Here is a 45,630-nt window from a genome sequence, read left to right on the forward strand (position 1 = left end):
GGACGTCGCCGGTGGCGGCGTCCCGGGCGACCTCGACGCCCGCGGCGCCGAGCCGGAGGGCATCGGCCTCCGAGCAGCGCGCGGTGAAGGTGTTGTAGAAGCCGACCGTCCGCTTGGTGCCGAACAGGTCGATGGACTCCTGCGCCCCCTGGTAGGGGACGGCCTTGCGGCCCAGCGCCAGCCCGAGTTCGGCGCAGAGCAGCTGGTGGCTGAGGCAGACCGCGAGCAGCGGGGCCGTCCGGGCGCCGGAACGGGCGGCGGCCAGCGCGTCCGCGACGATCGGCCGCAGCACGGCCATCTTGGGGTCGTCGGCGAGCCCCGGGTCGCCCGGGCCGGGGCCGAGCACCAGCGGGCCGCGGTGCGCCGCGACCCGTGCGCGCAGGCCCGGCTGGTCGTAGCGCGCGACCGTCACCCGGTGGCCGAGCGAGCCGAGCAGGTGGGCGAGCATCGAGGTGAAGGTGTCCTCGCCGTCGACGACCAGGGTCGGCTCGGTCTCGGTGACCGGGTTCGGCGCCTGCATCCGCAGCCAGAACGGCGCCAGGCCGGCCCGGCGGGCGTCGAGGGCGGCCTGCACCCGGTGGTCGTCGGCGAGCCGCGGGCCGGTGGGGTGGGGCAGCCGGCCGGGCACCGGCCGGGCACCGATCGCGGTGAGCACTCCGGCGGCCTTGGCGTGGGTCTCGGCGACCTCGGACTCCGGGACGGAGTGCCGGACCAGGGTGGCGCCGACCCGGACGACCAGCCGGCCGGTGGCCGGGTCGATGTCGGCGGTGCGGATGCAGATCGGCGAGTCCAGCAGTTGCCCGCCGCTGGCGGAGCGGCCGATCAGGGCCAGCGCGCCGGAGTAGTAGCCGCGTCCGGTGGGCTCGTGGCGCCGGATGACCCGGGTGGCGTTCTCGACCGGGCTGCCGGTGACGGTGGCCGCGAACATCGTCTCGCGGAGCACCTCGCGGACGTCCAGCGAGGTGCGACCGCGCAGCTCGTACTCGGTGTGGGCGAGGTGCGCCATCTCCTTGAGCCGGGGCCCGAGCACCTGGCCGCCGAGGTCGCCGACCGTGCACATCATCTTGAGCTCCTCGTCCACGACCATGGTGAGCTCCTCCAGCTCCTTGGGGTCGTGCAGGAACCGGAGCAGCGAGTCGAGGTCGGAGCCGGCCGCCGGGTAGCGGTAGGTGCCGGAGATCGGGTTCATCACGACGGTGCCGCCGCTCTGCCGGACGTGCACCTCGGGGGAAGCGCCGACCAGCACCTTCTCACCGGTGTGCACCAGAAACGTCCAGTAGGCGCCGCGCTCCTGCTCCAGCAGCCGCCGGAACAGGGTCAGGGCGAGCTCCGGCCCGAAGTCCTCCAGGGTGGCGTGGAAGTCGCGCCGGATCACGAAGTTGGCGCCCTCGCCGTTGCCGATCTCGTCCTCGATCACCCGGCGGACGATCGCGGCGTACGCGTCGTCGTCCACGTCGAACGCACCGCCGGTGAGCGAGACGGGCGACTGCGGCAGTGCGGTGGTGAATTCGGCCAGGGGGAGCACGTGCTGCTCGGCCACCGCGAGGGCCTGCAACGGGGTCCCGTCGTCGTGCGCCTCGAACCCGCGCTCGCGGATCTGCCGGTACGGGACGAGTGTGAGCAGGTCGTGCACCGGCGCGCCGCCTGCCGGCACGCCGCTGCGCACGGGGAGGTCGGCGAGGCGCTCGTAGCTGTCGACGGTGCCGAGCAGGACCTCGACGGTGTCCGGGGCGAGGCGGGGGGTGCGGCGGTGCAGCAGGGCGAAGGCGGGGGCGCCGGGAGCGGTGAGACGGGCGAGCAGGTCGGCGGCGGTGGTCACGGGTGCGGCTTCCTTCCGGGGTGGATGGCGAGGGGCGGTGCTGGTCCCGCTCCCGGAGGGCCGTCTGCGCAGACGCCGACGGCCGCCCCGAGGGGCGGCCGTCGTGTGCGTCTAGGTACGCGCGATCGGTGGGCCACCCTCGGGGGAGGCCCACCACCAGGAGAGGTTGTGGGGCGCGTGCATGGGTCGAGACTAGCCGATCCGGCAGAACGCGTGAGCCGGGTCACGAGTGTTGTCCGAGATGTGTCTCACCACTCGGGCAATGGTCACGTATCGCTCGCGCCACCCCGTAGCCTTGCGGTGTGACCGCTACGACTGAGACATCGAGGGCTGCCCACTCCTGGCAGTCCCTGCCCGCGGCGCAGCAGCCTGAATGGCCGGACCAAGAGGCTCTGCGCAAGACCCTTGCCGAGCTCGCCTCGTATCCGCCGCTCGTCTTCGCCGGCGAGTGCGACCAGCTGCGCGCCCGGCTCGGAGCCGTGGCGCGCGGGGAGGCGTTCCTCCTCCAGGGTGGTGACTGTGCCGAGGCCTTCGACGGCGTCTCGGCGGAGCACATCCGCAACAAGCTGAAGACCCTGCTGCAGATGGCCGCCGTGCTGACGTACGCGGCCTCGGTGCCGGTGGTGAAGGTCGGCCGGATCGCGGGCCAGTACTCCAAGCCGCGTTCGAAGTCGACCGAGACCCGCGACGGCGTGACCCTGCCGGTCTACCGGGGCGACTCGGTGAACGGCTTCGAGTTCACCCCCGAGTCCCGGATCCCGGACCCGGAGCGCCTGAAGCGGATGTACAACGCGTCCGCCGCGACGCTCAACCTGGTGCGCGCGTTCACCACCGGTGGCTACGCCGACCTGCGCCAGGTGCACGCCTGGAACCAGGACTTCGTCCGCAACTCGCCGGCCGGCCAGCGCTACGAGCAGCTCGCCCGGGAGATCGACAACGCCCTGGCGTTCATGAACGCCTGCGGTGTCGCGCCGGAGGAGTTCAAGACCGTCGAGTTCTTCTCCTCGCACGAGGCGCTGATCCTCGACTACGAGACCGCGCTGACCCGCGTGGACTCGCGCACCGGCGAGCTGTACGACGTGTCCGGCCACATGGTGTGGATCGGTGAGCGCACCCGGCAGCTGGACCACGCGCACATCGAGTTCGCCTCGAAGATCCGCAACCCGATCGGCGTCAAGCTCGGCCCGACCACCTCGGTGGACGAGGCGCTCGCGCTGATCGAGAAGCTGGACCCGGAGCGCGAGCCCGGCCGCCTGACCTTCATCACCCGGATGGGCGCGGGCAAGATCCGCGATCACCTGCCCACCCTGGTGGAGAAGGTCACCGCCTCCGGCGCCAAGCCGGTGTGGATCTGCGACCCGATGCACGGCAACACCTTCGAGGCCTCCAGCGGGCACAAGACCCGCCGGTTCGACGACGTCCTGGACGAGGTCAAGGGCTTCTTCGAGGTGCACCGTGGGCTCGGCACCCACCCGGGCGGCATCCACGTGGAGCTGACCGGCGACGACGTCACCGAGTGCGTCGGCGGCGGCGACGAGGTCCTGGTGGACGACCTGCACCAGCGCTACGAGACGGCCTGCGACCCGCGGCTCAACCGCAGCCAGTCGCTGGACCTGGCGTTCCTGGTGGCGGAGATGTACCGGAGCCAGTGAACTCCCCGCCGCCCCGAGCGTCGGCACCGGGCCGCAGCGGCCCGGAGGCGAGCGGGCGGGCGACTGTGACGAAGGCCCCTCCGGTTTCGGGACTCCCGACACCGGAGGGGCTTTTTCACACCCGGATCGCCGGGTAAGGTGAGGCTTAGTGAACTAAGGCGAGCCTTAGTCAAGATCCGTTCCGCTTCACCCCGGGAGTGTCCGCGATGTACGTGTGCATGTGCCATGCGGTCACCGAGGACCAGGTGAAGCGGGCGATCGACGGGGGTGCCAACACCCCCCGCCAGATAGCCAAGGGCTGCAAGGCCGGCACCGACTGCGGGTCCTGCGTGCGCCGGATCCAGGCGCTGCTCGGTGAGCACGGCGCCCGGCCCTGCCCGACCGCCCGGCTGGCCGCGAAGCTCGGCCTCACCGACCCGCAGTCGCCGGAGGCGCCCGCCGCCCCCGCTCCGGCGGCGGCTCCCGCGACGGCTCCGGCCGCGCCCGCGATCGCCGTGCCGATCGCGCCGATCGCCCCGGTGCTGCCGCTGCGCGTGGCCTGAGGCCCGGGGCCCGGGTCCTCAGGACTCCGGCTGCTCGATGAGCTGGGCGAGGTAGAGCGGCTCGCCGAGCTTCTCCAGGAGCTCCAGCTGGGTGTCGAGGTAGTCGATGTGGTGCTCCTCGTCGGCCAGGATGTCCTCGAAGATGTTCGCCGAGGTGACGTCGTTCTTGGCCCTCATCACCACGATCCCGCGCTTGAGCCGGTCGATCGCCTCGATCTCGATCTGGCGGTCGGCCTCGAACATCTCCTTGACCGTCTGGCCGATCCGGACGTGGAACAGCCGCTGGTAGTTGGGCAGCCCCTCCAGGAACAGGATCCGGTCGGTGAGCGTCTCGGCGTGCTTCATCTCGTCGAAGGACTCGTGCCGGGTGTACTTGGCGAGCTTCGTCCAGCCGAAGTTCTCCTGCATCTTGGCGTGCAGGAAGTACTGGTTGATCGCGGTCAGCTCGGCGGTGAGCTGCTCGTTGAGGAACTCGATGACCTCGGGATCGCCCTGCATGGCGGTGCCTCCTGCGCTCGTCCTGGGGTGGGGCCTGCGCTGGGCATCCTGGCACCGTGGCGGGAAGAATTTCCAGTAAGTTCACACTCACTAGGACATGTGTCGGAATATCCGATTTGGGCGGAGCTGTCGGGTCGGGCGATCGACTCCTGGCCCGTACGGGCGGGGCGTGAACCGAGTGCGAAGGGGCGCGCATCGGCGGCCGCCCGCCGTCTGTCACCATGGATCCATGGGTCAGTCCACTCACGAACCGCTTCCGCCGTCTGACCCGAGGCTCCCGCCGGGCCAGCGCGCACAGCGCGGCTGGCCCGCTCTGCACTACGGGCCGGTGCCCCGCTTCAAGCCGCTGACCTGGGACCTCCAGGTGTTCGGCGCCACCGCCTCGGCGGAGAAGCACAGCTGGGACTTCGAGGCCTTCAACGCCCTGCCGCGCACCACCGTCGTCGCGGACCTGCACTGCGTCACCAAGTTCTCGGTGCTCGGCAACGCCTGGACGGGCGTGTCGGCCGCCGCCGTGCTCGACCTGGTGCCCCCGGCGCCCGGCGTCACCCACGTGATGGTCTGGGCCGAGTACGGCTACAGCGCCAATCTGCGGCTGGCCGACTTCGCCGACCCGCGCACCCTGATCGCCACCCACCGCGACGGCGAGGCGCTGACCGCCGAGCACGGCTTCCCGGTCCGGCTGGTGGTGCCCCAGCTGTACGCCTGGAAGGGCCCCAAGTGGGTCCGCGCGGTGGAGTACATGCGGGCCGACCGGCGCGGGTTCTGGGAGGAGCGCGGCTACCACAACCTCGCCGACCCCTGGCGGGAGCAGCGCTACTCCTACCAGGAGGAGCCGGGCGACGGCCCGCTGCGCTGACACCGGACGGGGCGAGCGGGCTGGAGAGGTGCCGGACGGACGGGAACCGGACGGGGGCGAGCCGGGCCGACCCTAGAAGAGCGAGAACCTGACCGTCACCGCGCTGCGCTGCGGCCGCCGCTCGCCCGCCGCCGGGGACTGGCCGTTCACCTTCACCGCGCCGAACACGTCCCAGCCGGTGGTCTGCATGGTGAAGCCCGCCGCCTGCAGCGCCTTCTGCGCCTCGTCCTTGGTCATCCCGGTGACGTTCGGGACCGGCACCATGCCCTTGCTGACCACCAGCGAGACCGCGGCGTTCTCCTGCAGCTGCTGCCCGGCCGCCGGGGAGCTGCTGATCACCGAGCCCTCGGGGACGGTGTCGTCGTAGGTCTCGGTCACCGTGCCCCTGGTCAGCTGGGCGCCGGCCAGCGCGGCCGCGGCGTCGGCGGCGCTCTTGCCGACCAGGTCCGGCACCGCGATCCGCTTGGGCCCCTTGGAGACGGTGACGGTGATGTCGTCGCTGCGGCGGGTCCGCGCGCCCACCCCGGGGTCGGTGGAGATCACCTGCCCGGAGGGCACGGACTCGCTGTACACCTCGACGAAGCGGCCGTGCAGGCCCTCCTTGTCCAGGATCCGCTGGGCCTCGGCGCGGTCCTTGCCGAGCACCCCGGGCACCGAGCCGTACAGCCCCTCGGAGAGCCCGTAGGTGACGCCGCCGACCGCCAGCACCAGCGCGGTCAGCGCGGCGGCCCAGATCAGCGCCTTGCGGGGGATCCGGCGCAGCGGGCCGGGCCGGCGCTCGCGCACCGGCGTCGGCTCGTCGTACGGGCGCGGCTCGGTGAGCAGCTGGTCCATCAGCTCCGGCGGGACGTCCAGCACGCTGGTGCGCTCCGGCTGCGGGGCGTCGGCCGGCCGCGGCAGCGGCTGGATCACCGAGGTGGGCTCGCTGGTCGGGTAGCGCGGGCTGGGCCGGGTGGAGGCCGGCGGCTCGGCGTCCAGCTCGGCCGGGGCGAGGGTGCGGCGGACCCGCTGGAGGGCGGCGAGCAGCTCGACCGCGTCGTACGGGCGGCCCTCGACGGCCCGGCAGCAGGCGTCGGCCACTATGGCGTCCAGCTCGGGGCCGACGGCGGGGGAGATCAGCGAGGGGGCGGGGACGTCCTCGTGCAGGTGCTTGTACATGACCTGGACGGGGTTGTCGCCGGTGTGCGGGCGGCGGCCGGTGAGCATCTCGTACAGCAGGATGCCGGCCGCGTAGACGTCGACCCGCTGGTCGGTGGGGGCGTCCGGGAGGATCTGCTCGGGGGCCAGGTAGGAGACGGTGCCCAGGACCGTGCCGCCGGTCGCGGTGCTGGTCGAGGTGGGCGCGCCGTCGGCGGCGCCGAGCACCCGGACCAGACCGAAGTCGGCGACCTTGACCAGGCCGCCCTCGGTGATCAGCACGTTCTCCGGCTTGACGTCGCGGTGCACCAGCCCGGCCCGGTGGGCGGCGCCGAGGGCGGCGAGCACCGGCTCCAGGATGTCCAGCGCGGCCCGGACGGACAGGGCGCCGCGGTCGCGCAGCAGGTCGCGCAGGGTGCGGCCGGGCACGTACTCCATGGCGAGGAAAACGTTTCCGCCGTCCGCGCCCTGGTCGAAGACGTTGACCACATTGGGGTGGGTGAGCTTGGCGACCGCCTTGGCCTCGCGGATGAAGCGGGTGGTGAAACCCTCGTCGCCGGCCAGCGCGGGGTGCATCACCTTGAGGGCGACCACCCGGTCCAGCCGGGTGTCGGTGCCCTTGTAGACGGTGGACATCCCGCCGGTGGCGATGCGCTGCTCGACCCGGTACCGGTTGTCGAGCAGCGCGCCGATCAGGGGGTCGTGCAGTGCCATGTCCACCCGGCGAGTCTAGTGCCGGGCCGGGCCGCCGGACCCGGAGGACACTGCCCCGGGGCCCGGCTGTGCCCGGCTTGTGACACGCGTCCGTGACCGTCGCCGCGACGCGCGCCGCGGAATTCAGAACGCCGGGCGCTCCCGGGTGTCCAGATCGGCCCGGCCGGCCATCGCGGAGGAGGCTTCGGCGTGGAAGCGGCGCGGGATGCGGCCGGCCCGGTGGGCGAGCCGGCCCGCCTCGGCGGCGTGCCGCATCGCCTCGGCCATCAGCACCGGATCCTGGGCCCGGGTCACCGCGGAGGCCAACATCACGGCGGAGCAGCCCAGTTCCATCGCCAGCGCGACATCGGAGGCGGTGCCGGCGCCGGCGTCCAGGATCACCGGGACGCCCGCGCTCTCCACGATCAGCTGGAAGTTGTGCGGGTTGCGGATGCCGAGGCCGGAGCCGATCGGCGAGCCCAGCGGCATGATCGCGGCGCAGCCGACGTCCTCCAACTTGCGGGCGAGCACCGGGTCGTCGTTGGTGTACGGCAGCACCGTGAAGCCGTCGTCGACCAAGGTCTCGGCGGCGTCCAGCAGTTCGATGGGGTCGGGCAGCAGGGTGCGTTCGTCGGCGATCACCTCCAGCTTCACCCAGTCGGTGCCCAGCGCCTCCCGGGCCAGCCGGGCGGTCAGCACGGCCTCGCCGGCGGTGAAGCAGCCGGCCGTGTTGGGCAGGACGCGGATGCCGTTGCGGGTCAGCACGTCCAGGACGGAGCCCTGGGTGGTGGCGTCGACCCGGCGCATCGCGACGGTGGTGAGCTCGGTGCCGGAGGCCAGCAGAGCGCGCTCCATGATCTCCAGGCTCGGCGCGCCGCCGGTGCCCATGATCAGCCGGGAGGAGAAGGTCGCGCCGGCGATGGTCAGCAGGTCGTCGGCCATCTCAGCCTCCCTGCACGGCGGTGAGGATCTCGACCCGGTCGCCGGTGCGCAGCGGCGTCGCGGACCACGAACTGCGGGGCACCACGGCCTCGTTGAGCGCGGCGGCGACACCGGTTCCGGCCCGGCTGACGGTGGCCACCAGGTCGGCGAGGGTCGTCCCGGCGGGCAGCTCGCGGGGCTCGCCGTTGACGGTCAGGGTGATCGGAGCGGTGGTTTCGGGCGGTGCGATCTCGGTCATGCCAGGGCCTTCGTGGTGGAGCGGTCGGAGGAGAACCGGGTGGGGGTGAACGGCTGTGCCAGAGCGGGGAGTTCGCCGGTGGCCAGGTACTCGGAGACCAGGTCGGCGGTCACCGGCGTGAGCAGGACGCCGTTGCGGTAGTGGCCGGTGGCGGCGACCAGCCCGGGCAGGGACGTCGGGCCCAGCAGCGGCGCGTTGTCGGGCGAGCCCGGGCGCAGTCCGGCCGAGGTCTCCAGCAACGGGAGTTCGGTGATGCCCGGTACCAACTCGTGGGCATCGCGCAGGAGTTCGTACACTCCGCCGGCGGTGACCGTGGTGTCGTACCCCTGCTCCTCGGTGGTCGCGCCGATCACCAGCTCGCCGTTCTCCCGGGGTACCAGGTAGACGTGCTGACCGCGCACCACGGCGCGGACGTTGCGGGAGAGGAACGGCCGGTAGGCGTCCGGGATCCGCAGGCGCAGCACCTGGCCCTTCACCGGGCGGATCGCGGGCAGTACGCCCTCGGGCAGCCCGGCCAGCCGGTGGCTGTGCGGGCCGGCCGCGAGCACGACCTGTCCGGCGGTCACCGTCCCGTCCGTGCTCAGCCGGGCACCGACCGCGCGGCCGCCCGCGACCAGCAGCTCCACCGCCTCGGCCGGGCGGACGGCGACACCCGCGCGCTCCGCGGCCGCCCGCAGCGCGGTCAGCAGCCGGCGGCCGTCCACCTGGTGGTCGTCGGCGACGTGCAGGCCGCCGCGCACCCCGGGAGCCAGCATCGGCTCCAGCCTGCGGGCCTCCCGACCGGTCAGCCAGGTCGAGTCCAGGCCGAGCCGCTGGTGGAAGGCGTGCAGTTCGCGCAGTTCCTCGCGGTCGTCGGAGTCCAGTGCGACGGCGACGGTGCCGCACCGCCGGTAGCCGGTGTCCCGGCCGCCGCCGGCCTCGCCGAGCTCGGTGGCGAAGGCCTCGTACCGCTGGTTCGAGGCCAGGCCGAGGCGCAGCAGCGGCTCCTCGCCGTACTGGAGCTCGGTGACCGGGGCGAGCATCCCGGCCGCGACCTTGGCCGCCCCGCCGCCGGGGGAGGGGTCGACCACGACGGTCCGCAGTCCGCGCTGCGCCGTCCGCCAGGCGACGGCGAGGCCGATGATGCCCCCGCCGATCACCAGGACATCGGTGTCGGCGTCCGATGGCACGCGTGTCACAGCTGCTCTTCTCCCTTCGCCGGTATGACCCGGATCAGGTTCGGACGGTCGCAGGCCGTGTCAGCCCGCCTCTCAGCCCGGTTCGCCGGGCTCCCGCGATGGTGCCCCCACCATAACGCCGGGCCGGGCGTAGCCGAAGGGCCGTACGAAGGGTGGACGGCCCCCGGGGGGTGCGGCGGTGCTGAGTACAGTGACGGGCGTGGCAGAGCTGAGCGGAACGGATCGGGTGGTCGTCGTCGGGGCCGGGCTGGCGGGGGCGCAGTGCGCCCTGAAGCTGCGGCAGGGCGGGTGGCGGGGGCGGATCACGCTGGTCGGCGAGGAGCCGCACGCGCCGTACGACCGGCCGCCGCTCTCCAAGGACGTGCTGCTCGGCAAGAGCGACAGCACCGCCCTGGACATCGACTACGCGCACCTGGGCATCGAGGTCCTCACAGGCCGCCGGGCCACCGGCCTCACCCCCGGCGTGCTGCACACCGACCAGGGCGACCTCCCGTACGGCTCGCTGGTGATCGCCACCGGCGCCGTCCCGCGCGCCCTGCCCGGCGCCGAGCGGGCGCACCTGCTGCACACCCTGGACGACGCGCTGGCGCTGCGCGCGCTGCTGCGCCCCGGGGTGCGGCTGGTGCTGGTGGGTGCGGGCTGGATCGGCGCCGAGGTGTCCACCGCGGCGCGCGAGGCGGGCTGCGAGGTGACGGTCGTCGAGGCGGGCCCGGCGCCGCTGCCCGGCGCGCTGCCGACCGCGGTCGGCTCGGCGATGGCCGCGTGGTACGCCGAGGCCGGCATCGACCTGCGCTGCGGGGTCGGGGTGGCCGCCGTCGAGCCGGGCGCGGTGCTGCTGGCGGACGGCTCGCACCTGCCCGCCGACGAGGTGGTGGTCGGCATCGGCGCCCGGCCCGCGACCGCCTGGCTGGCGGGCTCCGGCGTCGAGCTGGACGGGACCGGCGCCGTCGTGGTGGACGAGCGGCTGCGCACCGGCGTGCCCGGCGTGTTCGCGGCCGGCGACTGCGTCAGCTACCCCTCGGCCCGGGCCGGTGCCCGGCTGGCCGTCCAGCACTGGGACCACGCGCTGCAGTCCGGCGAGGCGGTGGCGGCCGCCGTCCTCGGCGCGGAGGCGCCGCCGTACGACCCGGTGCCGTACTTCTGGTCCGAGCAGTTCGGGCGGATGGTCCAGTACGCGGGCCGGCACGCCGAGGGCGACGAGCTGCTGTGGCGCGGTGGCCCGCGGGACGCGTCCTGGGCGGTGCTCTGGCTGCGCGACGGGGTGCCGAGCGCGCTGCTGACCGTGGACCGGCCGCGCGACCTCACCCAGGGGCGGAAGCTGATCGAGCGCGGCACGGCGCTGGATCCGGCCCGGGCGGCCGACCCGGCGGTGCCGCTGAAGGCGGCCGTGGCGTAGCGGCGGGCGGGGGCGTGTGCGCGGCGGGGCACCGAGGTGGCAGTCTGGTGCCGTGAGTGAGATCGATGCCAAGACCGAAGCCCTGGTTCCCGAGTGGCTGTACCTGCCCGACATCTCCGAGCGGTGGGGTGTGCTGGTCACCGAGGTCCGCAACATGGTCAAGAAGGGTGACCTGATCGCGGTCCGCCGCGGTCCCAACAAGTCGCTGCAGGTGCCCGCCGCCTTCATCGACGAGCACGGCCCGGTGAAGCATCTCGTCGGCCTGCTGACCGTGCTGCGCGACAGCGGGTTCAGCGATCCGGAGATCATCGAGTGGATGTTCACCGAGGACCCGTCGCTGCCCGGCACCCCCGTCCAGGCGCTGTGGGAGAACCGCGCGACCGAGGTCAAGCGCCGCGCCCAGGCCATGGCCCTCTGATGACGGACCTCCGGACGGGGCTCGCCGACGCCCGGCTCTACCTGTGCACGGACGCCCGCCGCGAGCAGGGCGACCTCGCCGAGTTCCTGGACGCGGCGCTGGCGGGCGGGGTGGACATCGTCCAGCTGCGCGACAAGGGCCTGGAGGCCAAGCAGGAGCTGGCGGCCCTGGAGGTCTTCGCCGACGCCTGCCGCCGCCACGGCAAGCTGCTGGCCGTCAACGACCGCGCCGACGTCGCCCACGCGGCCCGCCCGGACGTGCTGCACCTCGGCCAGGACGACCTGCCGGTGCCGGCCGCCCGGGCGATCCTGGGCGAGGACGTCCTGATCGGCCGGTCCTGCCACGCCGAGTCCGAGGTGGACGCGGCGATCGCCGAGCCGGGGGTGGACTACTTCTGCACCGGCCCGGTCTGGCCGACCCCGACCAAGCCGGGCCGCCCGGCGCCGGGCCTCGGCCTGGTCTCGTACGCGGCGCGGCAGGCCACCGACCGGCCGTGGTTCGCCATCGGCGGGATCGACCTCGGCAACCTGGACGAGGTGCTGGCCGCCGGCGCGCGCCGAATCGTCGTGGTCCGGGCCATCACCGCCGCGGAGGATCCGCGGGCGGCCGCCGCCGAGCTGTCCCGTCGGGTGCGCGCGGCCGTCTGACACGACGCCCACCCGGGCGGCTCCGGCACCGGGGCGCCGCGGCTCCGGGCCGCTCCGGGCCGGGCCGCTCCGGCTCCGGGCGGCTCCGGACCGCTGTGACACCGGGCCCCGGTGGCGTCGAGACCGCCGCCGGGGCCCGTCGTCGCTCAGTACTTGCGGACGGTGGCGGCCTCGGCCAGGGCGAGCAGCACGCCGCGGGCCCGCTCGTCCGCCAGCGGCGCCGCCTCCAGCGCGGCCAGCGACTGCCGCATCAGCTCCTCGATCCGGCGTTCCACCAGCTCGGGCGCGCCGCTGCGGGCGACCAGCTCGCGCAGCCCGGCGACCTCCTCGGCCGCCAGGTCCGGCGCGCCGAGCCGCTCGTCCAGGTGCCGGGCGCCGTCGGCGGGCAGGCCGCGCATCGCGTGCGCGACCAGCAGGGTGCGCTTGCCCTCACGCAGGTCGTCCCCGGCGGGCTTGCCGGTGACGGCCGGATCCCCGAAGACCCCGAGCAGGTCGTCCCGCAGCTGGAAGGCCTCGCCCAGCGGCAGCCCGAACGCCCCGAGGGCCTCGACCAGCTCCGGCCCGGCCCCGGCCAGCAGTGCGCCGACCTGCAGCGGCCGCTCGATGGTGTACTTCGCGGACTTGTAGTGCAGCACGGTCTGCGCCCGGTCCAGCGCGCCCTCGTCGGTGGAGTCGCCGGCCACCGGCTCCAGCACGTCCAGGTACTGGCCGAGCATGACCTCGGTGCGCATCAGGTCGAAGGCCGGCTTGGCGGCCAGTACGGCGGCCGGCTCCAGGCCCGAGCGCAGGAACAGCTCGTCGCACCAGATCAGCAGCAGGTCGCCGAGCAGCACCGCGGCGGAGGCGCCGTACTGCTCGCGGTCGCCGCGCCAGCCGCTGTCGCGGTGCAGGGCCTCGAAGCGGCGGTGGACCGAGGGCAGGCCGCGGCGGGTGTCGCTGCGGTCCATCAGGTCGTCGTGGACCAGGGCGCTCGCCTGGAGCAGCTCCAGCGCGGCGGCCGCGCGGGCGATCCCGTCGCCTCCGGAGCCGTCGCCGGGGCCGCCGGCGGCGCGCCAGCCCCAGTAGCAGAAGGCCGGGCGCAGCCGCTTGCCGCCGTCCAGCAGGAAGTCGCGCAGCGCGTCGGCGGCCGGGACCAGCTGGGGCGAGATCCTGCCGAGCAGCGCGGACTGGCCGTCCATGAACGCGGCGAGCGCGGCGTTGACGCGTGTGCGGACGTCCTCCACGTCAATGGGGTTGGCCGGCCGGGTGCTGGACGAGGTCACGATGGGGCTCCGCTGATTGTCTGGGGTGCAGCAAGCGTAGCGGGGCGGCTGGGAACGGGCGTGCGAGCGGGGACGCGCCCGCCCGCCTCCGGGTCGAAGAGGGCGTGTCGAAGGTGCGTCCGAGCCGCCGCACGGCTGCCCGACGGCCGATCGGAACGCTGTCCATCACTGGTCTCAATCCGTGGAATCGGGTTGTCCGGCCTCAGTCCAGGGCGGATAGCCTGCCAACATGGCACTCGGTATCGCTTCCACGAGAACGGATCGCGCACTGACGGTCCGCGAACTCCTGGCGGCCGGCAAGCGCTCATTCTCCTTCGAGTTCATGCCGCCGCGCACCGAGGTGGGCGAGCAGAAACTCTGGGACGCCATCCGTCGACTCGAACCGCTCGACCCGAACTTCGTCTGCATGACGTACGGCGCGGGCGGCTCCTCGCGCGAGCGCACGGTCAACATGGTCGGCCGGATCGCCACCGAGACCACGCTGACGCCGGTCGCCCACCTGACCGCCGTCGACCACTCGATCGCGGAGCTGCGCAACATCATCGGCCAGTACGCGGACCAGGGCGTGCGGAACGTCCTCGCGGTCCGGGGCGACCCGCCCGGCGACCCGATGGGCGAGTGGGTCAAGCACCCCGAGGGCGTCACCTACGCCTACGAGCTGGTGGAGCTGATCAAGGGCATCGGCGACTTCTGCGTCGGCGTCGCGGCCTCGCCGAACATGCACCCGCGCTCCACGGACTGGGACGACGACATCCGGCACTTCGTCGCGAAGATCCGCTCCGGCGCGGACTACGCGATCACCCAGATGTTCTTCGAGGTCGACGACTACCTGCGGCTGCGCGACCGGGTGACGGCCGCCGGCTGCGAGACGCCGATCATCCCGGAGATCATGCCGGTGACCAACGCCAAGCAGCTGGAGCGCTTCCCGCAGCTCAGCGGCTCGGCCTTCCCCGCCGACCTGGAGGCCCGTCTGCGGGCGGCCGTCGACGACCCGGCGGCGCTGCGGGCCATCGGCATGGAGCACGCCACCGCGATGGCCGAACGGCTGCTCGCCGAGGGCGCGCCCGGTCTGCACTTCATCACGCTGAACCACTCGACGGCGACGCTGGAGATCTACCAGAACCTGGGACTGCACCAGCGCTGAGCCGCGGGCCCCGGGGCCGATCGGGGGAGATCGTGCCGGTCCGGGGGCCGGCGCCGGGTGTTCACGAGCCCGTCACCGTCCCGACGGGGGCGGGCTCGGTCGTGTGCGGCCGGGCTCCGCGGGCGCCGGGAACGCGATGCGGTACCCCGGCCGTTGAACCGGTACAGTCGCCGGACACGCGCGGCGTGGACGCGCGGGCACGCGACTGGAGGTAGCGGGCGGATGGGCATCGGATACCTGCTGCTGTACGCCGCGTTGGCGGTGGTGGCGCTCTGGCTGGTCGCCGAGGTGCTGCTGCAGAACCGGGCGCCGCTGCACTGGCGGGTCCTGGCCCTGGTCGGCTTCCTGGGCGTGGCCGCCGGGATGAGCCTCGGGTCGGTCGTGGTGATCGGGGCGGGCGCCGCGCTGTTCGCGGTCGGTCAGGCCTTCGTCACGCTCTCGGTCAAGCGCGGCTACCGCAACGGCTGGTCGCTGCGGAAGGCCGACGGCAGCCTGCCGGCCCCGCTGGACAAGGTGCCGCTGCTCGGCGCCCTCACCGGCGGCGGCGCCGCGGTGGCGGCCGTCGCGGTCGCCGAGGAGCGGATCGGCGAGGTCAGCGCCGTCGAGGAGCCCCCGGCCGCGCAGTCGGCTCCCGAGGAGGAGGCGCCGGAGGTCGAGCAGACCGCCGCCTTCGAGATGCAGGAACTCGCCCAGGACGGCGTCTACGCCCCCGGGTACTACGAGCAGCAGCAGCCGCAGCAGGCCCAGGACCCGTACGCCGCCGCCTACCAGAGCGGCTACGACCAGCAGCAGTGGCAGACCCAGCAGCAGCCCGGCTACGCCTACGACCAGTCCTACGGCTACCAGCAGCAGGCCGCGCCGCAGCAGGACCCGTACGGCGGCTACCCGCAGCAGGACCCGTACGGGGGCTACCAGCAGCACCAGCAGGCCTGGGACCCGAACGTCCAGCAGCAGGACCACCAGCAGTGGCAGCCCCAGCCCGACCCGCACACCCAGGGCATCCCGCAGCAGCCGGCGTACGACCAGAACTACGGCTACCAGCAGCAGAACACCTGGCACCAGGGCTGAGACGCGACGAAGGGCGGCGGGGGCCGGCACCGGCCCCGCCGCCCTTTCCGTTCCCGCTTTCCCGCTACGCGGGTCCGACCAGGCCGGCGGCGATGCAGGCCGACATGCCGACGCGGGCGAGCCCGCCGCCGGGGTGGGCGGTGCCGCCGATCAGGTAGAGGCCGGGGACGGGGGTCTCGTTCGCCGTCTTCAGCCAGGCGCCGTCCGCTCCGGCGAGGACGGGCAGGGCGACCGAGCCGCCCGGGGCGCCGGTCTCCCGGCGGGTGTCCTCCGGGGTGCGCACGACCCGCCACAGCACCCGCTCGCGCAGGCCGAGACCGGCCGCGTCGACATGGGCGAGCAGCCGGTCGGCGTAGCGGTCGGCGGCGCCGGGGGCCGTCCAGTCGACCGCGCCCTGGGCCGGGACGGTCGCGGTCAGCACCACGCTCTCGTGCCCGTCGTCCGGGCGCAGCGCCGGGTCGTCGGGGCGCAGCACCTGCACGGTCGGGCGCTCGCACAGCGGGGCCGCGCCGGTCAGCGCCCGCTCCTCGGCGGCGGGGTCGGCCGCGTGCACCACCGTGCGGTGCGCGGTGCCCTCCGGCCGGGGGCCGCGCAGGGCGAGCAGCACGCTGAACCGGCCGGGCGCCCCGGACGGCCGCCAGGCCCCGGCCGGCTTCCCCGGCCACTCGGCCAGGCCGCCGCCGAACAGCGCGCCGGCGTCCATCGCCGAGAGCACCAGGTCCGCGTCGATCCGGCCGTCCGCCGTCTCGACGCCGCGGGCCCGGCCGTCCTCGACCACGACCCGGGTGACGGGTGTGCCGAAGCGGAAGTCGACCTTGCGCAGCTCGCAGCGCCGGTACACCGCCTCGGCCAGGGCGCGCAGGCCGCCCCGGACGTACCAGACGCCGAAGGACTGCTCCATGTACGGCAGCACGGTGGCCCCGGCGGGGGCCCGGCCCGGTACGAAGCCGTACCGGACCGCGGACTCGAACAGCAGGGCGGTCAGCCCCGGGTGGCTGTCCAGCTGCCGCGCCGCCACGTCGTGCAGGGTCCACGGCGCGGCGCGGCGCAGCCGGGCCAGCCCGGTGCGTGGCGGGACGGGGTACGGGTCGGTGCCCAGGAACGCCCGGTCGGCCGGGAGCGGCTCCTCCAGCAGCGGGCGCCGGGTGGCCTCCCAGACCGTCCGGCCGTGGTTCATCACGGCGCTCCAGCGGGCGCCGGAGCCGGCCCCGAAGGCCTCGTCCAGAGCTCGGCCGACGCCGCCGCGGGAGGCGTTGGGCAGGGTGACGGCGGTGCCGTCGGGGAACAGGTGCCGGCTCTCCGGCTCGACCGGGGCCAGCTCGACCAACTGCTCCAGCGGCTCCTTGCCGGTCTTCAGCGCGAGGTCGCGGTAGACGGCGGGCAGGGCGAGCAGCCCGGGCCCGGTGTCGAAGCCGAAGCCGTCCCGCTCGTAGCGGCCGACCATGCCCCCGTAGGTGCCGCCCGCCTCGCAGACCGTCACCCGGTGGCCGAGGGTCGCCAGCCGGGAGGCTGCCGCGAGCCCGCTCATTCCTGCGCCGATGATGACGATCCGTGCCATGGCAGACGATCCTAGGGCCCGCTCTCACAGGCGGGCCCAGGGCCCGGCCTCACACCCCCGGTTGCCCGGCGTACGCGGCCTGGGCGGCGCGGGCGGCCTTGCGCTCGCGGCGCCGGGCCCGGAAGGCGCGGATCTTGCTGATCGCCAGCCAGACCAGCAGCAGGCCGACGGCCAGGACCACGGCGGCGATCGAGGCGGCCAGCCAGGGGTGGAAGATCGCCAGGGTGACCAGACCGGCCACCGAGAGGTCCTCCACCATGCTGACCACGATGTTGCTGGCCGGCTCGGGGGAGGTGTTGACGGCCATCCGCAGCGAGGCCTTCACCAGGTGGCTGACCAGCGCCGTGGTGCCGCCCATCGCCCCGGCCGCGACCTCGCTGAGCGAGCCCGGGTCGTTGCTCGCGATCAGCACGCCGACGGTGGCGCCCGCGATCGGGCGGATCACGGTGTGCACGACGTCCCAGACGCTGTCCACGTACGGGATCTTGTCGGCCACCGCCTCCAGCGTGAACAGCACGGCGGCCGCGACCAGCACGTCCGTGCGCTCCAGCGCGTGCGGCACCGACGGCGCGTCGGCGAACCGCCCCAGCAGCCCGAGCAGCAGCACCACCGCGTAGGCGTTGATGCCGCTGGCCAGCCCGCTGGTGAAGATCAGCGGCAGGATCGTCATGGTCTCCCCCTCGTCGCAGACCCGGGCGGGCACCGCCCGGTCACGCCGTACCGTACCGGGACCGGGACGCCGCCCGGGCGGGTGCCGGTTCCCCCGCCGGGGACTGAGTACGGATACTCAGCTGCGCGGTTGAGTAGCTGAGCGGATGGTCTCCGACCTGCGGAGACGGGAGAGTGGTGGCACCCGGGAGGGCGGCGCGTCGGGCGCAGGCCCACCCGGGTGGCGGATCCGTCCGTCCCCGTCCGGCCGCGAGGCCGGGGGGACGGCGGCGGAGATCCGCGACGGGGCTGGTCACGGTCCCCGCACCGCCGACACGGGGCGGCGGAGCGGACCGGGGGGAGACCGGCCACGGGGGAGTTCGCCACCGCCGCCCACGGGGGGAACGGCGGGGCGACGGCAGCAGGCGGCGAGCGCGGACCGGGGGAGGGTCCGCGCTCGCCGCCGCGCTGCTTCCTGCCGCGCTGCTTCCCGCCGCCGGGCCGAACCCGGAACGGACGGATTGTCAGTGGTGCCGTCCACGATGGAGGGGCACGGACCATCCGGTCCGCGCGCTGCCTCGGAACGGGGGAGACCATGACCATCAGCCACCCTGAGCCCGTCACCGCCCGCCTCCACTCCGCCGCCCTCCCGTCCACCCCGGAGCCGCCGGGCGGACGCCCCGCCGGCCGGGACGTCCACCCGGTGCTGCGCCGGATCGCCGCACCGCCGGCCGCCCTCGACCTGCTCGCCGACGCCCACCGCACGCTCGCCCGGGCCCGTGCCCTGGACGATCCGCTCGAGCGCTACGCCGCCGCCCACCTCGCCGCGCTGCGCACGGTGGCGGCCGTCCTCGCGGTGCGCGGCCGCCCGGAGAAGAACCCGCGGCGGCGCAAGGCCATCCGCAGCGCCTGGGAGGTGCTGCCCGAGGTGGCCCCCGAACTCGCCGAGTGGGCGCCGTACTACGGCGCGGGCGCCCGCCGCCGGGCCGCCGCCGAGGCCGGGATCCGGGGCGCCGCGTCGGCCCGGGACGCGGACGACCTGATCCGCAACACCGCGTTGTTCCTGCGCCTGGTCGAGCGGCTGCTGGGCCTGCGGGCCGTCCCGCCGGCGCCGCGGCTCCCGCTGGACGCCGACGAGCGGCCGGGGGGAGCGGAGCCGCCCACCCGTCAGGCTTAAGGTGGAGGCATCCTGATCGAACTGCACGTGCCAAGGAGCCCGACCTTGTACCCGACGCGTCCCCGCAGTGCCCTGCGTACCGCCGTGGTGTGGGAGGTGGTCCGGGCAGCCCTGGAGAAGCGGTCGGCCGAGCTGGACCAGCCGGTGCTCGACGTGGTCGACACCGGCGGCGGCACCGGCAACTTCGCCGTGCCGGTGGCCAAGCTCGGCCACCGGGTCACGGTGGTCGACCCGAGCCCCGACGCGCTGTTCGCCCTGGAGCGCCGGGCCGCCGAGGCCGGCGTGACGGACCTGGTGCGGGCCGTCCAGGGCGACACCCAGACGCTGCCCGAGCTGGTCGCCCCCGGCAGCGTGGACGCGGTGCTCTGCCACGGCGTGCTGGAGGTCGTGGACGACCCGGCGGAGGCGCTCGGCAGCCTGGCCGGCACCCTGCGCAAGGGCGGCCTGGTCAGCCTGCTGGCCGCCAACCGCAACGGCGCCGTGCTGGCCCGCGCGCTGGCCGGCCACTTCACCGAGGCCCGGACGGTGCTCTCCGCCGTCGACGGCCGCTGGGGCGAGCACGACCCGATGCCCCGCCGCTTCACCGGCGAGGAGCTGGGCCGGCTGGCCGAGGCCGCGGGCCTGCGGGTGGAGTCGGTGCACGGCGTCCGGGTCTTCTCCGACCTGGTCCCCGGCGTGCTGGTGGACACCGAGCCGGGCGCGATGGAGGCGCTGCTGAAGCTGGAGGAGGCCGCCGCCGCGCAGCCCGCCTTCCACGCCGTGGCGACCCAGCTGCACCTGCTGGCCACCCTGGCCTGAACGGGCCCGCCCCGGGCCTTCGCGGAGCCTTCGCGAGATCTTCCGCCGCCGTACGGTTCGCACACCGTACGGCGGCGGTTCGTGTTCCGGTCGTGCACCGGTTCCCGGACCGGTCGTGCACCGGTTCGCGGCCCGGTCGGCCGACCGGTTTCCGCTCCCCGGGGGCGGAGCTCCCCAGGTCCGGACCGATTCCAAAGGATCGGGCACTTGTCCGGGGCGTGGCGCGTTGACACCGGTGCGGCCGTGCCCGGTCGAAGTGGCCCGTCCCACGCGGCACGGACCACCCCGTAACGGGCCCACGGACCGTATGATCTGGGTAAAGCCGGAAAGCATGACAGCCGGATGCGTGGGGCATATGGACGACACGGGCCGGGCCCCCCGCACAGGCGTCCGACCGTGTGCCCCAAGGCTGATTGGACTTGCCTCCCCGACCGGGGTGGGCGGACCGGTCGCATCCGCGACCGACGAGTAGGAGGACTCCGTGCCGCTCTCGGAGCACGAGCAGCGACTGCTCGACCAGATGGAGCGAGCGCTGTATGCCGAAGATCCCAAATTCGCGTCGGCGCTCGAGGGAACCGGGCTGCGCACCTACACCCGTCGGCGGGTCTACCTGGCCATCGCCGGCTTCGTGGTGGGGATCGGCCTGCTGATGGGCGGCATGGTCGTTCCGGATCAGATCTGGGTCAGCGTCGTGGGCTTCCTGGTGATGCTCGGGTGCGCGGTGTTCGCCGTGACCGGCTGGCGCCGCGGGCCCGCGGGCCAGGGCTCCGGGCCCCGCCAGGCCGCGGCCCCGCGCCGCAAGGCCGGGATGATGGACCGGGTCGAGCAGCGCTGGCAGCGTCGTCGGGACGAGCAGACCGGCGGCTTCTGATCCGTCGGGCCGCACGGCGCGGCCCGGCCGTTCAGGCGCTTCCAGACCAGAACGCCGGGGGCGGGCAGTCGATCGACTGCCCGCCCCCGGCGTCTGCCGTGTCCGGCCCGGGGCTCAGGACCGCTGACGCTCCGACGAGGAGGCGTCCGGTGCGGGCCGCCGGGTGAAGACCCGTCGGACCGGAGCGGAGACCGCCTCGACCGTCCGGGCCACCGCGGTGCCGACGACCGTCCGGGCCGCCCGTGCCGCGTCGGAGATCCGCCACCAGAGCTGCGCCGAGGACGGCGGCAGCAGCAGCGCCCTGGTCCGTCCGGCCCGGCCGGCCTTCGCCCGCAGGCCGCGCCGGGCGGTGTGCACGTCGGCGGCCAGCGGCGCCGTGGTGACCTGCCCGGGCGGGGCGTACAGCACCCGCTCGGTGGCCAGGGCCAGCCGGCCGGCGGCGGCCGCCGAGTCCTCGTCCAGGTCCGCCTTCTCGGTGATCCGCCGGGCGGCCGAGCGCGGGGTGCGTGACTCGTCCGGGGGAATTCCGAGGTCCCAGGCGGAGTCGACCAGCTCGTCCCAGGCAGCCAGCACCTGGGCGTCCGTCAGCTCCGCGGGACCGCTCCCGCCGGGTCGGCGCCGCCCGCCACCGCCGAGTCGGCGGCGGCGCAGGGCCGTGCGCCACAGCATCGGGACGAGCAGCAGTGCGATCACCGCGAGCACGGCGGCGAGGGTGCCGAGCACCTGCCCGGACAGCAGCCAGGACTCCTCGTCCGCGTGGGCGGTGCTCCTGCTCTTCGGGCCGCAGTCGCCCAGCTGGCGCTGCTTGGCGGTGCAGTCCGCACTGGCGGAGGGCGCCGGGGCGGCCGTCGTGGGCTGCGCGGCCGCGGTCGCGTGCTGGGTGGGGGCGGCGGTCGGCGCGTTGGACGCCTCGGTGTAGTGCGTCGGGACACCGCGGCTCGGGGTCGGCTCGAAGCGCGTCCAGCCGTAGCCCGCGAAGTACAGCTCGGGCCAGGCGTGGTACATCCGGCCGGTCACCGAGTACTGGTTGCCGCCCTTGGTGTCGCCGGGGGTGAAGCCGACGGCGACCCGGGCCGGGATCTTCAGCGTCCGGGCCATCGCCGCCATGGTGGAGGCGTAGTGCACGCAGAAGCCCCGGCGGTCGCGCAGGAAGACCGCGATGGCGTTGCTGCCGGTGCCGGCGCTGACCGTGGTGTCGTACGTGAAGTCCGGCCCGGTGAACCAGTTGACCAGGGCCATCGCCCGGTCGTAGTCGTTCTGCGCCTTGCCGGTGATCGCCTTGGCCTGCTCGGCGACCACGCTCGGCAGGTCGGACGGGAGGGCGGTGTAGTGCTCCCGGATGTCCTGCGGCGCGATCGGCGCGAGGCGCAGCTCGTTGGCCGTGGGCCGCAGGTCCAGGGAGCTGACGCGGTAGCGCAGGCCGCGGATCGCCTTCTCCTTGGTCGGGACGACCGTGTGGGTCAGCGGGTCGAGCTTCCAGTCGCCACGGTTGGGGACCTGGACGGAGGCCGCCGGGTAGGGCATCGGCAGCCAGCTGTTCTCCAGCTGGTCGGTGATCTGGAAGTCGCCCTCGATCCGGGGGACGTCGGTGTTGCGCAGGCCTTCGGGGTGGGGCAGCGACTCCGGGAGGTCGTTGACGGCGGCGCTGCCGAGCCGCCAGCTGGTGCCGTCGAACTGGTCCAGCGAACCGGTCCGCAGGTACGTCTGGTCGGCCACGTCGCTGTCCATGCTGTAGCTGAGCAGCACGGCGTCGGTGGGCTTGGTGATCGCGGCCTCCAGGCTGACCAGCGGGTCGAGGCTGGTCGCCACGCTCCCGCCGCCGCCCTTGCCGGAACCGCCCGAGGAGCCGGAGTGCAGCAGCCCGGCGTCCCAGCGCGGCAGCACGACCGGGAGGAGCATCGCCACGGCCAGCGCGAGGACGCCGACCTGCTGGCCACCCGGGCTGATGCTGCCGGAGCTCGCCGTGCCGCGGTTGGTGCCGCGGAAGATCCGGCCCCAGCGGGACACCCGGTCCTGGCCCTCGGCGAACAGCAGCAGCAGGTAGCCGGCCGCGGCGACGGCGAACCAGAACCAGCTGCCGTGCTCCCCGGCCACGCCGTTGCCGACCGAGTAGAGCGCCAGCAGCGGCAGGCCGGCCAGCGCCGCGCGCCGGTAGGTCACCGCGATGGTGTCCACCACGACGGCGATCAGGCCGACCGCGGAGACCAGGATCAGCCGCAGGCCCGCGGTGGGCGGGGCCGGGATCGCGTACTGCTGGATGTCGTCCAGACCGGAGGCGAAGACGTGGTCCAGGACCCGCATCGAGGACGGTCCGGGCACCACGCTGCCGGTGAACCCGATGATCATCAGCAGGAGCAGCACCAGCAGCTGCCCGACCGGCACCGTCCAGCGGTACAGCGGGAAGCGGCGCAGGCCTGCTCCCGCCCCCGCGAGGACGGCGACCACCAGGACGGCGTGGGTCAGCCAGCTGCGGGTGATCAGCAGCGGCATCATGCAGAACGAGGCGAGGGCGGTGGCCAGCGCCGCGTAGATCGTCAGTTTGGCCCGGGTGGTCACGCGCCGGCCTCTTCTCGGTCGGGGGCGGTCGTCTTGGCGCCTTCGGCGGCCCGCCACAGGTCCGGCACGGAATCGCCGGCGCTCACCGGGATGACCGTCCAGCCGGCCGCGCGCAGCTGCCGGACCCTGGCCCGGAACTCCTCGCCGCCAGTGCTGGGGGCCAGCATCCGCAGGCCGGCCCAGGTGCCGGTGTCCAGCAGGAAGGCGATCGCCCCGCCGGTACGGCTGCGCAGGCGGCCCAGCCGGGCGGCCTGCGTGTCGTCCAGCTCGCCGAGGACGGCCACCAGCAGGCCCTCGCCGCCGGTGCGCAGCGGCTCCTCGGCGCGGGAGAGGGTGCCGCCGTCGGACAGGTCGGCGACCGCGAGGGCGTCCAGGATCAGCCCGGAGGTGTCGGCGGCGGTGTCCCGTCCGCCGGCGCCCGGCCCGGGCACAGCGAGTCCGGTGTCGGTGAGCAGCTGCGTCTGGTAGCCGCGCTCCAGCAGGTGCGCGGCCACGGAGGCGGCGCAGCCGATCGCCCACTCGAAGGAGGAGGCGGGGCCGCTGCCCCGGTGGCCGATCTCGCGGGTGTCCAGCAGGACGGTGGCCCGGGCCTTCTGCGGCTGCTCCTCACGGCGCACCATCAGCTCGCCGTACTTGGCGGTGGAACGCCAGTGCACCCGGCGCAGGTCGTCGCCGGGCCGGTACTCGCGCAGGATCACGTCGTCGTCGCCGGCCAGCGCCAGGGTGCGGCTGTGGCTCTCGCCCTGTCCGAGCCACTCGCCGCTGAGCCGGACGTACGGCAGGGCCTGGACCTGGGGGACGACGGTGAGGACGTCGCTGGCGGTGAACGCGCGGGTCACCTCGCACATCCCGAACGGGTCGGACAGCCGCAGCTGCAGCGGCCCGAGCGGGTAGCGCCCGCGCAGGTCGGAGCGGACCCGGTAGGAGACCTCGCGGTAGCCGCGCGGCTCGACCCGGTCCAGTACGAAGCGCGGGCGCGGCCCGAGCACGTACGGGACCTTGTCCTCCAGGAGCAGCACCCCGGTGGGCACCCGGGAGACGTTGTCCAGCCGCAGGTGGACCCGGGCCTCCTGGCCGGCGATCGCCCGGCGCGGGCTGAGCCGGCGGCCGCTGGCCACCCGGTAGCGGGTGTTGGCGACCACCACCACGGCGACCAGCGGCAGCGCGGCGAGCAGCACGCCGACGCGCAGCAGGGCGTCCTGGTCGAGCAGGTAGGCGCAGACCACCGCGGTCAGCCCGGCAGCGAGGAAGGACCGCCCCCGGGTGGTGAGGCCGTGGAACCCGGCCCGCAGCCCCGACGCCGAGTCGGACTGGGCCACCTCAGCCCCTCCGGACGGCCGGGCCGCCCTGCGGGCGCGGCAGCGGCAGGCGGGCGACCAGCTCGGTCACGATCTGCTCGGAGGTGCGTCGGCTGAGCTGGGTCTCGGCGGTCGGCATCAGGCGGTGCGCGAGGACCGGGACGGCGAGGCGCTGGATGTCGTCCGGGGTGACGTAGTCGCGGCCGTCCAGCGCGGCGGCGGCGCGGGCGGCCCGGACCAGGTGCAGCGTGGCGCGCGGCGAGGCGCCCAGGCGCAGCTCGGGGCTGGTGCGGGTGGCGCCGACCAGGTCGACGGCGTAGCGGCGGACCGGGTCGGCGATGTGCACGGTGCGGACCAGGTCGATCAGCTTGAGGATGTCGGCGGCGTGCGCGACCGGCTGGAGGTCCTCCAGCGGGCTGGCCCCGGCGTGCACGTCCAGCATCGCGAGCTCGGCCTCGGGGCTGGGGTAGCCGATCGAGATCCGGGCCATGAAGCGGTCGCGCTGGGCCTCCGGGAGGGGGTAGGTGCCCTCCATCTCGACCGGGTTCTGGGTGGCCACGACCATGAACGGGGAGGGCAGCTCGTAGCTGGTGCCGTCGATGGTGACCTGGCGCTCCTCCATGGACTCCAGCAGCGCGGACTGGGTCTTGGGGGAGGCGCGGTTGATCTCGTCGCCGACCACGATCTGGGCGAAGATCGCGCCCGGGCGGAACTCGAAGTCGTGCCGCTGCTGGTCGTAGATGTTGGTGCCGGTGACGTCCGAGGGCAGCAGGTCGGGCGTGAACTGGATGCGGCGCACGGTGCAGTCGACCGAGCGGGCGAGCGCCTTGGCCAGCATGGTCTTGCCGACGCCGGGGACGTCCTCCAGCAGCAGGTGGCCCTCGGCCAGCAGGACGGTCAGGGCGATCCGGACGGCCTCCGGCTTGCCCTCGATCACGCTCTCGACGTTGGCGCGGACGCGGTCCACGACCGCGGCGAGCTCGGGGAGTCCGACCTGCTGGTACCCGTTCGTCCTCTGCTCGCCCCCCGCAGGACCGCCGAGACCGGCCTGATCGTTGTAGCTCGTCACCCGTTTACGCTCCCTGGCACCTGTGCCCGCCCCGTGCCGAGGCCGGACCCCACCCCTGCTTGACGCGGCCGTCCCGGGGCCGGTTCCGATGGCGGATCCGGCGTGGGGAGGCGGCCTGCGGCCCGGCCGCCCCAGGTGGTTCGGGGTCCGACCGGCAGGCGCATTCTCCCCTGCGGGATGGCTCGAAGTCACCATTCGGTCGATCCCGAATGGGCGGCGGGGGCGGCGGGACCGGGGCAGGGCGAGGGCGGGGCTAGTCGATCTCGCGCAGCAGGCCGGTGTGGACGTCGAAGACGAAGCCGCGGACGTCGTCGGTGTGCAGCAGGAAGGGCGAGGTGCGGACGCGCTGCATGGACTGGCGGACGTCGCCGTCCAGGTCGACGAAGGACTCCACCGCCCACTGCGGGCGCTGGCCGACCTCCAGCTCCAGCTCGCGGCGGAAGTCCTCGGTGAGCCCGAGCAGGCCGCAGCCGGTGTGGTGGATCAGCGCGATCGAGCGGGTGCCGAGGGCGCGCTGGCTGATGGTCAGGGACCGGATGGTGTCGTCGGTGACGACGCCGCCGGCGTTGCGGATGACGTGCGCGTCGCCCAGTTCGAGGCCGAGCGCCGCGAACAGGTCGAGACGGGCGTCCATGCAGGCCACCACGGCGATCTTCTGCACCGGGCGGGCGTCCATGCCGCCGTCCTGGAAGGTCACCGCGTACTCGCGGTTGGCCGCGACGAAGCGGTCGATGATGGTGGGTCGGGCGGGGTCGGCAGCGGCGTTCGGCGTGGGCCGGCCGGGGGTCACTGTCATGTCGGCGACGTTAGTGCCGATCCGGCGTCCGCGGTGGGGTGGAGAGCTACAGAACCCGCCGCTGTGATCGAGCGCATAGCCACAACGGGAGGGTTTGTCCGAGCTGGTACCGGGGTGGGTCGTACGCGGTCGCTGGGAGGGGGCGCGCGACGGTGTCCGAGGGCCCCCGGATCGGGACGCCGCCGGGCCACCCCAACGGCCGCGACCTGCGGTGATCCGTACCGCCGCCCGGGTGGTGCGCCGGAGCGGACCATTGACTGGCAGGGCCCGCGCGATAGAGTTTGCGGCGCAGTGGAGCACACCCGCCGGAGCCCGTCAACCGGGCGTTCCCGGCCGGTGCGGCCCGGTCGACGCGGTCCGTGGCCTCCACCCGCTCCGTGCTCACCTGGCGCACCTTCCCCGGCGCCGGGCGGTCACGACCTTCCCCCTGAGCGGGCGGGGACCACGGGCCGCTTCGTCGTGCCGGGAGCAGGTGGGCGAGAATGGTCGCAGCTCCCGGACGTCGGGCTGCTCCGCACCGAGGAAGGGCGCCACCGCGCATGACCACCAACGAACCGGGCCCCAAGCACGTTCCGGTGATGCTGCAGCGGTGCATGGACGCACTGGCTCCCGCGATCTCGAAGCCCGGCGCCGTGGTGGTGGACGCCACCCTCGGCCTCGGCGGGCACAGCGAGGCGCTGCTCACCCAGTTCCCCGAGGTCAGGCTCATCGCGGTGGACCGCGACCCGCAGGCGCTGAGGCTCTCCGGCGAGCGGCTGGCCCGGTTCGGCGACCGGGCGACCCTGGTGCACGCCGTGTACGACGAGATCCCCGAGGTGCTGGAGCGGCTCGGCGTGGACCGCGTGGACGGCGTCCTGTTCGACCTCGGCGTCTCGTCGATGCAGCTGGACGAGGCGGACCGCGGTTTCGCGTACGCCCAGGACGCGCCGCTGGACATGCGGATGGACCAGACCCGGGGGATCAGCGCGGCGGAGGTGCTGAACACCTACAGCCACGGCGACCTGGCCCGGATCCTCAAGGTCTACGGCGAGGAGCGGTTCGCCGGGAAGATCGCCTCGGTGATCCTGCGGGAGCGGGAGAAGGAACCGTTCACCACCAGCGCGCGTCTGGTCGAGTTGGTGCGCAACGCCATTCCGGCGGCGACCCGCCGCACCGGCGGGAACCCGGCCAAGCGGACGTTCCAGGCGTTGCGGATCGAGGTCAACGGCGAGCTGGAGGTCCTGGACCGGGCGATCCCCGGGGCGCTGGACGTCCTGGCGGTCGGCGGTCGGATCGTGGTGATGTCGTACCAGTCGCTGGAGGACCGCCTGGTGAAGCAGTACTTCGCCGCCGGGGCGACCAGCACCGCCCCGCCGGGGCTGCCGTTCATCCCGGAGGAGCACCAGCCCTGGCTCAAACTGATCACCCGTGGTGCCGAGCTGGCCACCGAGGAGGAGATCGAGGAGAACCGGCGCGCCGCGCCCGTACGGCTGCGGGTGGCGGAGAGGATCAGGGACCGGAACAAGCGGGGCTGACAACCGGTCCCGGCGGGGTCCGAAGGGCGGAGGAGAGCAGTGGGGCCGGTGGCCGGTGAGGTCCGGGCGGGGCGGGGAGGTCTCCCCGGACAGGGCAGGGCGCGCATCACGGTCCGGCCGGGGAAGCGCCCGGTCAGGGGGCGCACGCCGTTCGCGGTGCTCGTCGTGGTGCTGCTCGCGGCGGGGCTGCTCGGTCTGCTGGCGCTGAACACCGCGCTCAACGAGGGCTCCTTCGAGCTGTCCCGGCTGCAGAAGCAGACCACCAAGGCGACGGACGAGCAGCAGAGCCTGCAGCACGAGATCGACCAGAGCTCCGCGCCGGACGCGCTGGCCAAGCGGGCCGCCGAACTGGGCATGATCCCGGCCGGGGGGATGGCCTTCCTGGACGTCCCGAACGGCGGCAAGGTGCTGGGCACGCCCGGCCCGGCGCAGGACAGCCCGCCGGTCAAGCGTTCCACGGTCGAGCCGTGGCCGACGAAGCCCGTGCCGGGCGGCACCCAGCCGAACGCCGGGCAGTCGCCCGCGCCCCAGCCGCAGCCTCCGGCGGTGCCGGCGACGCCCACGACGGCGGCCTCGGCCGGTGACTCGGTGATCCAGCTCAACCCGGCCTCGCCCGCCGCGCCGAGCGGCGGTGGTGCGCGATGACCACGCGTCAGCCCTCCGGGGGCTCGGGGTCCGGCTCCGGCAACGGCCGTCGTCCGGTGCCCAGGAGTGCCGCGCCGCGCGGTCAGTCCGCCGCGGGACGGCCGCAGCCGACGAAGGGGCAGCCGGCGAAGGGGCAGCCGGGCAAGGCCCAGCCCGCGCGCGGTCAGTCGGCGAAGGGGCAGTCCGCGAAGCCCGCCGTCTCCCGCAGCACCGCGCGCACCCCGCAGCAGCGCCGTCCCGAGGGGCGTCCGCCGGTCCGCGGCCAGGCGGCGGCGCGGCCGCGCCCGAAGCCGCCGCAGCGCCCGAAGGCGCTCAAGCTGGCCGAGCCGAAGCGTCGGCTGCGGGTGATCACCGTGGCGATGTCGCTGGTGTTCTCGGTGTTCGCGGGCCGCCTCGTCCAGCTCCAGCTGGTCGACTCGGACGCGCTGGCCGCCGACGCGAACACCAACCGCTACCTGAACATCCCGATCACCGCCGAGCGCGGCTCGATAACGTCGGCCGACGGGGTGGCCCTGGCCGCCACCGTCGACGCGTACGACATCACCGCCGACCCGGCGATGTTCACCCCGGCGGCGACCGGCATCCCGGACGCGCCGGAGCAGGCGGCCGCCCTGCTCGCGCCGATCCTCGGCGTGCCCAAGGAGAAGATCGCCGCCGACCTGCGCACCCCGAAGACCCGCTACAAGCGGCTCGCCGCGGCGCAGACCCCGGCCGCGAAGAACCAGATCAGCGACCTCAAGTCGAGCCTGGAGAAGCAGGCCGGCTCGCGCGCCTGCCAGGCGCAGAAGAAGCTGCTCGGCAAGCCCGCCGACCAGGGCGGGCGCACCCGGGTGGACAACGAGTGCGCCAACCCGCTGGCCGGGGTGTTCAACCAGGAGACCCAGAAGCGCGTCTACCCGGCCGACGGGCTGGCCGCCAACCTGGTCGGCTTCGTCAACGGCGAGGGCGCGGGCGCCGGCGGGCTGGAGCTGCAGTACCAGCAGCTGCTGGCCGGCAAGGACGGCCACAGCAGCTACGCCCAGGCGGGCGGGCGGCTGGTGCCCACCGCCGGGGGCACACTGGACCCCGCCGTGCCCGGCAGCGACGTCAAGCTGACCATCAACCGGGACATCCAGTGGGCCGCCCAACGGGCGATCACCGACCAGGTGGCCAACTCCGGCGCGGAGAAGGGCTACGTCGTCGTCCAGGACGTGAAGACCGGCCAGGTGCTGGCGATGGCCGTGGCGCCCGGCTTCAACCCGAACGACCTGAGCCTGTCCAAGCAGTCCCAGCTGGGCAACCCGGCGCTGGTGGACGCCTACGAGCCGGGCAGCACCGCCAAACTGATGAGCCTGGCGGCTGTCCTGGACACCGGCAAGGCCACCTGGGACACCAAGGTGACGGTGCCGTACCCGCTGGTCCGGGCCGGCCAGCAGTTCAAGGACGACGTCGAGCACGGCACCTGGTACCTGACCTTGGCCGGGGTGCTCGCCAAGTCCTCCAACATCGGCACCATCGAGGCGATCGAGACCCTCGGCGACGGCGACCAGTTGAAGGCCAACCAGGTCCTGGACGGTTACATGCGCAAGTTCGGGGTGGCCCAGCCGACCGGTCTGAACTTCCCGGGGGAGACCGCGGGCAAGCTCAAGAAGCCGGAGGACCTGGTCGCCTCGGAGAAGTACAACATCTCCTTCGGCCAGGGACCGCTGCAGATGAACGCCCTGCAGGCCACGTCGGTCTACTCCACCATCGCCAACGGCGGGGTGCGGGTCGCCCCCACCATCGTCCAGGGCATCACCGGCCCGGACGGCAAGTACACCCCGACGCCGGCGGGCGCGCAGACCCGGGTGGTCAGCGAGCAGACCGCCAAGACCCTCACCTCGATGCTGGAGTCGGTCGTCGACGACGAGCAGGGCACCGGCGGCAAGGCCGCCATCCCCGGCTACCGGGTCGCCGGCAAGACCGGTACCGCCAACCGGGGGGCGGCCAACGGCGTCGGGTACGACGGCTACACCGCCTCGTTCATCGGCTTCGCCCCGGCCGACGCCCCCCGGTACACCGTCTCCTGCACCCTCCAGGGCCCGGTCAACGGCCACTTCGGCGGCCAGCTGTGCGGACCGGTGTTCAAGCAGGTGATGGAGTTCACCCTGAAGACCATGCAGGTCCCGCCGAGCGGCAGCCAGGCGCCCAACCTGCCCGTCGAGTGGAAGCCGTGAGCGGAGCATGAGCGAGGAGCGGGTCGGGCCGGCCGACGGCGCGGCGCGGGCCCGGTTTGGCCCTGGGCACCCTTCGGCGGATAGCCTTCCCGCCGTGCCGAAACCCGATCAAACCACCGTGAGTCCGCCCCGTCCGACCGGGACCGCCGTTCTGCCGCTCGCCGAGCTGGCCGTCCGGCTGGGTCTCGCGCCCGTCGAGGGAGGTGCCGTCAGCGGCGTCACCCACGACTCCCGCGCGGTCCGCCCGGGCGATGTGTACGTGGCCTTCCCGGGCGCCAACCACCACGGCGCGGCCTTCGCTGCCAAGGCCGCGGACGCCGGCGCGGTGGCCGTGCTCACCGACCCGGCCGGCGCCGAGCTGGCGGCCGGCACCGGCCTGCCGCTGCTGGTCGTCGACCGGCCGCGGGCCGTCATGGGCGAGCTGGCCGCGATCGTCTACGGCAGCCCGTCCGAGCGGCTGCTGATGCTCGGGCTGACCGGCACCAACGGCAAGACCACCACCTCGTACCTGGTCGAGGGCGGTCTGCGCGGTGCCGGGCGCACCCCCGGGGTGATCGGCACCGTCGAGATGCGGGTCGGCGAGGAGCGGATCAAGAGCGAGCGCACCACGCCCGAGGCCACCGACCTGCACGCGATCCTCGCCGTGATGGCCGAGCGCGGCGCCGACGCGGTGACCATGGAGGTCTCCAGCCACGCCCTGGTCTTCGGACGCACCGACGGCGTCGCGTACGACGTCGCGCTGTTCAACAACCTCACGCCCGAGCACCTCGACTTCCACCCGGACATGGAGGACTACTTCCAGGCGAAGGCCCGGCTCTTCGCGCCCGGGAAGTCCCGCCACGGCGTGGTCAACCTGGACGACGAGTACGGCCGCCGGCTCGCCGCCGAGGCCAAGATCCCGGTGACCACCTTCTCCGCCGCCGGCCGCCCCGACGCCGACTGGCGGGCCGTGGACGTCCAGCTCGGCCCGATCGGCTCGACCTTCCGGGTGCTCGGCCCGGACGGTGCCGAGGCCGACGCCGCCGTCCCGCTGCCCGGCCCGTTCAACGTCTCCAACGCGCTGGCCGCGATCACCGTGCTGGTCGCCGCCGGGCTGCCGCTGGAGCGGGCCGTGGCGGGCGTCGCCGCCGTCCCCGGCGTGCCGGGGCGGCTGGAGCGGGTGGACGCCGGGCAGCCGTTCGTGGCCGTCGTGGACTACGCGCACAAGCCGGACGCCCTGCAGGCCGTCCTCGCCTCGCTGCGCGAGGTCACCAAGGGCCGGCTGCACGTCGTCGTCGGCTGCGGCGGCGACCGCGACCCGCACAAGCGCGGCCCGATGGGCGCCATCGCCGCCCGTCTCGCCGACACTGCCCTGCTGACCAGCGACAACCCTCGCAGCGAGGACCCGCTGGCGATCCTCGCCACTATGCTGACCGGCGCCGCCGCGGTGCCCGAGGCCGAGCGCGGGGCCGTCCTGGTCGTCCCCGACCGGGCCGAGGCGATCCAGCTCGCCGTCGCCCGCGCCCAGGCGGGGGACACCGTGCTGGTGGCCGGCAAGGGCCACGAGCTCGGCCAGTACGTACGAGACGAGATCCGCCCCTTCGACGACCGCGAGGTGCTGCGCGAATCCATCGCGCGGACCCCGGCCGCGCGGGGCGACCGAGGAGTAGAGCAGCAGTGATCGCACTGACCCTCGCCGAGGTGGCCGCCGCAGTCGGAGGCACCCTGGACGGCGCGGACCCGGACGCCCTGGTCACCGGCCCGGTCGAGGTCGACTCGCGGAAGGTGAGCCCCGGCGGCCTGTTCGCGGCCTTCGTCGGCGAGCACGTGGACGGCCACGACTACGCGACGACGGCGGTCGAGGCCGGTGCCGTCGCGGTGCTGGCCTCCCGTCCGGTCGGCGTGCCCGCCGTCCTGGTCGACAGTGTGGTGGAGGCGCTCGGCAGGCTGGCCCGGACCGTGGTCGCCCGCGCCGAGAACACCGCCGTGGTCGGGCTGACCGGTTCGGCCGGCAAGACCAGCACCAAGGACCTGATCGCCCAGCTCCTCCAGCGCCACGGCGCGACCGTCTACCCGCCCGGCTCGCTCAACAACGAGATCGGCCACCCGATGACGGCGCTGCGGGTCGAGGCCGGCACCCGGCACCTGGTGATGGAGATGGGCGCCCGGCACAAGGGCGACATCGAGTACCTCGCCTCGATCACCCCGCCCCGGATCGGCGTGGTGCTGAACGTCGGCACCGCCCACGTCGGGGAGTTCGGCTCCAAGGAGGCGATCGCCGAGGCCAAGGGCGAACTGGTCGAGGCGCTGCCCGCGGAGGGCGCCGCCGTCCTCAACGCGGACGACCGCCTGGTGCGCGCCATGGCCTCCCGCACCAAGGCCAAGGTGGTCCTGTTCGGGGAGTCCCCGGACGCCCACGTCCGGGCCACCGACGTTCGCCTGGACGCCACCGGACGGCCATCGTTCACGCTCACCACCCCGGCCGGTTCCGCGCCCGTGCAGCTGCGCCTGTACGGTGAGCACCACGTCTCGAACGCCCTCGCCGCCGCCGCGGTGGCGGTGGAGCTCGGGATGTCCGTCGACGACACCGCGGCAGCCCTGGGCGAGGCGGGTGCGCTGTCCCGCTGGCGCATGGAGGTCGTCGACCGGGCCGATGGTGTCACCGTCGTCAACGACGCCTACAACGCGAACCCCGACTCGATGCGGGCCGCGCTGCGGGCGCTGGTCTCGATGGGGGGTCGCGGCCCGGAGCGCCGGCGCACCTGGGCGGTGCTCGGCGAGATGCGGGAGCTCGGCGAGGACAGCCTGGCCGAGCACGACGCCATCGGACGGCTCGCCGTCCGGCTCGACGTCACCAAGCTGGTGGCGGTCGGCGGACGCGAGGCGGCCTGCATGGAACTCGGCGCGAGGAACGAAGGTTCGTGGGGTGAGGAGTCGGTGCTGGTGTCCGACGCGGACGCGGCGGTCGATTTGCTGCGCAGTCAGCTGCGGCCGGGGGATGTGGTCCTGGTGAAGGCGTCCCGTTCGGTGGGGTTGGAGAAGGTGGCCGAGGCCCTCCTGGCGGACGGTGCTGCGCGATGATGAAGCAGATCCTCTTCTCCGGGATGATCGGCCTGATCCTCTCGCTGGCCGGTACGCCCGCCCTGATCAAGCTGCTCGCCCGGCACGGCTACGGCCAGTACATCCGCGACGACGGCCCCAAGGCGCACCACAGCAAGAAGGGCACGCCCACCATGGGCGGCATCGCCTTCATCCTGGCGACCCTGATCGCGTACTTCGCCACCAAGGCGATAACGGGCGAGAGCCCGACCATCTCCGGGCTGCTGGTGCTCTTCCTGACCGCGGGCCTCGGCCTGGTCGGCTTCCTGGACGACTACATCAAGGTGGTCAAGCGCCGCTCGCTCGGTCTGCGGGCCAAGGCGAAGCTGGCCGGCCAGTCGATCGTCGGACTCGCCTTCGCCGTCCTGGCGCTGCAGTTCCACGACGACCGCGGCCTCAGCCCGGCCTCCCAGTCGCTGTCCTTCGTGCGCGACTTCAAGTGGTCGATCGGCCCGGTGCTGTTCGTCATCTTCGCCTACTTCATGATCGCGGCGACCTCCAACGGCGTGAACCTGACGGACGGTCTGGACGGCCTGGCCACCGGCGCCTCGGTGATGGCCTTCGGCGCCTACACCTTCATCGGCGTGTGGGAGTACGGGCAGAGCTGCGCCTACACCGTCACCGCGACCGCCAGCTGCTACGACGTCCGCGACCCCCTGGACCTCGCGGTGGTCGCGGCCGCCCTGATGGGCTCCTGCTTCGGCTTCCTGTGGTGGAACACCTCGCCCGCCAAGATCTTCATGGGTGACACCGGCTCGCTCGCCCTCGGCGGCGGCCTGGCTGGTCTGGCGATCTGCTCCCGCACCGAGCTGCTGCTCGTCCTGCTCGGCGGCCTCTTCATGATCATCACCCTCTCGGTGATCATCCAGGTCGGCTCCTTCCGGATGACCGGCAAGCGCGTCTTCAAGATGGCGCCGCTGCAGCACCACTTCGAACTCAAGGGCTGGGGCGAGGTCCTGGTCGTGGTCCGCTTCTGGATCATCCAGGGCCTCTGCGTGGCCGTCGGCCTCGGCCTCTTCTACGCGGGATACCGGACCGGATGACGAACACCGACTTCACCAACCTGCCCGTCGTCGTCGCCGGACTCGGCGTCTCGGGCATCAGCGCCGCGCGCGTCCTCAAGGCTCTCGGCGCGAACGTCACCGTGGTCGACGGCGGCGGCGGCGAGGGCCTCCGGGCCCGCGCCGCCGAGCTGGAGGCGCAGGGCGTCACGGTGCGCCTGGGCGACGGCGCGACCCTGCCCGAGGGCACCGCGCTGATCGTCACCTCCCCCGGCTGGGCGCCGGACAGCCCGCTGTTCGCCGCCGCCGAGGCGGCCGGAGTGCCGGTCTGGGGCGACGTCGAGCTCGCCTGGCGGCTGCGCAAGCCGCTGCCGGGCACCGGCGAGCCCGCCCCCTGGCTGGCCGTCACCGGCACCAACGGCAAGACCACCACCGTCCAGATGCTCGCCTCGATCCTCACCGCCGCCGGCAAGCGCACCGCCGCCGTCGGCAACGTCGGGGTCTCGGTGCTGGACGCGGTGCTCGCCGAGGAGCCGTACGACGTGCTCGCCGTCGAGCTCTCCAGCTACCAGCTGCACTGGGCGCCCTCGCTGCGCCCGTACTCGGCGGCGGTGCTCAACCTGGCGCCCGACCACCTCGACTGGCACGGCTCGATGGAGGCGTACGCCGCCGACAAGGGCCGGATCTACGAGGGCAACGTCGTCGCCTGCGTGTACAACCTGGCCGACCCGGCCACCGAGGCGCTGGTCATGGAGGCCGACGTCGAGGAGGGCTGCCGGGCGATCGGTTTCGGCCTCGGCGCGCCGAGCCCGTCGAACTTCGGCGTGGTGGACGGGCTGCTGGTGGACCGGGCCTTCGTCGAGGACCGGGCCAAGAACGCGGCCGAGCTGGGCGCCGTCGAGGACGTCCACCCGCCGGCGCCGCACAACATCGCCAACGCGCTCGCCGCGGCGGCGCTGGCCCGGGCGTACGGCGTCGAGGCGAAGGCCGTCCGGGAGGGACTGCGGGCCTTCCGCCCGGACGCCCACCGGATCGCCGAGGTCGGCGTGGTCCGCGAGGTCACGTACATCGACGACTCCAAGGCCACCAACACCCACGCCGCGGCCGCCTCGCTGGCCGCCTACCGGCCGATCGTCTGGATCGCCGGCGGACTCGCCAAGGGCGCGACCTTCGACGACCTGGTGCAGGGCGCGGCCGAGCGGCTGCGCGCGGTGGTGCTGATCGGCCAGGACCGGGCGCTGATCCGCGAGGCGCTGGAGCGACACGCTCCGGATGTGCCGGTGATCGAGGCGGCCGAGGGCCAGACTGGCGCGGTGGCGATGGCCGAGGCCGTCCGCGCGGCCGCGTCGCTCGCCCGATCGGGTGACACGGTGCTGCTGGCCCCGGCCTGCGCCTCGATGGACATGTTCACCAACTACGGCGAGCGCGGCGACCTGTTCGCGGCGGCCGTCCGGGAGCTGGCGGACACCGTCGCGTGAGCCGCGGGGAGTGATCCGCGGGGAGTGAGCCCCGGCACGTGAGCCGAAGGGCCGTGCCGACCGTCGGTGCCGGGGCCGGAGCGACCCCGGAGGCGAACGAGCCGTGTGAAGGATGGGGAGATCGGTGGCGGGGCAGGGCAAGGCGGACTCCGGGGTCGGGAGGCAGGACGCCGCTGAGCCGTGGCGAGTGATCTCCGCCACCACGACCAAGTACAAGTCGGCCGGTCCGCTGGTCCGCGTCCAGGCCCTCCGGGCCCGGCTGCGGTACTGGCTGGACCGGCCGCTCACGCCCTACCTGCTGGTCGTCGGCAGCACGCTGCTGCTGGTCGTGCTCGGGCTGATGATGGTCTTCTCCGCCTCGCAGATCCTGGCCCTGAACCAGCACCACGCGGCGCAGTACTACTTCCTCAAGCAGCTGATCGCGGCCATCCTCGGCCTCGTCCTGCTGATCGGCTTCGCGTCCGTCCCGGTGGCGGTGCTGCGGGTGATCGTCTACCCGGTGATGTTCGGGGTGATCGGCGCGCTCGCGCTGGTCGCGGTGCCCGGCATCGGGGTGCGGATCAACGGCAACCAGAACTGGCTGGATTTCGGCTTCTTCCAGTTCCAGCCTTCCGAGTTCGCCAAGCTCGCGCTGGTGCTCTGGGGTGCCGACCTGCTCGCCCGCAAGCAGAGGACCGGCACCCTCAACTCCTGGAAGCACCTGCTGGTGCCGCTGGTCCCGGGCGCCCTGCTGCTGCTCGCGCTGATCATGTTCGGCGGCGACATGGGCACCTCGATGATCCTGGTGGCCATGGTGTTCGCGCTGCTCTGGATGGTCGGCGCGCCGCTGCGGCTGTTCGTGGCCACCCTCGGCGTGGCGGTCGTGGTCTGCACCGCACTGGTCGTCACCGTCCCGCACCGGGCGGAGCGGCTCGGCTGCATCGGCGTCACCAAGCTCGACCCGGAGGGCGCCTGCTTCCAGGCGCTGCACGGCGTCTTCGCGTTCGCGAACGGCGGCGGCTTCGGCACCGGCCTCGGCGCCGGCGTGGAGAAATGGGGCCAGCTGCCCGAGGCGCACACCGACTTCATCTTCGCCGCGACCGGTGAGGAACTGGGCCTGGTGGGGACGCTGTCGGTGATCGGTCTCTTCGCGGCACTAGGCTACGCGGGTATCCGTGTGGCCATCGGCACGAAGGATCCCTTCGTCAGGTACGCCGCGGGAGCCGCCACCACCTGGATCATGGCGCAGGCCATGATCAACCTGGGGTCGGCGCTGGGACTGCTGCCCATCGCGGGCGTCCCGCTCCCGCTGTTCTCCTACGGCGGCTCCGCCATGCTGTCGGCCATGTCCGCGATCGGTGTGCTGCTGTGCCTGGCACGCAGCACCTCGGGCGCGAAGGCGGCCCTGGCCGCCCGGAGCAAGAACTCCCGGATCAGGAAGCGACTGGCCCGGGTGCTGACACGACGACGAACCACAGCGCGCCCGGCCTCCGGGCCGGCACGCAGGGAGCGGTGAATTTCGGTGCATGTCGTACTCGCCGGCGGGGGGACCGCCGGTCACATCGAGCCGGCCATGGCCCTCGCGGACGCACTCCGCAGGCACGACCCGTCCATCGGGATCACCGCCCTGGGCACCGAGCGCGGACTGGAGACCCGGCTGGTGCCCGAGCGCGGCTACCAGCTGGAGCTCATCCCGGCCGTCCCGCTGCCCCGCAAGCCCACCCCGGAGCTGATCACCGTCCCCGGCCGGCTGCGCGGCACCGTGCGGGCCGCCCAGGAGATCATCGAGCGGGTCAACGCGGACGCCGTGGTCGGCTTCGGCGGGTACGTGGCCATGCCCGCCTACCTGGCCGCCAAGCGGGCCGGTGTGCCGATCGTCGTGCACGAGGCGAACGCCCGTCCGGGCCTGGCCAACAAGATCGGCGCCCGCTACAGCGACTTCGTGGCCGTCTCCACGCCCGACAGCAAGCTGCGCGACTCCCGGTACATCGGCATCCCGCTGCGCCGGACCATCGCCACCCTGGACCGCAACGCGGCCCGCCCGGAGGCCCGGCACTACTTCGGCCTCGACCAGCGGCTGCCCACCCTGCTGGTCTCCGGCGGCTCCCAGGGCGCCCGCCGGCTCAACGAGACGGTCACCGCGATCGCCCCGCGGCTGCAGCAGTACGGCGTGCAGATCCTGCACGCGGTCGGCCCGAAGAACGAGCTGCCGCAGGTCGCCGACGTCCCCGGGATGCCGCCCTACCGCCCGGTGCCGTACCTGGACCGGATGGACCTGGCCTACGCGGCCGCCGACATGATGCTCTGCCGGGCCGGCGCCATGACGGTGGCCGAGCTGGCGGCCGTCGGCCTGCCCGCCGCCTTCGTCCCGCTGCCGATCGGCAACGGCGAGCAGCGGCTGAACGCCCAGCCGATGGTCAAGGCCGGCGGCGGCCTGCTGGTCGACGACGCCGAGCTGACCCCGGACTGGGTGCTGCAGAACGTGCTGCCGGTGCTCACCGACCCGCAGCGGCTGTGGGACATGAGCCGGGCCGCCGCGGAGTTCGGCCGCCGGGACGCCGACGACCTGCTGGTCGGCATGGTCTACGAGGCCATCCAGGCCCACCGCGGCGGTCGCCGCCGTGGCTGACGGCCGGCCCGCCGATCCGCTGGAGGCGGAGCTGGAGGACGAGGAGTCGGCTCCTCGTCTCCGGCTCTCCCGGCGGGGCGTCGTGGTGCTGAGCGTGCTCGGCGCCGCGGTGCTGGGCGGGCTGGCCTGGCTGGTGTTCCTCTCGTCGGTGCTGGACGTGCGCAGCGTCGCCGTCCAGGGGGCCACCGACGACAGGCTGACGGCGGCCCAGGTCCGCGACGCGATCGGCGGGCTGGCCGACGGGCCGCTGGCCCGGGTGGACCTGGACGACGTCCGGCGCCGGGTGGAGGCGATCCCCCGGGTGTCGAAGGCGGAGGTGTGGCGGGGCTGGCCGCACACCCTGCAGGTGCAGGTCGTCCAGCGCAAGGCGGTGGCGGCCGTCAAGGGGGAGGACGGCCGGTTCACCCAGGTGGACGCCGCGGGCGTGAGCTTCGCCACCGAGGCGGCCCCGCCGGCGGGCGTGCCGGTGGTGGAACTGCGGCTCAGTCAGCAGGCGAACGACGTGGACGGGGTGATCTCCCGTTCGCAGCTGGTCCAGGGCGCGGTGGCGGTGGCCGCTGGGCTTCCGCCGGAGGTCGCCAAACGGGCCGGGGCGGTGCTGGTGCACTCGTACGACGACATCCAGCTGCAGCTCAGCGGGGGTGCGACGGTGCGCTGGGGGAGTCCGGAAAACATCGACCGGAAGGCCCGGGTTCTGGTGGCACTGATGAACCAGAAGGGTACGAACTTCGACGTGACGGCGCCCGAGGCGCCGGCGGTGTCGGGATGATCCGGTAGGTTCTGTGCCTGAGGGAGGGGTTGACGCCTCGAAGTGTCGGCCCGACCCTTGGTGGTCACCCCGGTTTCCTATGCCGGCTGATGATCACATAGGCTCAAAAGAAAAAGGGAAGCTCGGCGTGTTCGTTGAAACGCGTGCCCGGGGCCACCTAGTGTCCTGTGTCACCAGACTGTGTCCCTTGGTGATGTGACGGAGGCACAGGACTAACCCTAAAGGTCAAGTTTAGGGTTGGGGTCGGCGGTCGGCATTTCGGACATTCAGTCAGAAACCAGGCTCCCTACCCATCGACATCCGTCGGAACGGACCCTCGCCGGGCCGGGCCGACCCGGAAATTCGAGGCGAGAGGCCTTCGACGTGGCAGCACCGCAGAACTACCTCGCAGTCATCAAGGTCGTCGGTATCGGCGGCGGTGGTGTCAACGCCATCAACCGGATGATCGAGGTCGGTCTCAAGGGCGTCGAGTTCATCGCGATCAACACCGATGCGCAGGCCCTCCTCATGAGCGACGCCGACGTCAAGCTCGATGTGGGCCGTGAACTCACCCGGGGCCTCGGCGCCGGCGCCAACCCCGAGGTCGGCCGCAAGGCCGCCGAGGACCACCGCGAGGAGATCGAGGAGGTCCTCAAGGGGGCCGACATGGTCTTCGTGACCGCCGGCGAAGGCGGTGGCACGGGCACGGGCGGCGCGCCCGTCGTCGCCAACATCGCGCGCTCGCTGGGCGCCCTGACCATCGGCGTGGTCACCCGCCCCTTCACCTTCGAGGGCCGGCGCCGGGCCAACCAGGCCGAGGACGGCATCGCCGCCCTGCGCGAAGAGGTCGACACCCTCATCGTCATCCCCAACGACCGGCTGCTGTCCATCTCGGACCGGCAGGTCAGCGTCCTCGACGCGTTCCGCTCGGCCGACCAGGTCCTGCTCTCCGGTGTCCAGGGCATCACCGACCTGATCACCACCCCGGGTCTGATCAACCTCGACTTCGCGGACGTCAAGTCCGTCATGTCGGACGCCGGTTCGGCGCTCATGGGCATCGGCTCGGCCCGCGGCGAGGACCGCGCCAAGGCCGCCGCCGTGATGGCGATCTCCTCGCCGCTGCTGGAGGCCTCGATCGACGGCGCCCGCGGCGTGCTGCTCTCCATCTCAGGCGGCTCCGACCTCGGCCTGTTCGAGATCAACGAGTCGGCCCAGCTGGTCAGCGAGGCCGCCCACCCCGAGGCCAACATCATCTTCGGTGCGGTCATCGACGACGCGCTCGGCGACGAGGTCCGCGTCACCGTCATCGCGGCCGGCTTCGACGGCGGGCAGCCGCCGGCGATCGTCCGCGACCCGGTGGTCAAGTCCACCGCCGCCTCCCCGGAGCGCCCGGCCACGCCGCCGGCCGCCCCGGAGCGCCCGGCCGGCCGGCCGTCGTACGGGAGCATCGGCTCGGTGACGTCCCGTTCGGAGGGCGAGGCCCAGACCTCCGCCCCGACCCGGCAGTCCGAGACCCCGGCCACCGCCGCGGCCGCCCCGGTGCCGCCGCAGGTGCAGCCGGTGGGCCGGCAGCCGTACGTGGAGAGCCCGGCCGAGGAGCTCGACGTGCCGGACTTCCTTAAGTGATCGATCACGCGGTACACGCGGGTGCTCACTTCGCCTTCACCGACCGGTGGGGCGGGGTGAGCACTTCGCCGTACGGGGAGCTCAACCTCGGCGGTGCGGTGGGGGACGATCCGGAGGCCGTCCGGGAGAACCGGGTGCTCGCTGCCCGGGAGCTGGGACTCGAACCGGCCGACGTGGTCTGGATGAACCAGGTGCACGGAGCCGAGGTCGCCGTGGTGACGGAGCGCCAGCCGCCGGGGGAGGCACCGACGGTCGACGCGGTGGTCACCGACCGGCCGCTCGCACTGGCGGTGCTCACCGCCGACTGCACCCCGGTGCTGCTGGCCGATCCGGTGGCCGGCGTGGTGGGTGCGGCCCACGCGGGCCGGCCCGGGCTCGCGGCCGGGGTGGTGCCCGCCGTGGTCCGGGCGATGGTCGAACTGGGGGCCGAGCCGCGGCGGATCACCGCCGCCACCGGCCCCGCGGTCTGCGGCCGCTGCTACGAGGTGCCGGCCGAACTGCGCGCCGAGGTGACCGCCGTGGTGCCGGAGGCCTTCGCCGAGACCTCCTGGGGGACCCCGGCCCTGGACGTGCCGGAGGGAGTCGCGGCCCAGCTGGCCGCGGCGGGGGTCAGCGAGCTGGTGCGGTCACCGGTCTGCACCCTCGAATCCGCCGATCACTACTCCTATCGCCGCGAGCAGCGCACGGGCCGGCTCGCGAGCTACGTCTGGTTGGGCTCTGATCACTGATGACGAACGACATCTACGGACCGTTCCCGGGTGGCCCGGAGTTCTCGGCCGCGCTGACTGAGGGCCAGCGGGCCAGGTACGAGGAGCTCGGGACCAACCTGGAGGTGGTCGAGCGCCGGATCGCGGCCGCCTGTGCGGCCGCCGGGCGGGCGCGGGACGAGGTCACCTTGATCGTCGTCACCAAGACCTACCCCGCCGAGGACACCGCGCTGCTGGCCGGTCTCGGGGTCACGGACGTCGCGGAGAACCGGGACCAGGACGCCGCTCCCAAGGCGGAGCAGTGCAGAAACCTTCCTCTTGACTGGCACTTCGTCGGACAGCTGCAGACCAACAAGGTCCGCTCGGTCGTCCGGTACGCGAACCACGTGCACTCGGTGGACCGGCTGCGGCTGGTCGAGTCGCTCTCCGCGGCCGTGCTCAAGTCGGAGCGCCCCGAACTCGGTTGCCTGGTGCAGGTGGCGCTGGACAAGGCGCACGGCGAGGGTGCGCACCGGGCCGGGGTCGCGCCGGAGGACGTCGCGGAACTGGCCGACGCGATCGCCGACACGCCCGGGCTGCGGCTGGAGGGTGTGATGACCGTCGCTCCGCTGGCCGGTCCGCTGGCCGGAGACCCGGCCCGGGCCTTCGATCGACTGGCGGAAATCGCAACCGCCGTACGGACGGACCATCCGGCTGCCACCATGGTCTCCGCAGGGATGAGCGGTGACCTTGAGCAGGCGATTGCCGCCGGGGCGACACATGTGCGCGTCGGAACGGCGGTACTCGGAGTGAGGTCACCCCTCAGGTAACGTCACCGAGTAAGTAGATCAGACTGCAGGACAAAATAGGACAGAATCTAGCAGCTCTCCGGAGCGCTAGCGAACCGTGGATCGCAGCTCCGCGGCCCCCACTCCACGAACCCTGACAGGCCGCCGGCCTGACGCGCCGTCGTGGACGGGCCGCGGAATCCGCAGGCAGGGCCGTACGGCCCGGGTCGCCGGGAAGCGGAGCCGGCCCCACGGAGTGAGCGAAGCGAGCGGCCGTCGGAAGGGCGCGGCTTCGCGAAGCAGCCACCGGGCGCCAGCTGGGTGGCCATGAGCGGAGGAGACAGGAGCATGGCCGGCGCAATGCGCAAGATGGCGGTCTACCTCGGCCTCGTGGAGGACGAGACGTACGACGGCCAGGGGTACGACCCCGACGACGACTACGACGCGGACCCCGAGCCGATCCGGACGGGACAGCGGACCGAGGACATTCCCCGGCCGGCCGCCGCGGCCGCCGCCACGCCCGCCCCGGTCTCCTCGATCACGCCCCAGCCGGTGCCCGCGGCGGTGCCGATCCGGCAGGAGACCCCGAGGATGGCCCCCGTGTCGTCCATCACACCCGAACGCCGCCACAACCTGGAGAAGAGCGCCCCGGTGATCATGCCCAAGGTAGTGAACGAACGAGAGCCCTACCGCATCACCACGCTGCACCCCCGCACCTACAACGAGGCCCGTACCATCGGGGAACAGTTCCGCGGCGGGACCCCCGTGATCATGAATCTGACCGAGATGGACGACACCGATGCCAAGCGGCTCGTAGACTTCGCCGCTGGACTCGTCTTCGGTCTGCACGGCAGTATCGAGCGCGTGACGCAGAAGGTGTTCCTGCTGTCGCCTGCTAACGTCGATGTCACGGCGGAGGACAAGGCTCGGATCGCCGAGGGTGGGTTCTTCAACCAGAGCTGACCCGGCCACGACTTTACGTGTGGATCTGATCGACAGTGGGTTAGCGACAGGTGACGAGGGCGGGCCCGAGGGCTCGGGACCGGGGAGAGGGAAAACGCGATGGACATCGTGTGGGCGGTGCTCTACTACGCCCTGACCGTCTTCCTGGTGTTCCTGCTCGTACGGCTGGTCATGGACTGGGTCTTCCAGTTCGCGCGTTCGTGGCGGCCGGGCAAGGCCATGGTCCTGGTCCTGGAGGCCACGTACACTGTCACGGATCCGCCGCTCAAGCTTCTTCGGCGGCTCATTCCGCCGTTGCGTTTCGGGGGCGTGGCGCTCGACCTGTCCTTCTTCGTACTGATGATCATTGTGTATGTCCTGATCTCGCTTGTGCACCCCTAGTCGTAGGTGAGCGATGCGACAGGATGCCGGTGTGCCGACGATCACGTTGAGGTGAAGAGATGCCATTGACCCCCGAGGACGTTCGGAACAAGCAGTTCACGACCGTCCGCCTGCGTGAAGGCTATGACGAGGACGAGGTCGATGCCTTCCTCGACGAGGTCGAGGCGGAGCTGACCCGCCTCCTCCGGGAGAACGAGGACCTGCGCGCCAAGCTGGCCGCCGCGACTCGTGCCGCCGCGCAGAACCAGGCCAACCTGCGCAAGGAGCCGCCGCAGGACGCCCCCCGCCAGGGTGGCGCCCCGGTGCCGGCCGCCATATCCGGCCCGCCGGTCCCCGGCCAGCAGGGCCCGGGCGGCCCGCAGCAGATGGGCCCGGGTGGTCCGCAGCAGATGGGTCCGGGTGGTCCGCAGCAGCAGATGGGGCCCGGCGGCCCGCAGCAGCAGATGGGCAACCAGCCCCTCGGCCTGCCCGCCGGCTCCGCGCCGCAGCTCCCGCCGGCCGGCGGCCCGCAGCAGCAGATGAACCAGACCATGGGCGGCCAGCAGCAGCTGGTCCAGCCGATGGGCGGTCAGATGCTCCAGCCCATGGGCGGCCCCGGTGGCCCGCAGCAGATGGGCAACCCGATGGGCCAGGGGATGGGCCCGGGCATGGGTCAGGGCATGGGCCAGCAGCAGATGCAGCCGATGGGCGGCTCCATGGGCGGCGGGCAGCAGATGGGCGGCCCGCTCGGCGGCCCGATGCAGCAGCAGGGTCCCGGTGGCGACAGCGCCGCGCGGGTGCTGGCGCTCGCCCAGCAGACCGCCGACCAGGCGATCTCCGAGGCCCGTTCCGAGGCCAACAAGATCGTCGGCGAGGCGCGCAGCCGGGCCGAGGGCCTGGAGCGCGACGCCCGTGCCAAGGCCGACGCGCTGGAGCGGGACGCGCAGGAGAAGCACCGCGTCGCGATGGGGTCGCTGGAGTCCGCGCGGGCCACGCTGGAGCGCAAGGTCGAGGACCTGCGGGCGTTCGAGCGCGAGTACCGCACGCGTCTGAAGTCGTACCTGGAGACGCAGCTGCGCCAGCTGGAGTCGCAGGCCGACGACTCGCTCGCGCCGCCGCGGATCCCCGCCACCGCGTCGCTGCCGCCGGCGGCCTCGTCGATGGCGCCGGCCGGTGCGGGCTCGATGGGGAGTGCGCCGAGCTTCGGCGGCAACCAGCCGTCCTTCGGCGGGAACTCGCCGTCGTTCGGCGGGAACAGCTCCTTCGGTGGGTCCTCGCCGAGCTTCGGCGGGCAGTCGAACGGCGGCAACAGCGGGGCTCCGCAGATGCAGCCGGCCGGGATGACCCAGCCGATGGCGGCCGTCCGGCCGCAGCCGCCGCAGCCGATGCAGCAGGCTCCGGCGCCGATGCGGGGGTTCCTGATCGACGAGGACGGCGACAACTGAGGTTGTAGCTGGGGTTTCTGGGGCGTCCCCTTTCTGACCTTCGGGTTGGGGAGGGGACGCTTTTGTGTGTGGGGGGGTGGGGTTCCGCTGCGCGGGGCTGGGGGGGTGGGTGGGTGCTCTCGGGAGGGTGGGTGCCGGGGGGGGGGGGGGGGGGGGGGGGGGGGGGGGGGGGGGGGGGGGGGGGGGGGGGGGGGGGGGGGGGGGGGGGGGGGGGGGGGGGGGGGGGGGGGG

40 protein-coding genes and 1 riboswitch (1 of these 41 only partly in view) are annotated in these 45,630 nt (G+C 73.5%); of the genes, 27 read left to right on the top strand and 13 right to left on the bottom strand.

Annotation, left to right across the window (positions count from 1 at the left end):
• Nucleotides 1-1,819, bottom strand: partial view of an anthranilate synthase family protein gene (locus ACZ6Y7_RS17490; protein WP_465758745.1) — the 5' portion only. Its footprint begins 119 nt before the window's first position; the window shows 1,819 of its 1,938 coding nt (coding positions 1-1,819); it begins with the start codon at nt 1,817-1,819; the stop codon falls past the left edge of the window.
• Between the two features lie 302 nt (nt 1,820-2,121).
• Here ACZ6Y7_RS17490 and ACZ6Y7_RS17495 point away from each other — a divergent pair, with 302 nt between their 5' ends.
• Both ACZ6Y7_RS17495 and ACZ6Y7_RS17500 read left to right on the top strand, forming a co-directional pair.
• Nucleotides 2,122-3,471 (top strand): class II 3-deoxy-7-phosphoheptulonate synthase, encoded by a 1,350-nt coding sequence (locus ACZ6Y7_RS17495; protein WP_465758746.1) that lies wholly within the window; start codon nt 2,122-2,124, stop codon nt 3,469-3,471.
• 218 nt (nt 3,472-3,689) lie between these two features.
• Nucleotides 3,690-4,013: a (2Fe-2S)-binding protein gene (locus ACZ6Y7_RS17500; RefSeq protein ID WP_465758747.1), complete on the top strand. Its 324-nt coding sequence runs from the start codon at nt 3,690-3,692 to the stop codon at nt 4,011-4,013.
• Nucleotides 4,014-4,031: 18 nt separating this feature from the next.
• On the opposite strand, the gene bfr is transcribed toward ACZ6Y7_RS17500, so the two are convergent.
• The gene (gene bfr, locus ACZ6Y7_RS17505) at nt 4,032-4,511 is read right to left on the bottom strand and encodes a bacterioferritin (protein ID WP_465758748.1); all 480 of its coding nucleotides are present in this window, start codon (nt 4,509-4,511) and stop codon (nt 4,032-4,034) included.
• A 229-nt stretch (nt 4,512-4,740) separates the two neighbouring features.
• Between bfr and ACZ6Y7_RS17510 the strand changes: the two genes are divergently transcribed.
• Nucleotides 4,741-5,370, top strand: a complete 630-nt coding sequence (locus ACZ6Y7_RS17510; protein ID WP_465758749.1) for a sulfite oxidase-like oxidoreductase — start codon at nt 4,741-4,743, stop codon at nt 5,368-5,370.
• A gap of 72 nt (nt 5,371-5,442) precedes the next feature.
• Here ACZ6Y7_RS17510 and pknB read toward each other — a convergent pair whose 3' ends face one another.
• The 4 genes from pknB to thiO all read right to left on the bottom strand — a co-directional run bounded on the left by pknB (nt 5,443) and on the right by thiO (nt 9,558).
• Nucleotides 5,443-7,221, bottom strand: a complete 1,779-nt coding sequence (gene pknB, locus ACZ6Y7_RS17515) for a Stk1 family PASTA domain-containing Ser/Thr kinase (protein WP_465758798.1) — start codon at nt 7,219-7,221, stop codon at nt 5,443-5,445.
• Nucleotides 7,222-7,344: 123 nt separating this feature from the next.
• Entirely contained in the window at nt 7,345-8,142 is a 798-nt protein-coding gene (locus tag ACZ6Y7_RS17520; RefSeq protein ID WP_465758750.1) for a thiazole synthase, read from the bottom strand.
• Nucleotide 8,143: 1 nt separating this feature from the next.
• The gene (gene thiS, locus ACZ6Y7_RS17525) at nt 8,144-8,380 is read right to left on the bottom strand and encodes a sulfur carrier protein ThiS (protein ID WP_465758751.1); all 237 of its coding nucleotides are present in this window, start codon (nt 8,378-8,380) and stop codon (nt 8,144-8,146) included.
• Nucleotides 8,377-9,558, bottom strand: a complete 1,182-nt coding sequence (gene thiO / locus ACZ6Y7_RS17530) for a glycine oxidase ThiO (protein WP_465758752.1) — start codon at nt 9,556-9,558, stop codon at nt 8,377-8,379. The genes thiS and thiO overlap by 4 nt, the downstream gene beginning before the upstream one ends.
• Nucleotides 9,553-9,665, bottom strand: a riboswitch (TPP riboswitch). Its footprint overlaps the gene before it by 6 nt.
• An 83-nt stretch (nt 9,666-9,748) precedes the next feature.
• Between thiO and ACZ6Y7_RS17535 the strand changes: the two genes are divergently transcribed.
• Genes ACZ6Y7_RS17535 through thiE form a run of 3 tightly spaced genes read left to right on the top strand, consistent with a single transcriptional unit; the run spans nt 9,749 to nt 12,019 of the window.
• Entirely contained in the window at nt 9,749-10,954 is a 1,206-nt protein-coding gene (locus tag ACZ6Y7_RS17535) for an NAD(P)/FAD-dependent oxidoreductase (RefSeq protein ID WP_465758799.1), read from the top strand.
• A 52-nt stretch (nt 10,955-11,006) separates the two neighbouring features.
• Nucleotides 11,007-11,372, top strand: a complete 366-nt coding sequence (locus ACZ6Y7_RS17540; protein ID WP_465758753.1) for an Rv2175c family DNA-binding protein — start codon at nt 11,007-11,009, stop codon at nt 11,370-11,372.
• The gene (gene thiE / locus ACZ6Y7_RS17545) at nt 11,372-12,019 is read left to right on the top strand and encodes a thiamine phosphate synthase (RefSeq protein WP_465758754.1); all 648 of its coding nucleotides are present in this window, start codon (nt 11,372-11,374) and stop codon (nt 12,017-12,019) included. Before ACZ6Y7_RS17540 ends, thiE begins: the two co-directional genes overlap by 1 nt.
• Before the next feature lie 146 nt (nt 12,020-12,165).
• Here thiE and ACZ6Y7_RS17550 read toward each other — a convergent pair whose 3' ends face one another.
• Entirely contained in the window at nt 12,166-13,281 is a 1,116-nt protein-coding gene (locus ACZ6Y7_RS17550; protein ID WP_465758755.1) for a polyprenyl synthetase family protein, read from the bottom strand.
• A gap of 229 nt (nt 13,282-13,510) precedes the next feature.
• On the opposite strand from ACZ6Y7_RS17550, the gene metF reads away from it, so the two are divergent.
• Nucleotides 13,511-14,425: a methylenetetrahydrofolate reductase [NAD(P)H] gene (gene metF / locus ACZ6Y7_RS17555; protein ID WP_465758756.1), complete on the top strand. Its 915-nt coding sequence runs from the start codon at nt 13,511-13,513 to the stop codon at nt 14,423-14,425.
• 222 nt (nt 14,426-14,647) lie between these two features.
• On the top strand, nt 14,648-15,493 hold the full coding sequence (locus ACZ6Y7_RS17560) for a hypothetical protein (protein ID WP_465758757.1): 846 nt from the start codon (nt 14,648-14,650) through the stop codon (nt 15,491-15,493).
• A 64-nt stretch (nt 15,494-15,557) separates the two neighbouring features.
• On the opposite strand, the gene ACZ6Y7_RS17565 is transcribed toward ACZ6Y7_RS17560, so the two are convergent.
• A complete protein-coding gene (locus ACZ6Y7_RS17565) occupies nt 15,558-17,051 on the bottom strand; it encodes a phytoene desaturase family protein (RefSeq protein ID WP_465758758.1) in 1,494 nt (497 codons plus the stop codon).
• A gap of 49 nt (nt 17,052-17,100) precedes the next feature.
• On the bottom strand, nt 17,101-17,721 hold the full coding sequence (locus ACZ6Y7_RS17570) for a DUF4126 domain-containing protein (protein WP_465758759.1): 621 nt from the start codon (nt 17,719-17,721) through the stop codon (nt 17,101-17,103).
• A gap of 573 nt (nt 17,722-18,294) precedes the next feature.
• On the opposite strand from ACZ6Y7_RS17570, the gene ACZ6Y7_RS17575 reads away from it, so the two are divergent.
• The 3 genes from ACZ6Y7_RS17575 (at nt 18,295) to ACZ6Y7_RS17585 (ending at nt 20,545) form a co-directional block, all read left to right on the top strand.
• Nucleotides 18,295-18,876, top strand: coding sequence for an SAV_6107 family HEPN domain-containing protein (locus ACZ6Y7_RS17575; protein WP_465758760.1), 582 nt, complete (start codon nt 18,295-18,297; stop codon nt 18,874-18,876).
• Nucleotides 18,877-18,921: 45 nt separating this feature from the next.
• Entirely contained in the window at nt 18,922-19,674 is a 753-nt protein-coding gene (locus ACZ6Y7_RS17580) for a methyltransferase domain-containing protein (RefSeq protein ID WP_465758761.1), read from the top strand.
• A gap of 481 nt (nt 19,675-20,155) precedes the next feature.
• Nucleotides 20,156-20,545, top strand: a complete 390-nt coding sequence (locus ACZ6Y7_RS17585; protein ID WP_387623388.1) for a DUF3040 domain-containing protein — start codon at nt 20,156-20,158, stop codon at nt 20,543-20,545.
• A 114-nt stretch (nt 20,546-20,659) separates the two neighbouring features.
• Here the strand turns inward: ACZ6Y7_RS17585 and ACZ6Y7_RS17590 are convergent, their stop codons facing one another.
• From ACZ6Y7_RS17590 to ACZ6Y7_RS17605, 4 genes are all read right to left on the bottom strand, one after another.
• Nucleotides 20,660-23,101 carry a transglutaminase TgpA family protein gene (locus ACZ6Y7_RS17590; protein WP_465758762.1) on the bottom strand — a complete coding sequence of 814 codons (2,442 nt, stop codon included), beginning with the start codon at nt 23,099-23,101 and terminating at the stop codon, nt 20,660-20,662.
• Nucleotides 23,098-24,420 (bottom strand): DUF58 domain-containing protein, encoded by a 1,323-nt coding sequence (locus tag ACZ6Y7_RS17595; protein WP_465758763.1) that lies wholly within the window; start codon nt 24,418-24,420, stop codon nt 23,098-23,100. Before ACZ6Y7_RS17595 ends, ACZ6Y7_RS17590 begins: the two co-directional genes overlap by 4 nt.
• Nucleotide 24,421: 1 nt before the next feature.
• Nucleotides 24,422-25,366: an AAA family ATPase gene (locus tag ACZ6Y7_RS17600; protein WP_465758800.1), complete on the bottom strand. Its 945-nt coding sequence runs from the start codon at nt 25,364-25,366 to the stop codon at nt 24,422-24,424.
• A 355-nt stretch (nt 25,367-25,721) separates the two neighbouring features.
• Nucleotides 25,722-26,264, bottom strand: coding sequence for a beta-class carbonic anhydrase (locus tag ACZ6Y7_RS17605; protein ID WP_465758764.1), 543 nt, complete (start codon nt 26,262-26,264; stop codon nt 25,722-25,724).
• A 539-nt stretch (nt 26,265-26,803) separates the two neighbouring features.
• Between ACZ6Y7_RS17605 and rsmH the strand changes: the two genes are divergently transcribed.
• The 16 genes from rsmH to ACZ6Y7_RS17685 all read left to right on the top strand — a co-directional run bounded on the left by rsmH (nt 26,804) and on the right by ACZ6Y7_RS17685 (nt 45,399).
• Nucleotides 26,804-27,778, top strand: coding sequence for a 16S rRNA (cytosine(1402)-N(4))-methyltransferase RsmH (gene rsmH, locus ACZ6Y7_RS17610; protein WP_465758765.1), 975 nt, complete (start codon nt 26,804-26,806; stop codon nt 27,776-27,778).
• A gap of 156 nt (nt 27,779-27,934) precedes the next feature.
• The gene (ftsL, locus tag ACZ6Y7_RS17615) at nt 27,935-28,423 is read left to right on the top strand and encodes a cell division protein FtsL (RefSeq protein ID WP_465758766.1); all 489 of its coding nucleotides are present in this window, start codon (nt 27,935-27,937) and stop codon (nt 28,421-28,423) included.
• The gene (locus ACZ6Y7_RS17620; RefSeq protein WP_465758767.1) at nt 28,420-30,618 is read left to right on the top strand and encodes a peptidoglycan D,D-transpeptidase FtsI family protein; all 2,199 of its coding nucleotides are present in this window, start codon (nt 28,420-28,422) and stop codon (nt 30,616-30,618) included. Before ftsL ends, ACZ6Y7_RS17620 begins: the two co-directional genes overlap by 4 nt.
• 7 nt (nt 30,619-30,625) lie before the next feature.
• Nucleotides 30,626-32,278, top strand: coding sequence for a UDP-N-acetylmuramoyl-L-alanyl-D-glutamate--2,6-diaminopimelate ligase (locus ACZ6Y7_RS17625; RefSeq protein ID WP_465758768.1), 1,653 nt, complete (start codon nt 30,626-30,628; stop codon nt 32,276-32,278).
• Nucleotides 32,275-33,678 (top strand): UDP-N-acetylmuramoyl-tripeptide--D-alanyl-D-alanine ligase, encoded by a 1,404-nt coding sequence (locus ACZ6Y7_RS17630; protein ID WP_465758769.1) that lies wholly within the window; start codon nt 32,275-32,277, stop codon nt 33,676-33,678. Before ACZ6Y7_RS17625 ends, ACZ6Y7_RS17630 begins: the two co-directional genes overlap by 4 nt.
• Nucleotides 33,678-34,739, top strand: a complete 1,062-nt coding sequence (gene mraY, locus ACZ6Y7_RS17635; RefSeq protein ID WP_465758801.1) for a phospho-N-acetylmuramoyl-pentapeptide-transferase — start codon at nt 33,678-33,680, stop codon at nt 34,737-34,739. The genes ACZ6Y7_RS17630 and mraY overlap by 1 nt, the downstream gene beginning before the upstream one ends.
• On the top strand, nt 34,736-36,175 hold the full coding sequence (gene murD, locus ACZ6Y7_RS17640; RefSeq protein ID WP_465758770.1) for a UDP-N-acetylmuramoyl-L-alanine--D-glutamate ligase: 1,440 nt from the start codon (nt 34,736-34,738) through the stop codon (nt 36,173-36,175). The genes mraY and murD overlap by 4 nt, the downstream gene beginning before the upstream one ends.
• 187 nt (nt 36,176-36,362) lie before the next feature.
• Nucleotides 36,363-37,670, top strand: coding sequence for a putative lipid II flippase FtsW (gene ftsW, locus ACZ6Y7_RS17645; RefSeq protein ID WP_465758771.1), 1,308 nt, complete (start codon nt 36,363-36,365; stop codon nt 37,668-37,670).
• Nucleotides 37,671-37,676: 6 nt separating this feature from the next.
• On the top strand, nt 37,677-38,783 hold the full coding sequence (murG, locus tag ACZ6Y7_RS17650; protein ID WP_350522495.1) for an undecaprenyldiphospho-muramoylpentapeptide beta-N-acetylglucosaminyltransferase: 1,107 nt from the start codon (nt 37,677-37,679) through the stop codon (nt 38,781-38,783).
• On the top strand, nt 38,776-39,552 hold the full coding sequence (locus tag ACZ6Y7_RS17655) for a cell division protein FtsQ/DivIB (RefSeq protein WP_465758772.1): 777 nt from the start codon (nt 38,776-38,778) through the stop codon (nt 39,550-39,552). The genes murG and ACZ6Y7_RS17655 overlap by 8 nt, the downstream gene beginning before the upstream one ends.
• A 363-nt stretch (nt 39,553-39,915) precedes the next feature.
• Nucleotides 39,916-41,157 carry a cell division protein FtsZ gene (gene ftsZ, locus ACZ6Y7_RS17660; protein ID WP_465758773.1) on the top strand — a complete coding sequence of 414 codons (1,242 nt, stop codon included), beginning with the start codon at nt 39,916-39,918 and terminating at the stop codon, nt 41,155-41,157.
• Nucleotides 41,154-41,885, top strand: coding sequence for a peptidoglycan editing factor PgeF (pgeF, locus tag ACZ6Y7_RS17665; protein WP_465758774.1), 732 nt, complete (start codon nt 41,154-41,156; stop codon nt 41,883-41,885). Before ftsZ ends, pgeF begins: the two co-directional genes overlap by 4 nt.
• Nucleotides 41,885-42,673, top strand: a complete 789-nt coding sequence (locus ACZ6Y7_RS17670; RefSeq protein WP_465758775.1) for a YggS family pyridoxal phosphate-dependent enzyme — start codon at nt 41,885-41,887, stop codon at nt 42,671-42,673. Before pgeF ends, ACZ6Y7_RS17670 begins: the two co-directional genes overlap by 1 nt.
• 306 nt (nt 42,674-42,979) lie before the next feature.
• Entirely contained in the window at nt 42,980-43,594 is a 615-nt protein-coding gene (locus ACZ6Y7_RS17675) for a cell division protein SepF (protein ID WP_030060144.1), read from the top strand.
• 99 nt (nt 43,595-43,693) lie between these two features.
• Entirely contained in the window at nt 43,694-43,975 is a 282-nt protein-coding gene (locus ACZ6Y7_RS17680) for a YggT family protein (RefSeq protein ID WP_030060143.1), read from the top strand.
• Between the two features lie 59 nt (nt 43,976-44,034).
• Nucleotides 44,035-45,399 (top strand): DivIVA domain-containing protein, encoded by a 1,365-nt coding sequence (locus ACZ6Y7_RS17685; RefSeq protein WP_465758776.1) that lies wholly within the window; start codon nt 44,035-44,037, stop codon nt 45,397-45,399.
• The last annotated feature ends 231 nt before the right edge of the window (nt 45,400-45,630 follow it).

This window comes from Kitasatospora sp. NPDC053308 (assembly GCF_055585785.1).

Coding starts and splice junctions, on each gene's coding strand:
- ACZ6Y7_RS17500 (WP_465758747.1), top strand. CDS start 3,690: ATGTGCCATGCGGTCACCGAGGACCAGGTGAAGCGGGCGATCGACGGG.
- bfr (WP_465758748.1), bottom strand. CDS start 4,511: ATGCAGGGCGATCCCGAGGTCATCGAGTTCCTCAACGAGCAGCTCACC.
- ACZ6Y7_RS17510 (WP_465758749.1), top strand. CDS start 4,741: ATGGGTCAGTCCACTCACGAACCGCTTCCGCCGTCTGACCCGAGGCTC.
- pknB (WP_465758798.1), bottom strand. CDS start 7,221: ATGGCACTGCACGACCCCCTGATCGGCGCGCTGCTCGACAACCGGTAC.
- ACZ6Y7_RS17520 (WP_465758750.1), bottom strand. CDS start 8,142: ATGGCCGACGACCTGCTGACCATCGCCGGCGCGACCTTCTCCTCCCGG.
- thiS (WP_465758751.1), bottom strand. CDS start 8,380: ATGACCGAGATCGCACCGCCCGAAACCACCGCTCCGATCACCCTGACC.
- thiE (WP_465758754.1), top strand. CDS start 11,372: ATGACGGACCTCCGGACGGGGCTCGCCGACGCCCGGCTCTACCTGTGC.
- metF (WP_465758756.1), top strand. CDS start 13,511: ATGGCACTCGGTATCGCTTCCACGAGAACGGATCGCGCACTGACGGTC.
- ACZ6Y7_RS17560 (WP_465758757.1), top strand. CDS start 14,648: ATGGGCATCGGATACCTGCTGCTGTACGCCGCGTTGGCGGTGGTGGCG.
- ACZ6Y7_RS17565 (WP_465758758.1), bottom strand. CDS start 17,051: ATGGCACGGATCGTCATCATCGGCGCAGGAATGAGCGGGCTCGCGGCA.
- ACZ6Y7_RS17570 (WP_465758759.1), bottom strand. CDS start 17,721: ATGACGATCCTGCCGCTGATCTTCACCAGCGGGCTGGCCAGCGGCATC.
- ACZ6Y7_RS17575 (WP_465758760.1), top strand. CDS start 18,295: ATGACCATCAGCCACCCTGAGCCCGTCACCGCCCGCCTCCACTCCGCC.
- ACZ6Y7_RS17605 (WP_465758764.1), bottom strand. CDS start 26,264: ATGACAGTGACCCCCGGCCGGCCCACGCCGAACGCCGCTGCCGACCCC.
- rsmH (WP_465758765.1), top strand. CDS start 26,804: ATGACCACCAACGAACCGGGCCCCAAGCACGTTCCGGTGATGCTGCAG.
- ACZ6Y7_RS17620 (WP_465758767.1), top strand. CDS start 28,420: ATGACCACGCGTCAGCCCTCCGGGGGCTCGGGGTCCGGCTCCGGCAAC.
- ACZ6Y7_RS17625 (WP_465758768.1), top strand. CDS start 30,626: ATGAGCGAGGAGCGGGTCGGGCCGGCCGACGGCGCGGCGCGGGCCCGG.
- mraY (WP_465758801.1), top strand. CDS start 33,678: ATGAAGCAGATCCTCTTCTCCGGGATGATCGGCCTGATCCTCTCGCTG.
- murD (WP_465758770.1), top strand. CDS start 34,736: ATGACGAACACCGACTTCACCAACCTGCCCGTCGTCGTCGCCGGACTC.
- ACZ6Y7_RS17670 (WP_465758775.1), top strand. CDS start 41,885: ATGACGAACGACATCTACGGACCGTTCCCGGGTGGCCCGGAGTTCTCG.
- ACZ6Y7_RS17675 (WP_030060144.1), top strand. CDS start 42,980: ATGGCCGGCGCAATGCGCAAGATGGCGGTCTACCTCGGCCTCGTGGAG.
- ACZ6Y7_RS17680 (WP_030060143.1), top strand. CDS start 43,694: ATGGACATCGTGTGGGCGGTGCTCTACTACGCCCTGACCGTCTTCCTG.
- ACZ6Y7_RS17685 (WP_465758776.1), top strand. CDS start 44,035: ATGCCATTGACCCCCGAGGACGTTCGGAACAAGCAGTTCACGACCGTC.